Source organism: Natronomonas salsuginis (assembly GCF_005239135.1).
Lineage (GTDB): Archaea > Halobacteriota > Halobacteria > Halobacteriales > Haloarculaceae > Natronomonas > Natronomonas salsuginis.
The window spans coordinates 111,446-169,116 of sequence record NZ_QKNX01000004.1; the positions used below are offsets into that span (position 1 = coordinate 111,446).

A 57,671-nucleotide genomic window follows, 5' to 3' on the forward strand; every position below is an offset into this window, starting at 1 on the left:
GCAGGGCGTCCTCGTCGGGCGCGTCCGATTCGATGGCTTCGGCGAGCTCGTCGAGCGCGGTCGCCGTGGCGTCGTCGAACTCGACCTCCGGGAGGGCTTCGGCGAGCCGGTAGTTGAACTCGTTGTCGGTGCGGACCGCCCACGTACGCGCGTTCTCGATGCGATCTAACGCGGCGTCGATCTCGGCGTCCGCCGCCCCCTCCGGGAGGTGGCCCGAACGCTGGGCCATCTGCACGCGAAGTTCTCGGTCGTCGGTCATACCGAGGACAGCAGCGAAGGTGTAGGGGATCCGGATGGGCCGCGTCTCCGAGTCGTCGACGACCATCGGATACGCCCGCTCGGCCAGTTCCGCTTTCCGCTCCTCGGCGTCCTCCTCGCCGAAGTAGATCCGCTCGAACCGGTCGAACTCGTCGACGAGCCGGTCGAGGCGTCGGATATCGAAATCGCGCTGTTTCTTCGGATTCTTCGTGAAGAAGTACCGCAGCACCTCGACCTCGAGGAGTTCGAGGACCTCCTCGACGGTGATGAGGTTTCCGGCGGACGACGAGAGGGCGTCGCCGTTGAGCGTGAACCACTCGTAGGTCATCGGGACTGGGGGTTCGAAGCCGAACACCTCGCGGGCGATCGCCTCCCCGGACGGCCACGATCCCTCGGCGTGGTCCTTGCCGAACGGCTCGAAATCGACGCCCAGCGTCAGCCACTGGGCCGGCCACTCGAAACGCCACGGGAGCTTCCCCTCCCGGAACGTCGCCGTCCCCTCGTGGCCACAGCCCTCGATGACGTCGTCGCCAGCCTCGACGTCCTCGCAGACGTAGTCGACGGTTCCCGCGTCGAGATCGATCGCGGTTATCGTCTCCGTGAGGTTGCCACACTCGTGACACTGGGCGAAGAAAGGGACGTACGCCTCGTCGACCTTGTCCTGGAACTCGGCGAGGACGTGTTGGGCCGTCTCGCGGTGTTCGAGGACGTGTCTGACCGCGTCGTCGAAGCGCCCGGACTCGTACAGCTCCGTGTTCGAGACGATCTCGATGGGGACGCCGACGGCCGCCGCCGACCGCCGCAGGAGTTCGGTGAAGTGCGCGCCGTAGGAGTCACAGCAGCCGAACGGGTCCGGAATGTCCGTGTACGGCTTACCGAGGTTCCGGCCCAGCGCGCCCGCGTCGACCTCGCCGAGGCCGACGACGTTCCACTCCAGATCGGCGAGTTTGCGCGGCAGCTTCCGCAGGCGATCCTTGTCGTCGGTGGTGAACACCTGTCGGACCTCGTGTCCCCGGTCCCGGAGCGCCTCGGCGACGAAGTACCCCCGCATGATCTCGTTGAAGTGCCCAAGGTGCGGGACGCCGGAGGGCGAGACGCCGCCTTTGATAACGATCGGCTCCTCCGGATCGCGCGCCTCGATCTCGTCGGCGACGGCGTCGGCCCAGAAGGCGCGATGCCCCTGGTCACCGGTGCCGTAGGGGTCACTCATCCGGGCGGACCTCCGTCCCGTGGACGTCGCCCGCGACGGCCGCCGCGACTCGGGACGGTTCGGAGCCGTCCAACACGACCGCGTGGAGCCCGGAGCGCTCGATGATCTTCGCGGCGAGCAGGTCGACGGGCGCGTTCGATCCCGCCGCCGTCTCGATGGAGGCGATGACGTCGACGAGTTCAGACGCAGTCAGGCGATCGTAGCGCTCGGCATCGGGGTCGGCGTTCGGGTCCGCCGAGAAGACACCGGGGACGCTCGTCGCGAAGACGAGCAGGTCCGCGTCGACCATCTCCGCCAGCAGCGCCGCGACGGCGTCGGTCGTGTGGCCCGGCGTCGTCCCGCCCATCACGGCGACCTCCCCGCGACGGAGCGAGGCGCGGGCCGCCTCGTGGGACTCGGCCGGTTCCGGCGTCGCCGCGTGGTCGAGAGCGGCGATCAGGAGGCGGGCGTTCAACCGCGTGACGTCGATGCCGAACGAGTCGAGGTCGTACTCGGTCGCTCCGAGCTCGCGCGCCGTTCCGATGTACCGCCGCGCCACGCCACCGCCGCCGACGACAGTCGCGACCTCGTGGCCCTCCTCGACCAAGCCGTCGATGACGCCAGCGTGAGCGTCGACGCGGTCGGCTTCGAGGTCGGGGGCGAGGACGCTCCCGCCGATAGAAACGATAACTCTCATTACCGAACGGTTGCCGTGTTTCGCTCTTAAGGGTTATCAAGCCCTCCGACACCTACAAGCGCCCGGAGGCGTACGATCGAGTATGTACACCGCAGCAGTACTCGGTTCGGACGCCGAGGCCGCAGCCTCGCGGCTCGCGGACGCGGCCGACGGACGCGTCGGAATCGTGCGCGTCGACGCCTCGACGGCGGACGGCGGTCGAACGCTCGCCCGCGCGTTGACTGAGTACGTCGTCGACGGCGACTGGTACGCGAGCGGTAACGGGCTGTCGGCCGCCGACGCCGTCGACCGACTCGCGCCGGATCACGACTACGCCTTCGTCCTCGGGACGTCGGACGTGCGGTTTCCCGCGATCCTCGTCGGTGACGGCGACGCCCCGAGTACTCTCGTCTCCGCGGCGAGCACGGCCGATCTCGATGTCGAGGCCACGATCGACGCGATTCACGACACGGAGCCGCACGAGACGCTCGAATCGCTGGTCGCCGCGGTGAAGCGATCGGACGCGGCGGTGTATTCGGGCGCGATCGCCACGTTCACCGGGCGTGTCCGCGCGAAGGAGGACGCCGAGGACGACCGGACCCACTACCTCGAGTTCGAAAAGTACGAGGGCGTCGCGGAGGAGAAGATGGCGACGATCGAGGCCGAACTCGAGGGCCGTGACGGCGTGTTGGACGTCCGACTCCACCACCGAACCGGCCGCATCCCCGGCGGCGAGGACATCGTGTTCGTCGTCGTCCTCGCCGGGCATCGCGAGGAGGCGTTCGACACGGTTCGAGACGGGATCAACCGCCTGAAGGACGAAGTCCCGTTATTTAAAAAGGAGGTCACGGATACCGAGGAGTTCTGGGTCCACGAACGGGAGTAACTCCGCATCCCTGCCCGCGATTTCGACTGGAGATCCTCCGTTAAACGCGGCCGTTTTTGCCGACGAACGCGTTTTTACAGACGATACGCTGCTGGATATTTCGAGTATATTTACCGTCTATATAAACAAAAGAAAGCCTGTGAAAAGATTTTAAACTGTTTAAGCGATTCTGAGCAATTTGTAAAACGTCGAAACATCGTCGATTTTTGGCAAATCGATCCGAAGGCATCCGAAGTTTCTGTCCTTTATATACCGCTTCAGGGATAAGAAGGGGATGAGGTGTCAGAAATGAGCGCCACAACGACCCCCGCGACCGAGAGCAAAGAGACGCGACTTCGCCGGTATCTCAGCCAGCGCGTCGAGGACGGCGAGGTGTATATAAAGGGAAAGTTCATCGCCGACGACGTGGGGCTCTCCCCGAAGGAGATCGGAGCCCTGATGGTGAAACTCCGCGATTCCGCACCCGATCTCGAGATCGAGAAGTGGTCCTACACGTCCGCGACCACCTGGCGCGTCACGCGAGGATAAGCCGCAGTCCGTGTAGGTACAACGTTCGACCGCGCGAGTTGTAGGACGCTCGCGATCACCGTTGCCAACTGACACCGGCCGTCCGCCGGTTCCCGCTGTTTTCCCCCTTCTGTCGACGCCCCATAGCCTCGCCGTCGTCAGGGGATTTATCTCCGTCAGACACGTGCCTTCGGTCGATGGACGTCCCCCACCGGTCGCCGGACCACGCCGGACCGCCGCCGGAGTCGCTTCTGCCGGCGTTTCGGACCACCGACATCGCCGTCGAAGAGGACGGTCGGCTCGTCTACTACGGCCATCCCCAGACGGGAATACAACGGCTCGAACGCGAGGTCTGGCCGCTGTTTCGCGAGCACGGCTACGAGGTCCGCCTAGACACGGTTCGCGACAGCGAACCCGACCCGATAACCGGCGTCGAGGTCGGCGAGACGCGCCGCGCGCTCGTCGCGGAGCCCCGCCGACTCGGCGTCGACGGGATCCCGTGGACCAATCTCGTGATGCTTTTCGCGACCGTGCTGACGACGCTGTACGCCGGCTCGATCTGGTACTACGAACCGATCGACGGGCCGCTCGATCTCCTCGCCGGGTGGCCGTTCGCCCTCTCCGTGCTCGGCGTCCTCGCCGTCCACGAACTGGGCCACTACGCGCTCTCTCGGTACCACGGCGTCGACGCGAGCCTCCCGTACTTCATCCCGGTCCCGAGCTTCATCGGCACGTTCGGCGCGCTGATATCGATGCGGGGACGGATCCCCGATCGGAAGGCGCTGTTCGACATCGGCGTGTCGGGGCCGCTCGCGGGGCTCGCCGCGGCGATCTGTGTCGCGGTGATCGGCCTGCACCTCGATCCGATACAGGTGCCGACGTACGTCCAAGAGAGCGAGACGGCGGTCGAGCTCCAGCTCGGCTACCCGCCGCTGCTCGAGTTCCTCGCGTGGGCGACGGGCGGCCAGCTCACCTACGAGGACCCGAATCTTGTCGCCAGCCCCGTCATCTTCGGCGCGTGGGTCGGCCTCTTCGTGACGTTTCTGAACCTGCTTCCGGTCGGCCAACTCGACGGCGGGCACATCGTCCGCTCTATGATCGGCGAGCGCGCCGAGACGATCGCCTCGCTCGTCCCCGGCGCGCTGTTCGGGCTGGCGGCGTACCTAGCCTTTTTCACCGACGCGAGCTACAACGCCTCGTTCCTGTGGGGCTTTTGGGGTCTCATCACGTTGCTCTTGGCCTACGTCGGTCTCGCGACGCCGATCTTCGACGAGCCGCTCGACCCGACGCGGATGGCGATCGGCGCGTTGACGTTCGTCCTCGGAATCCTCTGTTTCACGCCCGTTCCGATCGAGATCATCGGTCCGTAGCAGACCACGTCATCGGCCCGCAGCCGACGATCGGTGGGTAAATCCGCGGTCAGACAGCGCTTCACCGTCCATCCGAACGCCATCATCGGTGACGGTCCCGATCGGCGTCAGCGCGACCGGGCTCGTCTCGACGGCCGCCGCGAGCGATTCCTCGGGAACGGTGCAGACGAGTTCGAAGTCCTCGCCGAAGTGGATCGCCAACTCCCGAATATCGGCGGGATTGGTCGCGACCGCTTCGACGGCGTCGTCGACCGGCACGTCGGCGTACGCGACCGACATCCCGCAGTCGCTCGCCTCCGAAAGCTGGTGCAGCGACCGCGCCAGCCCGTCGCTCGAATCCATCATCGAACTCGCGTGCGGTGCGAGCGCCCGCCCCGCGGCGATCCGAGGCTCGAACCGGAACAGTTCGTTTGCCCGCTCCGCCTCGCCGGCCTCGAAGCGTCGTATCGCCGCCCCGCTCCGCCCGAGCGTTCCGGTCACGCAGATCGCGTCGCCCGGCGTCGCTCCCGACCGGTAGACCGGCGCGTCCGTCCGGCCGATGGCGGTCGTCGAGACGGTGAACTCGTCGTGACCGTCGAGGTCGCCGCCGACGTACTCGCAGTCGACGGCGGCACACACGTCCAGACAGCCGTCGAGGAACGCCTCGATCTCCGCGGCTTCGAACGACGGCGAGGCGTAGATCGCCAGCGCCGCCGTCGCTTCGGCACCCATCGCGGCCACGTCCGAGAGCGACGCGCCCACGGCACGCCAGCCGGCGGTGTACCTGGTCGTCCCGTCGGGGAAATCGGTCGTCTCGTGGAGCATGTCCGTGGTCGCGACGAGGCCGTCGATCACGGCGCAGTCGTCGCCGGCTGCCGAAACCGCGTCGCCCACGACCGAGAGGGCCGCCCGCTCGTCCATACGGGACGATCGATCGGCCGGACAATAGGGCCATCGGTGCGACCGGGGCGGCGTGGTACGAACAACCGGAGCCACCGGAGACCAACAGCGTTAAACGCGACCGACGGGAACCGAGACGCAATGACGACGCTCTACGACGTGCCCGCCGACGACCTCATCGAGGCGGTCGCAGAGAAGCTCGAAGACGACCTCGAAGCGCCCGAGTGGATCGAATTCGCCAAGACCGGCACCAGCCGCGAACTCCCGCCCGAGCAGGAGAACTTCTGGAGCCGCCGCGCAGCCAGCCTGCTTCGCAAGGTCGCCATCGACGGTCCCGTCGGCGTCGAGCGACTCCGCTCGGCCTACGGCGACGCCGCCAACGGCTCGACACGCTACCGCGTCCGTCCGAACAAGAAGCGCGAGGGCTCCGGCAACGTCATCCGAACCGCCCTCCAGCAGCTCGAAGACGCCGGCTACGTCGAAAACTCCGAAGCGCGCGGCCGGACGGTCAGCGGCGAGGGCCGCGCCCTCCTCGACGAGACTGCCGGTGAGCTCATCGAGGAACTCGACCGCCCCGAACTCGAACGCTACGCGTAAGCGCCGGCTCGGTCCGCATTTTGCCGCTCGATCCGCGTCCGATACCGGAAGGATTCTAACCGTCCCCCGACTGTCCCCGATCGATGACGCTCAGCGATCAGCTCCGGGATCGAACCGTCGGCGCGGTCGTCGCCTTGACCGCCCTCTCGCTGGCGCTCCGGCTGGTCGACCTCGGCGGCCGAATCGCCCACTGGGACGAGGGCCGCGTCGCCTACTGGATCGTCGAGTACGGCGAAACGGGCGTCCTGTTCTATCGGCCGATCGTCCACGGCCCGCTGTTGAAGCTGGTGAACGCGCCGCTTTTCGATCTGTTCGGCGCGACCGACGCCGTGATGCGGCTCTTTCCTGCGCTCGTCGGCGGCCTGCTTCCCCTCGTCGCGCTCGCGTTCCGCCACCGCCTCCGCGACGCCGCCGTCGTCGCGCTCGCGGGACTCCTGGCGCTCGACCCCGCCCTCCTCTACTACTCGCGGTTCGTGCGCAACGACATCCTCGTCGCCGTCTTCTGTTTCGTCGCATTCGCCGCGCTCGTCCGCGCGATCGACTTCGACGACGGGCGATATCTCGTGATCGCGGCGGTCGCGCTAGCGGTCGGCTTCGGGGCCAAGGAGAACGCGTTGGCGTATCTGTTCGCCTTCGTCGGCGCGGCCGGCCTGCTCGCGATCCACCGGCTCGCCTTCGCATACTTCGACGACCGATCGCCGATCTCGGAACTGAAAGGGCTGTTGCGGCGGGGGTTCGACGGCGTCCGACGACGCGCCCGCGCGATCGTCGGCAGCGTCGTCGCGTTCGTCGCCGTCGTCGTGTACGTCTACGCTCCCCGCGGACAACTTCCATCCAAGGGGACCTACTACCGATCCTGTAGCGGCTACGATCCGATCGTCGGCATCGGGGGCGCGCCGACGCTCGGTGAGGCGCTCGCGAACCCGCTCGCGCTCCCGCGGCTCGCATGGTTCACCCTCGGCTCGACCGCCGAACTGTACGCCTGCCAGTGGGTGACACCGCGGACCGACGACCCGAACCCCTACGTCGAGTACTTCGCCGAACTGGCGACGATCACCGGCGAGGCCTCCGCCGCGCTCGTCGGCCTCGCGGTGGTCGGCTTCGCGATAGCGCTGTACCGACCGGGGCTTCCCGACGATCTCGTCTCCTTCTGTTTCTACTGGGGGGCCGCCTCGATGGTCGGCTACCCGCTGATCACCGACATTGGCGGCGCGGCCTGGCTCGTCGTTCATATCGTGCTCCCGCTCGCGGTGCCCGCCGCGTTCGCCGCCGCCGTCCTCTACGACGCGGGGCAGGACGCCCGAGCGCACGAAGATACGGTGAGCGTCGCGGTGTCGGTGCTGCTCACCGCGTTGCTCGTCGGCAGCGTCGTCTCGACCGGCTACGCGACGAGTTTCGATCGGCCGACCGCTGACGAGAATCCGCTCGTCCAGTACGCCCAACCCTCGGCAGAGACGCAGGCGACGCTGCTCGATATGCGGACGCTCGCTGATCGTGCCGACGGCACCGACGTCGTCCTCGCTGGCGCGAACCTCTCGGAGCTTACCGGCGGCGGGGAGTTGGATCGCCGCCCGCACTGTGCCGATTGGTTCGAGCTGCTTCCGCTGCCGTGGTACTTCGAGGCCGGCGACATGGAGACCGAGTGCGCGCCCGACGAGGCCGACCTCGAAGCCGCGCTTGGCGACGAGCCACCGGTCGTCATCGCCAAACAGGCAGACAGCGCGCTCGTCGACGGCCGGATCGACGACCGATACGACCGGCGGGTCCACCGGATGCGGACCACCGGCAACGAGTACGTATACTACGTCGATACGTCGCGGCTTGAATGACCGCGAACGGGAGCTCCGTCCCGACGAGTTCCCGAATAGCAACCTTCTCAACGAGTCGGGCACGAGAGGCCAGCATGAACCACCGCACTCCAGCCGCGACCGTGGGCGTCGTCGGCGGGGGCCAACTCGGCCGCATGATGGGCGAGGCCGCGGGTCCGCTCGGGATCGAACTCCTCGTTTCGGACCCAACGCCGGACTGTCCCGCCGCTCCCATCGTCCGCGAGCAGATCGTCGGCGAGTTCGACGACTACGACGCGATCCGAGAACTCGCCGAACGCGCCGACGTGCTCACCTTCGAAATCGAACTCGCCGACCCCGACGAGATGGCGCGCGTCGGCGAGGAGACGGACACGCCGGTCCACCCCGACCCCGACACGCTGCGGACGATCCAGGACAAGCTCGTCCAGAACCGCGCGCTCGCCGAGACCGGCGTTCCGCTCCCCGCTTTCCGACGGGTCGACGATGCCGACGACCTCCGCGACGCTGGCGAGGAGTTGGGCTGGCCGCTGATGCTCAAGGCCCGCGAAGGCGGCTACGACGGGCGCGGCAACCGCCCCGTCGACGCCCCCGAGGAGATCGACGAGGCACTCGACGAGATCGGCGGCCCCGCCCTCGCCGAGGAGCTCGTTGATTTCGAGCGCGAGCTCGCGATCATGGGTGCGGTCGGCGACGGCGAGACGGACGCGTACCCGGTGACGGAGACGATCCAGCGCGAGGAGATCCTCAGGGAGTCGGTCGCGCCGGCTCGAATCGACGACGCGGTCCGGGACCGCGCCCGCAAGGTCGCCTTCGACGTGTTGGACCTCCTCGACGGCCGCGGCGTCTACGGGATTGAACTGTTCGAGACGGACGACGGGGATATCCTCGTCAACGAGATCGCGCCGCGTCCACACAACTCCGGCCACTGGACGATCGAGGGGACGCGCTGCTCGCAGTTCGAACAGCACCTCCGAGCCGTTCTAGGGTGGCCGCTCGGCGATACGGCGCTTCGTTCCCCCGCGGTGACGGCGAACCTGCTCGGCGACGTCGAGAGTCCCCGACCGGCCGAACTCGTCGGGACCGATTCGATACTCGAGACGCCCGAGGCGTCGCTGCACTGGTACGGCAAACGCGAGGTGAGGCCGTTGCGAAAAATGGGTCACGTCACCCTCGCCGACGACGAGCACGGACGTGACGCGTTGCTCTCGCGGGCGCGGGAGCTGGTCGACGACGTGACGTTCGAGTAGCCGACGAAGTGCGGTTGTGCGCCACCTGCGACCGCAACCGCTCGCGTTTTGATCCCACGCTCCAATCGATCGGTAATGAAACGATCCCGTAGAGTCCGATCGGGCCGACGCCCGCTGCTCGCCGCGATCGCCTCGGGGGCGAGCGCCGCTGCCGCTGGCTGCTTGGGTGGCACCGCCGAACCGACCAGCGACGAGGCCGCCGGCGACGCCGAGGAGCCGACCTTTCCCGAGCACCCGGTCGACGAGCCTCGCGATCCGCCCGCGGGACGACGCTGTGACGGCCCCTGTGGGATGGAACCCGCTGACTATCCCGACTCGAACGCGCAGATCGCCCACGCCGGCGGCGAGGGCGTCTTCTTCGACAGCGTCGGCTGTCTCGTCGCCTATCACCACGACCCGACGTTTTACGACGGCCCCGAATCGGACGTCGAGAACGCGTGGGTTCGCGATTTCGGCACGAAAGAACTGCTCGACGCGACGGCGGCGTTTTACGTCCTCGATTACGACAAGGAGCGCCACGAAGAGGTGATGGCGCACAATCCTAAACCGTTCGCCACCCGCGAAGATGCGGTCGCGTACGTCGATTCATACGACGATCTCGACGAGGGCGATATCGTCAGATTCGACGCGTTCGGGGCCGAAGAGGCGCACCGGTATCGGGATTATCCACTTTCGGATGACAGGTACCCCTCGACATCTCGGGCTTTACCAGTCAAAACGTTAAACAGGACTTTCTTCGATTCAACTCAACTGAAGCGGTAGCGCGGAGTCCCTTTTCTCAAGGAGCGACCAGAAGGGGCGAGTAGGGAGGAGAGGAGCGCGTTCTGACAGGGAACAAACAGCAGTCTATCCCGAGGTGACCATCGGTATCGAGCCGCCAGCGTCGGACATTCACGTGACGCTTCCGTCGTCCTAACGGTCGTCTCGCTCCTCGCGAAACCGAGCCGTCCCCAGCTCGTGCAACCGCTTCGAGACGCTCCCAACGTCGTCCTGCAACTCGTCGTGATAGTCGTCGAGTCGGCCCTCCAGTTCGGGGTGTGCTCGCGAGAGGATCTGGACGGCCGACAGCGCCGCGTTGAACGACTTGCCGGCGTCGACGGTGACGATGGGTGCACCGGTCGGCATCCCGATCACCGAACTGACGGATTCCTCTTGGACCGGGACGCCGATCACGGGGAGCGGGTAGGCGATGGAGGCCGTCATGTTCGGCAGATCCGCCGACTTACCGCCCGCTCCGGCGATGATGACGTCGAGGCCGCGCTCGCGGGCCGTCTCGCCGTAGACGTACAGCAACTCGGGCGTTCTGTGTGCGGAGACGACGAACGTCTCGAAGGCGAACCGACTCGACGGCGGATCGTCGTAGTCAGTCACCTCCCCGAAGCCGAGCTCAGTCAGCGCCTCGTGGGCACCGTACATCGTGTCGAGATCCGAGTCAGAGCCCATGATGATCCCGATTTCAGGGGTCTCGTCGTCCGGACGGTCACGGTCGGCTTCAGCTTCGAACAGGTCGATGAGGTCCTGTACTTCGGCGGAACGGGTCATACGAACAATCCCGTTCGCGGCCGCTTGGACGTTGTGGTTGTCTCGGACCTGCGCGAGATGTCACACCGAGGGTTGCGCGCGACTCAACAACCCTTAATACGCTGACTTCCGAATTAACGCACGATATAGACCGCATGAGTGATCCATGGATCGCCGTCGGCGCGCTGGCGCTCGTGGGGCTCGCCATACCCCTCTCGATGATCGTCGTCTCGAGTCTCCTCCGCCCCAGCGTGCCCGAACAAGGAAAGCGCGCCACCTACGAGTCCGGTGAGATTCCGACCGGGGACACGCGCATCCGTTTCAACATCCAGTACTATATGGTCGCGTTGCTGTTCGTCGTCTTCGACATCGAGACGGTGCTCATCTTCCCGTGGGCGCTGATCTACGGCGACGCGGTCGCCCAGTTCGGCCCGGGACCGGTGTTGGGACCGATGCTCGTCTTCCTCGCGATCCTCGCGATCGGTCTCGGGTGGGCGTGGCGTAACGGTGCCGTTCGCTGGATCAAGAGCGAACGTGCGGAGATCAAATCCCAACTATGAGCAGCGAAAGCGAGAAACTCCACGACACGGTCTCGACGCAAGAGGCCCGGATGGGCGACGGCGTCGACACGCGATTCAACTCGAAACTCCGGGAGGCGTTCGGCTCGACTCCCTTCATCCTCACCAAGTTCGACCAGTTCATGAACTGGGTGCGGGGGAACTCGATGTTCATGTTGCAGTTCGGGATCGCCTGCTGCAGCATCGAGATGATCCACAGCTACGCGATCAAACACGATCTGGACCGGTTCGGGGCGGGCGTCCCCCGCGCTTCACCGCGACAGGCCGACGTGATCATCGTCCCCGGTACGATCGTCTCGAAGTTCGCCCCCCGGATGAAGCGCGTCTACGACCAGATGCCGGAGCCGAAGTTCGTCGTCGGCATGGGTTCGTGCACCATCTCCGGCGGCCCGTTCCAGGAGGGCTACAACGTGATCAAGGGCGCGGAGGAAGTCATCCCGGTCGACATCCACGTGCCGGGCTGTCCGCCGCGGCCGGAGGCGTTGATCTACGGGATCGCCAAGCTCCAAGAGCGGATCAAGCACGGGGAGACGTCACCGGTGACCGTCAAACCCTACGAACTCGAGCAGTTCGGTGATCTCGAACGCGACGAGCTGGTCCAACATCTGGCCGATGAGATCGACGAGGAGGATCTCGTCATGCGGTACAACTGGGCCGATTCGCCATGAGTTTGGAAGAACCGAGCCCCCTCGATGTCGGCGAAACCGCGGACGGAACCGTCGATTACGACGCGCTCGAAGCGCTGCTCGGCGACGCGGTCGTCGACCGCGAAGAGCACACGAACGCCCCGGCGTTCGTCGTCCGGGCCGACGCGGTCCAGACGGCGCTGTCGGCGCTCAAGAGCGAGGCCGGCTTCGATTACCTCTCCTCGGTCACCGCCCAGCAGTACGAGGATCGGTTCGAGTCGATCTACCACCTGAAGAAGTACGACGACCCAACGCAGGAGGTCGGCGTCGTCGTTCCAACCCCGACCGACGAACCGGTCAGCCAGACGGCCGAACCGGTCTACCGGACGGCCGACTGGCACGAGCGCGAGGCGTACGATCTGGTGGGCATCGAGTACGAGGGCCACCCGGACATGCGCCGAATCCTCCTGCCCGAAACGTGGCAGGGCCATCCGCTCGGCACGGACTACAACCCGGAGAAACCGCAGGTCGTTCCCTTCCAGAAACACGCCAACCCGCTCCAGCCGGACAGCCGACTCGACGGTGCCGAGTCCGACACGATGTTGCTCAACATCGGGCCGCACCACCCGGCGACCCACGGCGTTCTCCACGTCAAAGCGGTGCTCGACGGCGAGCAAATCGCCGACGTGGAGCCGGACATCGGCTACCTCCACCGCTGTGAGGAGCAGATGTGCCAGCAGTCGACGTACCGCCACCAGATCATGCCCTACCCCGACCGGTGGGACTACGTCTCCGCCGGCATCCTCAACGAGTGGGCCTACGCCCGCGCAGCCGAGGACATGGCCGACATCGAGGTGCCGGAGTACGCGCAAGTCATCCGGACGATGTCCGCCGAGCTGTGCCGGATCGCGAGTCACATGCTCGCCCTGGGGACGTTCGCGCTGGACGTATTCGGCGATTTCACCGCCGTCTTCCAGTACGCCTTCCGAGACCGCGAGGTCGTCCAGAACATCCTCGAGGATCTGACCGGCCAGCGGCTCATGTTCAACTATCTCCGACTCGGCGGTGTCGCGTGGGACCTCCCCGAGCCCCGCGAGGAGTTCTTCGAGAAGACCCGCGACTTTCTCGACGGGCTGCCGGAGAAACTCACCGAGTACCACAACCTCATTACCGCCAACGAGATCTTCCAGGTCCGCTGCGTCGGCACCGGCGAACTCCCGCCCGAAGTGGCGAAGCAGTACGGCGCGACCGGCCCAGTCGCCCGTGGCTCCGGGGTCGACATCGACCTCCGACGCGACGACCCCTACGGCTACTACGAGCATCTCGATTGGGATGTCGTCACCGAGGACGGCTGCGACAACTACAGCCGCGTACTCGTCCGGATGCGCGAGGTCGAGGAGTCCGCCAAGATCATCGAACAGTGCGTCGACTTACTCGAGGAGTGGCCAGAGGACGACCGCGAGATCCAATCGAACGTCCCGCGGACGCTGAAGCCGGACGCTGACACCGAGGTCTACCGCGGCGTCGAGGCCGCGAAGGGCGAACTCGGGATCTACATGCGATCGGACGGGACCGACAAACCGGCGCGCTTCAAGATCCGCAGCCCATGTTTCTGTAACCTGCACACGCTGCGCGAGATGGCCGAGGGCGAGTATATCCCCGACCTGATCGCCTCACTCGGCAGCCTCGATATCGTCCTCGGGGAGGTCGATCGATGACGCTGCAGGGCGCGCCACTACCGGATCGACTCGTCGAGATCCTCCCGTTCGGGTCGGGGCCGCTCGGGACGGCTATCGCGGCGATACTCGGCGCGGCGCTGATCGGCACGCTGATGATGACGATGACGGCCGTCGCCGGTCCGTGGGCCAAACGGAAGGTCACCGCGGCGTTCACCGATCGGTACGCCGTCAACCGACTCGGCCCGTTCGGGATCGGCATCATCGTCGCCGACGCGGTCCGGCTCCTCTCGAAGGAGCTCATCGTCCCGGACGGCGTCGACCGCCCGGCGTGGGACCTCGCGCCGATCGTGTTAGCCGCCTCGGCGCTGTTGGGCTTCGCCGTCATCCCGATGGGGAGCGGGATCCATCTGGCGGACCCGGAGGTCGGCCTCGTCTACGTCTTTGCAATTTCCTCGATCGCCTCGCTCGGCTTGGTGATGGCCGGCTACGCGTCGAACAACAAATACTCCATGCTCGGCGGGCTCCGGGCGGTCGCACAGAACCTCGCCTACGAGATTCCGCTGGTGTTGATCGCCGCGTCGGTCGTCCTCTTTTCGGGATCGCTGCAGATGAGCGAGATCGTCGCCACGCAGGCCCAACCGCTCGTCGAACTCGGCGCGGTGTCGATCCCGACGTGGTACGCCTTCGTCAACCCCTTCGCGTTCGTGCTCTTTCTCATCGCGAACCTGATGGAGGTCGGTCGCAACCCCTTCGACATCCCCGAAGCGCCGACGGAGATCGTTGCGGGGTATCAGACCGAGTACTCGAGCGTCTACTTCGTGCTCATCTACCTCGGCGAGTTTCTGCACATCTTTCTCGGCGGCGCGGTCATCGCCACGCTGTTTCTCGGTGGTCCCGCCGGCCCCGGCCCCGCGTCGATCGGGATCGTGTGGTTCATCGTGAAGATCTGGGCCGTCTACCTGTTCACCCAGTGGGCGCGCTCGGCGCTGCCGCGGCTTCGAATCGACCAGCTGATCGAGATCGGTTGGAAGGGGATGCTCGTCCTCTCGCTCGCGAACCTCGTGCTCACCGCCGTTATCGTGGGAGTGATCGCCTAATGATCGGAATGCTCAAATCGATGGCAACGACGATGAAACACGCCCTGGACGGCGAGAAGTTCACCGTCCAGTACCCCGAGGAGACGCCCGACGTTTCCCCGCGGTTCCGCGGCGTTCACAAGTTCTCACAGGAGCGCTGTATCTGGTGTCGCCAGTGCGAGAAGGTGTGTCCGAACGACACGATCCAGATCGTCACCGACGACATGCGGAACGGCGAGCAGTACAACCTCCACATCGGCCAGTGCATCTACTGTCGGCTCTGTGAGGAAGTCTGTCCCGTCGACGCCATCCTCCTAACCCAGAACTTCGAGTTCACGGGCGACACGAAGGACGAACTCGCCTACAACAAAGAGCAGCTGAAGAACGTGCCGTGGTACAAGGATATCGATCCGCTGGCGTCTCGCGAGCCGGATCGAGAGGCGTGGGTCGGCGAGGGTGACGGCGACGTCGATTACCAGTAGGACGGCGAGCGAGCGCGAGCCGTTTCACCGACGCCGGATCGATATGTTGGCGCTGTCGAACTCGTTTATCAGTGATACATTCAGCCCCGTCATGGTCGGTCCAGAAGAAAGTGCATCCCGATCGGCCGCGGCGAGCCGATCGGCATTCAGCCCCGTCATGGTCGGTCCAGAAGGTCCCTCACTTCGTGGGGCATGCCCAAACGCACGTGCCGTTCGAGAAAATAATTTGCCTTCAAATTTGCTAGACACGCGCCCGTCTATGAAATTTAAATCAGGTACGAGTGAAATTCAGCTGACAGCTTTCTCGGACAGTACTGTATCTGAGAAATATCATTTCAGCAGCGCCGAGGTTTTCTAACAGCGCCGATCGCAGATCCGGTCGATGATGCGCCCTGTCGAGAGCAGTTCGCCCTCGCTTTCGGGATCCGGATCCCGGGCGGAGGCGCGGACGACCGAACAGTCGATCCCCTCCGCCGCCAACATCCCCGAGAGCGTCTCCTCGTCGTGGTGTTGATCGTGGCCGAGGACGATCACGTCCGGATCGATCTCGCGGATCGGGACGAAGAAGTCCTCCAGGTGGCCGAGTCGGGCGTCGTCGACCGGATCGAGCGCGTTCACCATCTCGAGCCGCTGGCGGTCCGGCACGATCGGTTTCGGCTTGTGGGTGACGTTTTCGGCGCGGGCGACGATCACGTCGAGGCGGTCGCCGTACGATTTCGCGTCCGTCAAGTAGTGGAGGTGGCCGGGATGGAGAAGGTCGAACGTCCCCTGTGCGACGACTTGCTTCATCTAAGCTCCCGGTCGATGTCCGCCTGCGTGAAGTCGAAGAACTGCTCATCGGGTACGTCGACGGCCAACACGTCGAGGTCGATCGGACTCCCGTTGCGATCGAACGCCCGCCAGTCAGTTCGGCGATACGGCGCGCCGACGATGATGTGGACCTTTCCCTTGGTGAACGTCGCCAGATCGGCGTCGCTGGGCCGCAGCACGCCGTTCGGGTGGGAGTGGACCGAGCCGACGCTGTTGAGATCGTTCGGCAGGTACGTCGGCTTGAACTCCGCGCTCGTCGGGGTCGTCTTCGTCCCCGGCGCGAGCAACACGTCGGTGATGACCGTTCCCTCACGGTCGAGGCCAAGCTTACGGGCGTCCTGCCCGCGGAGCTGTCCCATGTACTCGTTCGGGTGTGCGTCCTCCGATGCCTCGAAAGCCAACTGGAGGGCGTCATCGGCGATGCCGATGATCTCGCTCCTGCGGAAGAGCTTCGGTTTCCAAATCGACCCGAACAGACCCATAGCCGACAATCGGGTCGCACGACAACTAAGCGTTCCGGGTTCATCGGCCACGTGTGCCCGGTCGATCACCGCGGTCGGAGCCGTCCGACGGATCACGAACGATCTCGAAATCCGGTCGGACCGGATACAACACGCTTAAAACTCGGCAGAACCCACCGTTCGACAATGACTACATCTGCTGCCGGCGACGCAGATCCCGATTCCTTCGAGCGGGTCGTCAACGATCTGGCGCCCGGTTGTACCGTTGACGATACCGAGGAGGGGGGACTCTACGTGGCGACGGTGAACGGCGTCGTCAAGTACGGCGTCTTCGTCGATCTCTCCGAACAGCTTTCCGGTCTCGTCCACGAATCGAAGCTCGACGGCACCTACGAGATCGGCGACGAAATGCTCGTCCGACTCGTCGAGATTCGGGAGAACGGCGACCTCGGCTTCGAGGACGTGACGACAGAGTTCGACGATCTCGACCGGGTAGACGTCGCCCACGGTGACGGGGTCACGATAGACGAACTGGCCGACCGAACCGGTGACGCGGTCCACGTCGAGGGCGACATCGTCCAGATCAAACAGACGGCTGGCCCGACGATCTTCTCCGTCCGCGACGGCACTGGCGTCGTCCCCTGTGCGGCGTTCGAGGAAGCCGGCGTTCGCGCGTACCCCGCGATCGAACTCGGCGATACCGTCCGCGCGACCGGTGGCATCGAGACGCACGACGACGCCCCACAACTCGAGGTCGACAAACTGGTTCGTCTCCGCGGCGAGGCGAAAACCGAGGTTAGAGAGCGTATCGACGCGGCCATCGCGGCGAACGCCGAACCCGCCGACCCCGACCCGCTCATCGAGTGGCCGGCGTTCGACTCGCTCCGCGAGGGCCTCACCGCCGTTGCCCGCCGGCTCCGAACTGCCGTTCTCGAGGGCCGTCCGATCCGGGTTCGTCACCACGCCGACGGCGATGGGATGTGCGCGGCGATCCCCGTCCAGCTCGCGTTGGAGAACTACATCGCCGAGGTACACGCCGATCCCGACGCCCCGAGACATCTGTTCAAGCGTCTGCCGTCGAAGGCCCCGTTCTACGAGATGGAGGACGTCACCCGCGACCTCAACTTCGCTCTCGAGGACGCCGAGCGCCACGGACAGCGGCTCCCCCTGCTGTTCATGGTCGACAACGGCTCGACGGAGGAGGACACGCCGGCGTACCGGGCACTCGCGCAGTACGACATCCCGATCATCGCTGTCGACCACCACCACCCCGACCCAGACGCGGTCGGTCCGCTGCTCGACGAGCACGTGAACCCGTATCTCCACGGCGAGGATTACCGCATCACGACCGGGATGATGTGCGTCGAGTTGGCGCGGATGATCGATCCCTCGATCACCGACGACCTCCGACACGTTCCGGCCGTTGCGGGGCTTGCCGATCGATCGAAGGCCCACGCGATGGACGACTATCTCGCGCTCGCAGCCGATGCGGGCTACGACGAAACCGAACTCGAAGATATTGTCGAGGCACTCGATTACGCCGCCCACTGGCTCCGCTATCAGTCCGGTCCGAACCTGATCAGCGACGCGCTCGACCTCGATTGCGACGACGCCGAGAGGCACGCCGAACTCGTCGAGTTCCTCTCCTCGCGCGCCCGCCGCGACGTCGAACGCCAACTCGATGACGCGGAACCGCACGTCGAACACGAGCGACTCGACAACGACGCCCACCTCTACCGGCTCGACGTGGAGAACCACGCGCGACGGTTCACGTACCCTGCGCCCGGAAAGACGACCGGCGAACTCCACGACCGGAAGGTGACCGAAACCGGCGATCCGGTCATCACCATCGGTGTCGGTCCAGACTTCGCGGTGCTTCGCTCCGACGGCGTCAGACTCGACATTCCGAACATGGTGACCGAACTCCAAGATGAACTCGAAGGGGCCGGCGTCTCCGGCGGCGGCCACCTCGTCGTCGGCTCGATCAAGTTCGTCCCCGGTGCCCGCGAGCGAGTGCTCGACGCGCTCGTCGAGAAGATGGAAGCGGCCGAGCTCGACGCTGAACTCCGGAGCACGCTGCTTCGAGACGACAACTGATCGAGCACTTCACCACTGCCAGTCGGTTATCACCTCAGCTTCACCGACGAACCGCATCCGACGAACCACCAGTAGCGCGCCGCTTATCGCGACCGCGCTTGCGGCGAACAGTCCGGCCGGAACGGGCCGTTTGGTACGGCCGCGCCAGTCGCTCGTGAACACCGTCGCGTAGTACGCCGCGGCTTCATCGCCCTCGAGGGCGACGATGACCTCTCTGTTGTCGGACTGGGCCGACCGAACCCAGTTGAGGCTCCCGACGACGGCGGTGTCGTCGGCGATCACCCCCTTCGTGTGGATCTTCTCGTAGCCGTCGGCGTCATCGACGCGCGCTTCGAGGTCCCACCCCTCTGCCTCGGCCCGGCGGTTCAGCCACCCGGCGAGTTCGGCGTTGTCCCCCTCGACGTACCAACTGTCGCCGAGGTGGATTCGGACTCTTGCGCCTCGGTCGGCGGCGCGAAGCGTCGCTCGCAGGAGATCGTTCTCGCGGCTGTCGATGCGAACCTGCTGGACCAACACCCGCTCGTCGGCCGCATCGACGATCGAGACGAGTTCTGCGGCCGCGTTGTCCGGGGCGACGAGGACGGTCGTCGACTCGACGTCGATTCGCTCGGGTTCGTGTCGGGGCTCGAATCCCACGAGTGCGGGGTCGGCGTCCACGAAATCCCGGCCGCTCCGGTACTCGTGCCACGGCGTCGCGGCGCGCCACGTCCAGTCGGACTCGTGGATCGTCGCGAGCGCATCGGCGGCCGCTCGGTCGTCGAGTACCACGCTCCACCCGCGGCTGGACATCCCGCCCGTGCCGGCCGGTTTGAAGTTCTCCGTCGAGACGAGCGCTCGATCGTCGACGACGACGTACTTTGGATGGTGGTGTTGATACCGACGGTTCGGACCGGCGAGTAGCCGGACGTCGACACCCCCGTCGACCAATCGGTCGAGTTGGCGCGCTTGCCGCTCGCTGACTCCCCCGACCGGTGCGCCATCGAGCAGCACGCGGACGTCGACGCCGTCGTTCGCTCGGTCCACTAAGACGTCCGCGAGCCGCGCGGACGTGAACGTGTAGCCGGCGAGGTGGATCCGGTCGGTCGCGTTTCGAACCGTCCCGACGGTTCGGTCGGGCGCGTCCGGCAGCACGAACGCGGTCGCGGAACCGCCGTCGGTCCGAGTGGGCTCGTGGTCCGTCGCGCCGATCGGTCGCCACTCGTTCGCGTCGAAATCCCGAATCTCCGATTCCGGCGCGTTTCGGTAGCGCGCGGTTGAGACGGTTTCGCCCCCCGCTCGGAGGGTCAGTCGATCGCCATCGTCGGCCAACAGCAACCGCCCGGAGAGCGGTTCGACCGGGTAGTCGGTATCGGTCCGCGCGTATTCGGGCTCCATCGAGAACGCGACGGTTCCCTCGAACGTCCGGTTGGGTAGCCGTGTTGCGGTCTTCCCGTCGGTGAGCGTCCACCCGGACGTGTTCGTCGCCGCGGCGAACTGGACGGCGACGAACTCGCCCGGGTCGCCGCGTGCGACGGGGTTGGGGTACGCCGCTACGAGCGTGGCGTTTGTCGGCTCGATCGAGTCAGCCGCTGTTGCGGTGGTTGCAGCGCTGGGGACGAACGCTCCCGTCAGCAGCGCGAGCGCGAGACAGCCGGCGGCGATTCGAGCGAGCACGGGAGGTCTGGTCCCGCGCTGGTATATAAATCTGCGCCCACTGGGTGGGTACGACTCAGACCGTCGCCTTCCGCGCCTTCTCCGCTTCGACCTGCACCGTGTACGCGCGGTCGTCGTCGTACTCGGCCGCCGCCGAGAGCGCGCGTTCGGTGCCGATCTGAACCAACGCCCACGCCGCGGAGGCTCGCACGTCATCGGCCTCCTCGTCGTCGGCGAGCCGGTCGGAGAGCGGTTCGATCGCGCGCGTGTCGCCGATGAGCCCGAGCCCGCGGGCGGCGACCGACCGAACGACTGGCTCGTCGTCAACGAGGACGTTGGCGATCTCCTGTGTCGCCTCTTGGCTGCCGATCTCGCCGAGCGCGCGGATGGTCGCCTTCTGCAGCGGCGGATTGCCGCTGTCGACGAAGTCGACCAGCATCTCGACTGCCCGCTCGTCGCCGATCTTGCCGAGTACCTCGATCGCGGGGACGTCGCGGCGCTTCGCGAGCGCCTGCACCGGTTCGAGCGCCTCCTCGGGGCCGAGCCTTCGGAGCGCGTCGAGACAGTTCTCCTGCATGAACTCCGAGTCGAGGTATTCGAGCGCCAGGAGGATGCGTTCGGGGTCATTCTCGGCCTCGGCGATCCGAACGACGCCCAACTCCGGCGGGAAATCCTTTCTGTTCTCCGCGTTCAACCGATCGTAGAACCCCTCGCGGGTGAGCTGCTCGGCAACCTCGAGGTCGCTCCACTCCTCGGCGTCCTCCAGAGCCGCTTCGAGATCGTCGAGGGCCCCGAGGAGCGCGGCGATGGTCTCGGCGTCCTCGTCGGCGTCGAGGCGGCCGTCGCCGGCCGTTTCGCCGACCGAATCGACCGCCGCTGCTTGCGACTCGATCGACTCGTCTTCGGCATCGAACTCGGCGTCGAGTTCCGCGCCCGCCGCGTCGAGAAACGCCGAGACGGCGTCGGCGACGGCCGGTTTCCCATCTCGTGTCCAGCGCGTGTCCCGGATCGTTCCCGCAGCCCCGCCGGCCGCGCTCCGGACGTCCTCGCCGTAGGGGCCGCGCTGCTCTTCGATCCCGTCGCGGAGGTCGCCGATTCTGTCCTCGAGCGGTTCCTTCGGATCCTCGGGCTCCTCGTCTTCGTCGTCTTCGCCCTCAGACTCCGGTTCGGGGACCGGAAATTCGGCCGCCTCGAGATCAGTTTCGATCGCGTCGACGTCGGCTTCGACCGCGTCCAAATCCGCCTCGGTTTCGGCATCGTCGAGCGCGGTTTCGAGTTCGTCGAGGCGCGAATCGAACGTTTCGACGTCGTCCAGTTCCTCCGTCGCCTCCGCGTCGTCCACTCCCTCGGCGTCGGCGTTGGGTTCGCCGTCGGCGGTGGCGTCCGCGCTCTCGTCGTCCCCGTTACTCATACCCCAACGTGCGGCAGAACGACCCAAGAGCGTTTCCCTTCGCCGTGTCTCGTCGACCGCTCGATCAACTGCCGGTGTCACGCCAGTACACGAACGGCGCGAGGACGAGATACGCGAGAGCAAAGAGCAGTAGTGACCGCGGAAACACCCGATCTACCGCGGTTGGGATCGCGATCGCGAGCGCCTGTAACCCGCCGAGAACGACCGCATCGCGCGCGTACAGATCGGGATAGGTAACCGGCGCAACCATCAGATACGTGAACAGCGCCGCCATCGCGACCAACACGGTCGGTTTGCCGATCCCGGCGAGATACGTCACCGCGAGCACCGTCGCGGCCAGCGTCGTCTGGACGCCCTCCGTCTCGGGGTTCTCGCAGTCGTGGAGCATGTAAAAGCCGAGCCGAACGACCGCCATCGAGACGTACAGCGCGGGGACGACGAGCGCGGCGATCGCGAACGGATCGCCGCTCACCGTCGTTCCCCCGTTACTGGCGACGGCGTACACCAGCGCGGCGGGTGCGACTCCGAAGGAGGCCACATCGGCGAGCGAATCGAGTACCGGACCGACGGCCGTGCCGCCGCGAACCCTGGCCACGACGCCGTCGAGGCCGTCCGCGATCGCCGCGAGAAGGATCAGTCTGGCCGCGAGCGCCGGATCGACGGTGGCCGTGGCGACGGCGACGAACCCGATCGCCGCGTTCGCGGCCGTCACCAGATCGGCGAGCCCCAACTGCCCGAGTAACCGCGGCTGCATGACTTTACCTCGCCGGTCGGCGACGGCCGCCTTAGGTGGTTCGCTTCCGCCCCGACCGCGTCTCTCTGACCGGAACCGAGGTACATATGACCGTTCGTCCGTAATCGCGCGTATGGACCGACGGGCCTTCCTTACCACGGTCGGAACCGGGGCGGTACTCCCTCTCTCAGGCTGCCTCGACGGCGGTCTCAGCGACGACGACTACGACATCGGGATGTCGCAGAACGCGTTTCTCCCCGAGGAGTACGAGGCGTCCGTCGGCGAGACCGTCGTCTGGGGGAACAACGGCTCGCGCGGACACACCGTTACCGCGTACGGGTCCCTCCCCAAAGGCGCGGCGTACTTCGCCTCGGGCGGATACGATGGTCCTCAGACAGCCCGCGAGGAGTGGTATGCGAGTGGTGGTGGCGATATCTCCCCCGGCGAGACGTACGAGCACACCTTCGAGATTGCCGGTCGGTACGAGTACTTCTGTATCCCGCACGAGTCGAAGGATATGATCGGCGCGATCGTCGTCACCGACTGAACCCGTCCGATACGGTCGCGGTGACCCTTTCGACGGACGAACGACAACCCTTATTCGCGGGGCATTCACATCGAGAGACATGGATGTGTCGGTGCCGAAAATCGACTATACGGACTACACCAACCGGCAACTGGTGGCGGTCCCGCTTGCGGTGTTAGCGTTCGCGTTGGCCGTGCTCGTCGTTGCGACGGTGCTCTCGGGAACGCCCGTCGCGCTCGGTATCGAGTTTACCGGCGGAACCGAGATGCAAGTCGTCACGGACGACTCGGAGGCGGCGATCAGGGACAGCTTCGACGAGGAGATCGCCTCGATCACGCCGATCGCCGGCCAATCGGGCAGCTATCAGTTGACGTTTCAGGAGGACGACGCCGATCCGTTGCTCGAACAGGCCGAAACCGCTGGTTACGAGGTGGAATCGGTCGGCGAACGCTCGGCGAGTTTCGCGGGTGACTCACAGCGACAGGCGCTCATCGGCCTCGCGATCGCCTTCGCCGGGATGGCCGCCGTCGTCGGACTGCTGTTTCGGACGTTCATCCCGTCGATCGCCGTGATCGCGTCGGCCTTTTCGGACGTGGTCATCCCGCTGGGACTGATGCGACTGTTCGACATCGAGTTGACGCTCGGGACGGTCGCCGCGCTGTTGATGATCATCGGCTACTCCGTCGACTCCGACCTGCTGTTGAACAACCACGTCCTCAGGCGACACGGGGACTTCTACACGTCGACGGCCCGCGCGATGCGGACCGGTGTGACGATGACCGTCACCTCGATCGCGGCCATGATTGTGATGACGATCGTCTCGTACCTGTTCGGTATCCCGCTTTTGCCCGATGTCGGCCTCATACTCGTCTTCGGCCTGCTCTCTGACCTGATGAACACGTATCTGCTCAACGTGAGCCTGCTTCGATACTACATGTACGAGGCGATCGCGAAATGAAACTCCAACTCAAAGAGAACTGGCGCGTCTGGCTGCTCGTCGTCTTCATGCTCCTGAGTACCGTCTCGCTCTTCGTCCCGTTCGGTGGGACCGGCGGGATCACGGGATCGGATGCGGACCAAGCGTCCGGCTCGCAGTACACGAACCTCCAGTTCGGCTTGGAGCTCTCCGGCGGCACCCAGGTCCGCGCGCCGTTCGCCGGCATGACCGTTTCCGGGCTCGAATTCGGCCCTGAGGCCCAACCTGAAATCGAATCAGCGCTTCGAGCGGAACTCGACATGAGCGCGAGCGACGTCCGCGCTAGCGCCGAGTCCGGAACCGTGGAGGTGTTCGAGGACCGCCACGTCGGCAACGTGACGCAAGCGGAGTTCGCCGCCGCGCTCACCGAGGCTGGCTACCAAACCGGTGAGGGCGATGTCGAGATGGGCGTGACGGCTGATACCCGCCAGAACGCCGAAGACGTGCTAAACGAGCGCCTCCGCGAGCGCGGCCTCGGCGGCGGCTCGGCCACGCAGGTTTCGGCCCCCGGCCAGCAGTTCATGGTCGTCGAGGTGCCCGGTGCGAACCGATCCGAGGTTATCGAGCTCATCGGCGACCGCGGGCAGGTCGAGATCTGGGCGATGTACCCCACTGACAACGGGAGCTACGAGACGCAGTCGCTTCTCAGCCAGGAGGACCTCGCCGAGATCGGCGGCGCTCGCCAAGAGCAAGGCGAGACGTTCGTTCCGATCCGGCTGAACGAGGAGGCGGGGGCGCGCTTCGGCGACGCGATGCGCGCGAACGGATTCGGCCAACAGGGCGGTACGCGATGTTCATACGATCTGAACGCCTCCATCGACGAGAACGCGGCCGACGATCCTGGCCGGTGTCTGCTGACGGTGCTCGACGGTGAGGTCGTCTTCGCGGCCGGCGTCGCGCCCAGCCTCGCTTCGTCGTTCGAGAGCGGCACGTTCGACGAGAACCCCTCCTACCGAACGACGACAACCTCCTTCGAGGACGCGCGGGAACTCGAGATCAACATGCGCACCGGCGCGCTCCGGACGGAACTCGACATCGATAACCGCGGGACGACGTTCTTCCTGCTACCGAGCCTCGCCGAGCGGTTCAAACCGCTCTCGCTCGTGACCGGCGCAGCGGCCGTGTTCGCGGTCGCGCTCACGGTCTTCGCGCGATATCGGAAACCAGAAGTCGCCGCGCCGATGCTGCTCACCGCCGCCGCCGAGGTGTACATCCTCCTCGGGTTCGCCGCCGCGGTGAGCTTACCGCTGGACCTCTCTCACATCGCCGGCTTCATCGCCGTCATCGGGACCGGAGTCGACGACCTCGTGATCATCGCCGACGAGGTGATGCAACAGGGCGACGTGCGAACGTCGAGGGTGTTCGAATCGCGGTTCAAGAAGGCCTTTTGGGTCATCGGGGCCGCGGCCGCGACGACGATCGTCGCGATGTCGCCGCTCGCGGTCCTCTCGCTCGGCGATCTGCAGGGCTTCGCGATCATCACCATCATCGGTGTTCTCATCGGCGTCTTGATCACGCGACCGGCCTACGGTGACATCCTGCGTATCCTCGTGTTGGGCGACGACTGACCGGCCGCCCGGTCCCGCTCGCTTCGAAGCCCTTTCGGCGTTGCTCGTCCAAACCGGGGTATGACATTCCGCGACGGGACGCTCGTCGATTGGTACGAGTGGGGCCCCGAACCCTTCGAGATCGCCGAGCGTGCCGGAAAGCCCGTGTTGTGCGCTCTGACCGCGCCGTGGTGTGCGTGGTGTGACCGGATGGACGAGGAGTCGTACTCCGATCCGAAACTCGCGGCCAACATCGGCGACAGCTTCGTCCCCGTGCGGGTCGATGTCGATCGACACCCTCGCGTCCGAGAGCGATACAACATGGGTGGGTTCCCGACGACGGTATTTTTGACACCTGACGGGGAGGTGCTCTCCGGCGCGACGTATCTCGGTCCCGACGGCCTCCGGCAGGTGCTCGACAGCATCCGGGCCTCGTGGGACGCCAAGGGGACCAGCGCCGGACGCGTCCCCCGGACCGTGTCGAGCGCCGACCTCCCGAGCGGCGAGATCACCGCCGACATCGAGGCACACATGGTCGAACAGGTCGCCGCGGCGTTCGACGACGAGTACGGCGGCTGGGGGACCGACGCCAAGTTCCCCCTGCCACGAACGGTCGAGCTCGCCCTCAAGCGCGATCGCGATCGGGGGACGCGGACGCTCGACGCGGTCCAGACGCACCTGTTCGACACCTACGACGGCGGCTTCTACCGGTTCGCCGAAACTCGTCGGTGGGGCGAACCCCACCGCGAGAAACTGGTGGACGAGAACGCGGCTCTGCTCCGCGCGTTCACCACCGGCTATCTGTACACCGGGGACGAGTCCTACCGGCGGACCGCCGAACGGACCGTCGATTACCTGACGACGACCGCCTGGACCGGCGACGCGTTCGCGGGGAGCCAGGCGGCCAGCGACTACTACACGCTCGAACCGACCGAACGCGAGGAGGCCAAGCCGCCACACGTCGATCCGACGGTCTTCGCGGATCGCAACGGGCTGGCCGCCGAAGCGCTCTGTCGGTTCGCGGCCGTCACCGATCACGAGGGCGCTCGATACGCCGAACGCGCGCTCGAGCACGTCCTCGAGACGCTCGTCGACGACGGCCACGTGACGCACTTCGACGGCGAGCGGAGCGAAACCGGACTGCTCGCGGACCACGCCCGATTGCTGTCGGGGCTGACCGCCGCCGCGCAGGTCCTCGGCCCGGACGGCTGGATCGACCCGGCGAGGACGATCGCGGACGACGCGATCGATCGCCTCGCGACCGCCGACGGCTCCTTCCGCGACGGCCAGCCGTCGGGAGCGGGCCTGCTCGACCGACCGCTGTACCCGCTCGGGACGAACGCCGAGATGGCGGACGCGCTCCTCGACCTCGCGGCCCTCACCGGCGAGGACCGATACGTCGCCGCCGCCGAGGACGCACTGAGCGCGTTCGCCGGGGCCTACGATCGGATGGGCGTCGAGGCGGCGGGTTACGCCGCCGGCTGTGCGCGCGCGCACTACGAGCCACTCGTCGTCCGCACGCCGCCGGTCGGAACCGACCTTCACCGCGCCGCCCTCCGCCTCGCCGACCACGAGAAGGTCGTCGTCCCGGAGGACCGCGACGATGCCGTCGCGATCCGGGCCGACCACACGACCGCACCCGCGGCGACGCCCGACGAACTGCTCGAACGGGCGAGCGACGGGCCCCTCCCTTAGGCGCCGTTCGGATGCCGACTCCCGACTGAAAAAAACAACTCCTCCGACTCCTAAACGTGCGGTGTGTTTATACTTCTCCGGGGAGGATCCCCGATCGATGGCGAGTCTCAGAGATCTCGGACTGTCGGAGTACGAGGCCCGTGCGTACCGATCACTGCTCGAGACCGGGCCGACAACCGCAAAGGAGTTGTCCCGCGTCAGCGACGTGCCGATGGGCCGGATCTACGACGTGTTGAACACCATCGAACAGCACAATCTGGTCCGCTCACAGTCCGCGTCCCGACCGAAAAAGTACGTCGCAGTCGAACCCGCGACCGCTCTCGATCGACTCTTGGACGACAAAAAGCGCGAACTGAGTGAGCGGGCGGACCAGTACGAGACGATCGTCGAGCAGCTCGCGGGGGAACTCGAGACGGCCGACCCCGTCGAGGAGACCTTCTGGACCGCCGCCGTCGGCCCCGAGGAGGCCACGGATCTCCTCGTCGAACGGATCTCAGCGGCCGACGACCGGCTCGTGATGGTGCTGTCGACGCACGCCGGGCAGTTCTTCGATTTCGACGAGATCGGAACGATCGTGCTCGACGAACTCACCGTCGCGATGGAGCGCGGCGTCGAGATTCAGCTGTTGATGCGACCCGATCTGGTCCCCGCGCTGCCCAAATCGATCGGGGAGCGCTATCGCAACTCGCTCATCGAACACGAACTGTTCTCGGTCAGAACCAGCGAGAACGTCTCGGGGAGCTTCACGCTCGTCGACGAGTCGGAGGTCGTCATCGAAGTACCGCATCCGTTACAGACGGACGAGATCTTCGCGATGATCGACTTCAAGGACCGCGAGTTCGCCGAAAGCGTTCGGACCGAGTTCGATCCGCGCTGGCGAAACGCGACCGAACTCACGTTTTGAGCCCGCCTCAGGGCGCGAGGCGGACGAATCGAGAGCGATATCGGTGGATCGAACGGCCAAAAGAACGATACCGGCGTTCTTCGTAGTGGCCGTCGATTGAACTCGATGGAACCGCCAGAGGACTTGCGAACGATTCTCGACCTCACACAGGACAAGGTCGTCGTCGTGGATTCGGACGGCCACTACCAGTACGCGAACGCGGCGACCGAGCGGATCCTCGGATACGATATCGAGGCGTTCGTCGGGACGAACACGTTCGAGTACATCCATCCCGAGGACCGTGAGGAGGTTCAATCGACCTTCGAACGACTCGTCGACATCAACGAGGAGCTGATCGAAACGGCGACGTTTCGCCACCGGGCCGCGGACGGGTCGTGGATCTGGTTCGAGAGCCGCATGTGGAATCGCGCGGATCCGGACCTCGACGGATACGTGGTGTCCTCACGCGACGTCACCGCCCGGCTGGCAGCCGAACGTCGGCAGCACGAAGCCGAAACGCAACTTCGGCGGCTAGCCAAACACACCGACGACGTGTTGTGGATGTTCTCGGCCGACTGGGGGAACGTCCACTTCGTCAACGAGGCGTTCGAAGACATCTGGGGAATGTCGAGAGAGACGCTGATCGACGAGCCGTGGCGATTCCTCGAGCGGGTCCACACGGACGACCGACCGGACGTCAAGCGCGCGATGGAGCAACTCTCGGACGGAGCCGCGATCGACATCGAGTATCGGGTCGAACGCGACCGATCGTTTCAGAGCTGGGTCTGGGTGAAAGGTCATCCGATCGTCGAGAGCGGTGAGGTGACACGCGTCGTCGGGTTCGCCCGGGACATCACGAACCGTCGGCGTCGGGAACGACAGCTTCGGGTGCTCGATAACCTTCTCAGGCACAACCTCAGAAACGTGTTGAACGTCGTTTTGGGCCACGCCGACCTCGCGAGACAACGCGCTGGTCCGGAGGTCGAGGCCGGGATGGACGCGATCACGTCGGTCGCGACGGAGTTGCTGACCACCGTCGAGAAGGAGCGACGGATCGTCGAACTGCTCGTCGAATCCCCCGGGCCGAGCCCGATCGATATCTCGACGCTGTTGTCCGATCTGGTCGCCGATGCCCGCCGATCCTATCCCGAGGCGAGCGTCACCCTCGACTGTTCGACGGCGCAGTCCGTGTTTGCTATTCCCGAGATCCGTCACGCGATAGCCGAGCTGCTGGAGAACGCGATCGTTCACGCATGCGGGCGGGCAGCGATCGAGATTCGAGCCCGATCCCGCTCGGATCACGTCTCGATACGGATCGAGGACACCGCACCACCGATCCCCCGTAACGAGTTCGAACCCCTCTTTTCGAGCCGAAATCCAAGCGAGCTCTATCACGGGACCGGTCTGGGCCTCTGGCTCGTCTACTGGGCCGTCGACCTCTCCAACGGTGAACTCGGCTTCGGCCGCACCCCCAAAGACGACGGCAACGTCGTCACCGTCCGACTGCAGACTGTCCGGTGACCTCGCCTCCAGATGCGGCTCTTTCGTCTCCGCAAAGGGACGCTTCGCTCGCGCTACGATCCGATCGTTCCCTGCTTTCCGCCTCTCGAGCGGGGTCGCTCACAGAGACGAAAGGAGGAAGCACACGGCTTCAGTCGTGGGTCACTGACTCGCTCGGTTCGCCATCGATCTCGTCGACGAGTTGGCCGAACTCGGTGACGCGCTCGGCGTGAGCGTTGTGTTGGTGGATCGACTCGTCGTTGGACTGCTCCATCCGCACGACCGCTGTTTCGGGGAGATTCGGATACGTCTCGACGACCCCCTCGGCCATCGCCCGGACACAGTCCTCGACGAACTTCGCGTCGCTGTGACTGGCGAACGTCATGTGGTCCTCGTCGGGTCGCTTCGCGAGGTTGTAGATCCGCGCGCTCATCGAGTCGCGAGCGACCTCGATGAGGTCGTTGAGATCAACCGGCGGTTGTCCGGTCGTCTCGACGGTCAGCGTGGCGTGTCCCCGCTGGGAGTGTCCCGGTTGGGGAACCTCATCGAGGAAGTCGTCGATGGTCTCGCCGTCCACGTCGAGCCCCTCAAGTACGTCCCTCGCTCTGGATTCGCTCATCCCCTGCGAACAGGGACACACCGTCATGCCGACGACGTGGCAGCCGATCTCCTCGCGCGTCGTGCCGTCGTTGCTGGCGGTTGCGGAGGCGATGATGTCCGCCGTCGCCTGCGTGGGTCGATCCGTCGCAGGCGTCTGCTCGCGGATCATGTACTCCGCTTCCATGCGAACCTCGGCTTCGGTCGTGTACTCGTGTTTGTCGATGAGACGCTCGGCGACGTCGCCGCAAACGTCCTCGACGCGGAGGGCGGGCTCGGAGACGGCCTCTTCGAGCATCTCGTCGACCACCTCCATGTTCCGGCTCATGTCCGCCCCTTTCCGCCACCCCGGGAGGTCGACGAACACGTCGAAGGTGGCCATCAGGACAATCGGTCTGTCGTCGAGGCGGTGGAGCTTGACGAGCTTTTCGACGCCAGTTACGCCAACTCGGTTGAGTCCGACGCTGACGTCCGGGCTCGATGCCTGCACGTCGGGGAGCTGCTGACTCATTGGACTTATAAACGGTCGGACAACCGTTAGGGCTTTCGGAAGGGGCAGTCCGATGCGGCAGCTCGCGGCGTCGCTCGGCCGGCTTCCGTGTCTGCCTCGGTGAGAACCCCCCGTCGATTGAAGTGTCGACCCACCCTATCTCGGCCATGCCGGCTGTTCGGGTGATGGAGCTCACGAAGCGATACGGCGACACCGCTGCCAACGACCGAATCACCTTCGACGTCGAGCGCGGGGAGATCTTCGGCTTTCTCGGTCCCAACGGCGCCGGCAAGACGACGACCATCCGATTGCTGCTCGGGCTGATAAAGCCGACGTCGGGGACGGCGACCGTACTCGGTGCGGACATCCGTGACCGCCGGGCGCTCACCGATGTCAAAGCGCGCGTGGGGTATCTGCCGGACACGCTGGGGTTCGACGAGGGGCTGACCGGGCGGCAGGCGCTCGATCACTTCGCCCGGATGCACGGCGACGAACGCCGCGAGGAGCTGTTGGAGCTGTTTCACCCGCCGCTGGAGAAACCGATCGAGACGTACTCCGAGGGGAACCGGCGGATGCTCGGGATCGTCCAGGCGTTCATGCACGATCCGGAGTTCGTGATCATGGACGAACCGACCTCCGGGTTGGACCCGCTCAAACAGGACCGATTACACCAGTTCATCGAGAACGAACGCGACGCCGGTAAGACGCTGTTCTTCTCCTCGCACGTCCTCAGCGAGGTACAGCGGGTCTGCGATCGCGTCGGGATCATTCGGGCGGGGGAACTGGTCACGCTCGAAGACATCGAGACCCTGCTGAGACAGAGCGGGAAGGAAGTGTGGGTCCACTTGAGAGAGCCGGTCGACGAATCTCGGTTCGTCACCGAGCAGATGATCGACGTCGAAATCGTCGACCGCTCGGTGCGATTTACGTACACTGGGGAGACGCAGCCGCTCCTCGAACACCTCGTTCAGTTCGACGTCGACGACGTCGACATCGGCAATCCGCAGTTGGACACGATCTTCAAACACTACTACCGCGAGGGGCCGGCAGGACCAACGCCATGACGGCCATCTTGCGAAACGAATCGAGGCGGCTGCGACGCGGTTCGCTCCTCTTGAGCGGGCTGTTCGCGATGCTGACCGCGTTCTTTCTCGCCGTCTTCCCGGCGATACGAGACGAGGCGGAGGTGATCATGGACGCCTACCCGGAGTTCGTCATCGAGTTGATGGGGCTCGAGGAGTTGAACACCATCGAGGGGTTCGCCGGCGGCTACATCTACCCGTTCATCTGGGTGCTGTTCGGCGGCGTCTATCTCGCGTACGTAAGCGCTGGGCTGATTGCGGGAGATATCCAATCCCGAACGTTAGACCTCACGCTGTCGAATCCGGTCTCCCGAGAGTCGGTGTTGGCACAGAAGGTCGCCGCCCTGTGGGTACCGATCCTCGCGTTGAACGGCGCTGTCGTGGTCACGCTGGCCCTCGGAGCGGTCGCTTTGGGTGAGCGCCTCGATATCGTCGCGCTGGCGATGGTACACCTACTCGGCGTTCCGTACCTGCTGGTCTGTGCCGGGATCGGCGTCGTGTTCTCCGTGCTCTTCGATCGGGTCGGGCGGGCGCAGGTCACGTCGCTTGGGTTGGTCTTCGTGCTCTGGTTGGTCGACGGGCTGTCGTACACGGACCCCGACTACGAGTGGATCGGGCAGTTCACACCGAGTCGGTACTACGATCCGACCGGGATACTCGTCCACGGCGAGTACGGCTTTCTCGACGCGAGTCTGCTCCTCGCGGCGTTCGTTGCCTCCCTCGTCGTCGCCGCGGCCATCTTCGTCCGGAGGGACATCTGAGCCGATGACGGCCATCCTCGAAAACGAGTCTCGACGGCGGCTCCGCGGATCGATCGCCCTGATCGGCGTGTTCGCCGTGTTGGCCGTGATGTACTTCTCGATCTTCCCGGAGTTCTCCGAGAGCGCGGTGGATATCGAGGCGGTGATTTCGGACTCCGCCTTCGAGGCCTTCGGAACCGAGTCGTACAACACGATCGAGGGATTCATCGCCGCCGAGATGTACTCGTTCTTTTGGGTGCTCCTGATCGCAATATACTTCGCTTACGTGAGCGCTGGGACCATCGCTGGTGACATCGAAAGCCGAAAGATGGATCTCACGCTGTCGAACCCGGTGTCGAGGGAGTCGGTGGTGGCACAGAAAGTCGCCGCCCTGTGGGTGCCGCTCGTCGCGTTGAACGTCGCGGTCCCGGCCATCGTCTACGTCGGCTCCGTCGGTATCGACGAGCCGATCAACCCGGTCGCGCTGGCGATGGTGCATCTGCTCAGCGTTCCGTACCTGCTGGTCTGTGCGGGGATCGGACTGGTGGCGTCCGTCCTCTTCGACCGGGCCAGAACCGCACAGGGGGTCGCCCTCGTGGCGGTGTTCGTACTGTGGCTCGTCGATACAATCTCGACGCTGGATCCCGATGCCGAGTGGCTCGGGCAGTTCACACCGAGCCGGTACTACGACGAGACGGATATCCTCGTCAACGAGGTGTACGCGTTCTTCGATGCCGCGATCCTGCTCGTCGCGTTCGTCCTGCTGGTCCTCGTCGCCACAGGGCTCTTCGTCGAGCGCGACATCTGACGGTTCTCAACCCGTGGTGTTCGGCCTAGTAGTTCTTGTACGAACGGGCGGTATCGCCACACCATCCTCGATGAACCGCCACAGAACACACGACGATACCGGTTCGGTATCCCGGCGTCGGTGGGAGCAACGCACGCATGCGACGTAGCGCTCTCGTCGTCTTCGTCGTCGGACTGTTCCTCGTCTCCCCGCTGGCCGGCGTCGCGCTCGCCCAAGACGGTGTCCAGTTCGTTCGCGGCGAACCAGACCTCGACGTGTACGCTCCCGACCCGACGCTCACCCCGGGAACGACGACGCAACTCACCCTCCAGATCGAAAACGACGGCAAGATACTGTCGGGGGCCACGTCACAGCGCGCGGTCGTGACGACCGCGCGTGCCGTCTCCGTCGAGGTCGACGAGCGTCGGGCCCCGATCGTCGTCGAGACCCGACAAACGTCGATCGGCTCCGTCCCCGACGGCGGCGTTCGCGAGGTCCCGATCACGGTCACGGTCCCTCGGGATGCTTCCCCCGGCACGTACGACGTTGACGTCGAGCTCCGGTACTCGCACACGTATCAGTACGTTCCCCAAAGCGGGATCGTCCAGGAGCGATCGCGACGCGTCACCCGTTCCGTCGACGTGCGGGTCGACGACGGTCCGCGATTCGAGATCGAGGCCCAGACGAGCGACGTACAGATTGGCGATTCGGGAACGCTGCGTGCAGTAGTCACGAACGTCGGTGACGACCCCGCGCGCCAACTCACCGTCGGCCTCGAATCCGGCAGTTCGGACGTCACGCTCGGCGGGAACTCGCAGAATTCTGCCCGGATCGAACGGCTCGCCCCCGGTGAGAACGCCACGATCACCTACGACGTGGCCGTCAACGACGACGTGTCCCTCCGGACCTTTCCGCTCGTCGGCCGCGTGCACTTCACCGACGCTAACGGCATCCGGAACGTGCAAGAAGACCTCGCTGTCGGCGTCCGACCGGCGTCCGCCCAGACGTTTTCGTTCGCCGTCGACGAGTCGACGCTCCGGGTCGGCGAGACTGGCGCCGTTCGCGGCACGATCCGAAACGAGGGGCCAGCCGATCTGACAGACGTCGTGCTCGCGGTCGGGAACGCGCCGTTCGACCCGCGGACGCCGACCTACGCCATCGGCGACCTCGATCAGGGGGACTCGGCAGCGTTCCAGTTTCGAGGGACCGTTCCCGCCGAGGCTGACGCGGTTCCGCAGCGGATCGACGTCGTGACCCGGTACCGAACGTCCGGCAGCAACGAGCGAACGGCGGACGATTCACTGCGCGTCTCCGTCGCCGATCGTCGGGATTCGGTCGCGGTCACGGCAGTCGACCCGCGGTTCGAGGCCGGTTCGGACGGCGTCCTCGAACTCGAGGTAACGAACCGACGAGACGTCGAAATACGCGATGTTCGGCTCAACGTGGCGGTCGAAGCGCCGCTCGACAGCGAGTTCCGGTCGGCGATACTCCCGTCGCTCCAACCCGACGAGACCGGTCGGGTCGCTATCGATCTCGAGGTCGATGGCGACGCGCCCGCAAGCCGCTATCCGGCGACGGTTTCGGTGGCGTACACCGACCAGGACGACGAACTCGTCACGGCCCGGCCCGCGATCGTCGCGGTCACGGTGACCGACGCGGAGGGGGTCGAACTGCTCTCGATCGAACTGGTGCTCTTCGGCGTCCTCCTGCTGCTCGTCGCCGTCGTCTTCGTCTGGCTCTATCGCCGGTGACGCTCATTCGAGTTTCCCGAGGGCCGCGAAGAACTCCAGCGGCGGGCCGGCGATCCGAACCGGCGTCTCCGCGGGCCGGAGTCGGACCGTCGTCGGCGGGTCGATCCGCTCTCGCGTGCGCCCGTCCGCGATCACGAACGCGTGGTCCGCCTCCTCGACGAGGACCGTGATCTCCGCGGCGGTCGGGACCGCGAGTGACGGCATCGACTCGGCGGCGCACATCTCGGTGATGACGAACGCCGACAGGTCCGGATGGACCAGCGGGCCGCCCTCGCTGAGGTTGTACGCGGTCGATCCCGCAGCCGTCGAGACCAGCACGCCGTCGGCACGGCCGCCAGAATACAGCTCTCCGTCGACGCGGAGCTCCATCCCGAGCCCGTTGTTTCTCCCGCGCTGGGGACCGAGCGTCGCGATCTCGTTGACGGCCGCCGGGAGCGACCACCCCTCGCCCTCAGCTCGGATCTGTGGAAGCTCCTGAAACGTGGCGTCACCGCTTCGGATCCGATCGACCGCCGTCTCGACGGCCTCGACGCAATCGCCCGGCGACACGGCGTTCAGAAAGCCGACCTCCCCGAGGTTGACCCCCATAATCGGCGTCGGCGAGACCTCGCGGGCAGTGAACAGAAACGTCCCGTCGCCGCCGATCGAGACGACGAGATCACACGCAGACAGCGCCTCGACGGCCCGTCCGTCGGCGTCCAGCGCCTCGGCGGTCGCCTCGTCGAGCGTGACCGTCGCGTCGACGCGCCGTCTGATTCGGTCGGCGAGCTCGGCGGCACGCGGGGTATCACGCTTTGCGACGATGCCGAGGTGCATCGAATCAGCCTTCGACAGCCGACGACAAAAGCTCCCCGAAGTGGCCGTCATCGTCCGCGAATATAAGTCGTCGGGGGTCGAACGCCGGCTATGCGCGAGCCGATCGGGGGCGACGAATGAGCGACGACGACTGGTTCGAGCGCGATCGCCCTTCCGGTGACGGCGAGCCGACCACGGACGACTTCGCGGCCGCCTTCGACGTCGATTTCGATCCTGCCCTCGATCCAGAACCGGCGATTGACGCCGTCGACGCACCGGGTTCGACTTCCGGTGGCGAGTTCGACGAGGCGTTCGAGTCGGATATCCCGCGACTCGAACTCGGGATCGGCGGCCTCGACGCGATGATTCAGGGGGGTGTCCCCGAGCGTTCGCTCATGGCCGTGATGGGCTCGGCCGGAACCGGGAAAACCACCTTCGGGTTGCAGTTCCTCCAGCACGGCATCGAGCGCGACGAGCGGGCGGTTTACATCGCGCTCGAAGAGAGCGCCACCGCGGTCCAGCAGGCGGCCACCGAGAAGGGATGGCCGTTCGACGACTATCTCGACGACGAGCGACTGGCGATCGTCGATCTCGACCCGATCGAGATGGCCAACAGCCTCACGTCGATCCGGAACGACCTCCCGCGTCTCATCGAGGAGTTCGACGCCGATCGGCTCGTTCTCGACTCCGTCTCGCTGCTGGAAATGATGTACGACGACCAGGCCAAACGCCGGATGGAGGTGTTCGATTTCACCAAGTCGCTCAAGCGCGCCGGCGTGACGACCATGCTGACGAGCGAGGCGAGCGACCGAGATCCCTACACCTCCAAACACGGCATCATCGAGTATCTCACCGACGCGGTCTTCGTCCTCCAGTACGTCCGCTCGGAGTTCGACCAGACCCGCTTGGCTATCGAGATTCAGAAGATCAGGAACGCCAACCACTCCCGCGAGACGAAACCGTACGAGATCACCAACGATGGGATTTCGGTGTATCGGCAGGCGGACATCTTCTGAGACGACCGCTCGGCGCTCTCAGCCGCCGCCGTCGCTCGCGTGTGCGGCGAGAACCGGCTTGACCGAACTGGCGAGGTCTTCGAACCGCTCCATCGACATCGAGTCGGTCGTGACCCACACGCCGTACCGGTCCTCGATGACGCGCGTCAGGTAGCCGTGTTCGAACATCCGGACCGTCGCTTGGTACTCGCCCAACTGCGTGTTCCGATACAGATCATCCGACCGTACCCCCGATCGCTCCAGCTCCGCGAACCCGGTGAGATCCGCCGTCCGGTCGAGATCCGAGCGTAAATAGAGCTGTTCGACCGTCTCCTCGGTGAAGTACGCGATGCTCCGCAGTTCGTCCCCGATGCTGGCCCGGCACGCGCTGATCAGCTCCTCGGCGAGGTCGTCCATCTCCATGGTTCGAGTTGCGGTACAGGGATAATAGTGGTGTGGGTTGTCGGGACATGACAATGTGCGATGCGCGAGCACGCGTACCCACCACTGGAGGTCGCTAGTCGCGCCCGTGTCTCGTCAGACAGTTCGAGAGGCCGATCAACTCGACCGGCTCGGAGTTGTCGGGCGAGTAGACCACCATCTGCCCCTTCTCCATGTACGGGACCTTCCCCTCCAGATTCGACGGGATGTTGACCGCCTTGATCGCGTTCTCGTCGCCGAGGTTCAACACGACCGTCGTGTTGATCTGTTTGAAGATGGGGTCGGCGATGTCCTGGGGATCCTGCGTGATGAGAAACAGGCCGAGGCGCTCCTTTCGACCCTGTTTGGCCGCCTCGGCGAACTTCCCGATGACGCGATCGGCTTGGACGCTGTCGGCGTCGGTCAGGAAGTTGTGCGCCTCGTCCATCCCCAACACGAGCGGCGTCTCCTTGATCCGATCGTGGGTCGGGTTATTCGAGAGCTTTTGGTCGACCAACAGCGACGAGAGCGCCAACACGACGGTCGTCGTCGCCCGCGAGTCGTTGATGTGGTAGGTCGGCACCGTCGTGATCCCGCCGGGCCGGACGAACGCGTCGACGAGTTCGGTGATGGGGCGAGCGTCCTGGTCGAAGATCGACCCGAAACCGAGGATCCGCCGTCGGATCGCGTCGAACGTCGCCTCGTGCACGCGGCCGGACTCGTCGAGTTCCTCCTTCAACGCCGGATCGTCGAGGAAGGTTCGAAAGTCGTCGTACGTTCCGCTGTCGCCGTACTGCCGCTCGAACTGCGGGAGCAGGACGCCCACGAGCGCGCCGTACTGGTTGTCGTTCAGTCCGCTGCCGGCGACGAGCCACGGGTTGTCGAACACCATCGAGAAGGGGATCGTGAACTCGATCTGTTCGGCCCCGTGGTGGGCGGCGGCGTAGGTCGCGTCGCCGACCTTCGGGACGAACGCCTTCGTGTCCGCGACGCCCCCGTGTGCGATCCCCTCGCGATCGAGTCGGCGCTCGTACTCGGCGTCCACTTCGGGGTTGTCGTCGTGCATCTGGGCGTACTCGTCTTGAGGATCGAACTGGACGAGCGCCGGGGCGACCGTCCGGCCGTCGTCGGTCGGGTATCGTCGGTCGTCAGCGAGATACTGTCGAAGGACGTTCTTCGCGCCGTGGGTCTTCCCGGAGCCGGTCCCGCCGGCGACGAGGGTGTGCCGGAAGACGAGCGGATCGCCGGCCTCGTAGTCGTCTTTCAGCCGGTAGTCGATCGTCGGCGGACTCGCGGCCGTTTTGACTTTCTCGCCGCCGACGGCGAGGTGGCCGAGGAAGACGCCCTCCTCGGGGATCTTCAGCCCGGTCTTGATCTCGGTGCTGTCCTCCGCCCGCCGGATGACCGTCTCGGGCTTCGGCACCCGGTCGGTCATCCGCCGCTTGAGCTCGCCGCCCTCCTCGTACAGCACGGCGACCGGTTCGAGCGTCGCCATGAACTTGTAGTCTTGCTCGTCGATCCCCTCGCGACGCATCGCCCGTCGCGCGTGGATCTCGGTCGCGTCGTCCGAGCGAAACTCCTGGGCGTACTCTAGGGCGACGATCCGACAGAACAGCCGCTCGCCGTCCGGGTAAGCCGCGACGAGGTAGCTGCCGATGCGAACCGAGGAGCGATTGTCGACGGTGACGTACGCACGCAGACACGTGTCGTCGGCCTCCTCGCTCACGACGAGCCCTTCGGAGGCCGACAGCGTCCCGATGCCGCGATCGGTCCCGACCGGCGAGACGGACATTGGTTCGAAGTCGGCGTCGGCATCGGGCTCGGATTCCGTCGACGACTCGGCCGCTGCCGTCGAATCTCCCTCCCCGGAGTCATCGGGGTCGTAGTTCGCGAAGTCGCCAAGATCGGACATACGACGACCCTCTCTCCCACCGAACAAAAAGCCACGCACCCGTACCGGGTCGTCGATAGCGCTTACCGATCGAGTTGATGCACGCGATTCACCGCGACCCGCACCGCCTCCGAGAGTGAGTCGACGGTCATCGTCCGCTCGCGTGCCGCCCGCAGGCCATCGCGCTCGTAGAAGACGATATCACGCCCCGGCTGGCTGTCGTCGATCGGTTTCAACACGAGTTGTGGGTCCGCGAGCGTCCGGCGAAAGCGGATCGTCTCCGAGAGCGGCTCCGAGCCGAACTGGACGAGGTCGGGGCGGACGTCCCACTCGTCGGGGAGTTCGCGCCGAATCGACTGAACGTCGACGCGGTCGGCGATCGTCTCGACTCGACGGATCTCCTCCAGCGTCCCGCCGTCCGATGGGTCCGTGGCAGGTTCGGATTCACTTCGCTTCGATGCCGACGCCGCGCCGGTGTTTCTCCTGTGTCGTGTCATTGTCTCGTCTCCATCGAATTATCCTCCGATCACCGCGGCCGGCGCGAGCATGCCGTCGAGCATGTACGTCGTCTGATCGGCGATGAGCGTCGCGTTGTGCAGGGCGACCAGGCCGAACAGCACCGAGAGAATCAGATAGATCGACGCCTGCGCGAACAGCGCGGTCTTCGGCAGGCCGTAGCGTCGTCTCACCTCGACCCCGAACAGTTCGGCGGCACAGGCCGCGAACAGCACCGTCGCGAACCCCAACACCGTCAAGCCGGTCACGAGCCCCATCTCGGTGAACAGTCGGTTCGCAACGGGGTTCGCCTCGACGATCGAAGGGATGTATCGCATCCCGACGACTGTCGTGACGATATCGGCGAGTTTCGTCCCGACGAGGAAGGTGAGGCCGTAAAAACGGATCGAGCGGTTGTATCGGTACCAGGGATCTGGTCCAGCAGCGCAATAGGTACCTCCCGTATTTCGACCTCTCCAGAGAGCGTTCGTGTCTCCGACGGTATCGTCCGTTCGCCCGCGATCCGTGCTCATTATATATAAACCTCTGGATGGTATCGGTGGCCGTTACGAGCCTTGCGCACGGCTACCACTTATATATTGGCCGATTAAAACCGCCTTACCGGTGATTAACGTCAGATTAAACACCGTTCGGGTCAGATTGTCCCCGCGAGATCAACGAGTTCAATGGTCGTCTGCCGGCGTGTCGAACTCCTGATTGTTTCTATGACTCCGTCGTTTCGTACGCGCTAAGACTATGTTCACATACCCGAATTGTTGAATCACAGTGATGCTCGGTTGAGACACATATATATGATCCCATTTTGTCAGATAAATGGCTTGCACCTTTGCATAAACTGTTTATTATAGTGAATGGTATACCGGCAATTCAGGTTCTCTGTCTGCTGAAATATAGTTATAAGGTAAAAAACATCTTATATTTTATGTAACATTTGCGGATCGACTGCCGTAACGGACACATAGGTTTTATATTATGAACTGGGGTTTATACATCCACGGCCGGTTTTGGTCAATGAAATGGGGAGTAAGTCGTGCTTACTACCTACGGTAACGTATCGACCTCCGAACGATTCCTCTATCTCTGGGTGGGGTGAGACATGAGGCGACAGACAACCGATACGGATGTACGCGCTGGGAAGCTTCGTGCGGTCCTCATCGTCTCGGCCGTCGCGCTATCGATCTTGTTCGGTGGGGTGGCGTTCGTCGGTAGCGCTTCGGCGCAAACCAACAACGCTGACATCGTAGTCGATGAGGATTGGAGCGAACCGGATGCTGTACCGGACGGATACGACGATGCGACGAATTCGATCAATGAGGCTGTCGGACTAGCAGGATCTGGCGATACCATTCACGTCAAATCCGGGACGTATGACGAGTCGGTCATCGTCGATGTATCGAATCTGATGGTCAAGTCCGTGGGTAGTGCCGAAGAGACAGTTATCACTCGCTCTGTAAACGATGGGACGCCGACAGTCGCGATAGATGCGGACGGCGTCGTACTCGACGGATTCACGATTGAGCGAGGTGGAGCCAGCACGACTACCGCACAAGGTGTTCGCGTTGCGGCCTCGGACGTGGAGGTTCGCAACAACCACGTCGAACACACTAACGACGACGATCAAACTGATAACGGTGTCCTCGTTACGGATCGGGACTCCAACGGCGACCCGGTCAGTTCGAACGTTTCAGACGTTCTGATCCGCAACAACACGATCTCCGGATTCCCGGTCGGTGCGGCTGTCGCGACGCAGGAGGATAACGACAATACGGTCCGCGAACTCGACATCTCGAACAACGAGCTCTCGAGTAACGGCGTCGGTGTCGGGTTCTCACAGGCTGTTGGCGCGACGGATCTCGGCGACGGTCTCTCGACTGACGGCAACACCTTCGATGGAAACGGCTACGGTGTCTACATCTTTGGAGACGACGATAGCAAGAGCTATTTGACTCTCAATAACACCAGAACGGACGGTATCTCCATCGAAAACAACGACTTCTTGAATCCGAACAGCAAGCTCGCCGGTGACGGGAACGATCCGCTTCATATAGTCAACAACGGGAATGAAGAGGGCGAAGACGCGCCGGGTCCGGTCCCAGATACCATCGTCGAGGACAACGGCGAGTTCGACGGAGCCGTTCGGTACGACGATGATGTCGTCGCGCCCGAGATTCAGCCCGTGATCGATGAGTTCGTTGAGAACGAGGGAGAAGAAGAGGACGAACCCGAAGAGGAGACGATCGTCGTCGCACCTGGAACGTACGACGGTGCCACAATCGACGAATCACTAGTCACCCTCGAAGGACCGAACGCTGGTCTTGATGGGGCGAGCGAAGACAGAGGTCCGGAAGCGACAATTCAGGGGAAACTGCAAGTGAAGGCCGATGGCGTGACTGTTCGGGGCGTCACCGTTTCTCCGACTTCTACATTCACTGCTGATTCATCGTTACCTCTCGCAGGAATTTTTGTCAACGGCAATAACGTCTCGATCGAAAATAACAGCGTTTCCGGAATAAATGGTGATGCAGCTACCGGTGAAAGCTCCGTAACGATTAACGGGGTTCAGGTGTTCAAACAGGACTCCGAACGATTGAATAATATTACCATTTCGAATAATTTAATCGAGAATATCGACAATTCGGGCGGAGAAGCCTGGCCGAACTATGGTGGTGCTGTCGGTATAAAAATACAAAACCAACTCGACGATGTTCACGTTAACGGGAACACGATCAGACGAATCCATTCAGCAGGGTGGACATACGGAATTGTCTCCACTCCGTCGTCGAAAAACTCTGTTCAACCAACGAACGTCGTTGTCGAAGGAAATCGGATAGAATCGATCGGTAACGGAGACCAGTATGATGTATTTGCGGACGATACTGCGGCACCGTATGCTGGCGCTGCAGTCGGCTTGGATACTGCAAGTGGTGATTCAGAAGAAGACCCCGTCGCAGATGCTGCTGCGCTAACGGTTACCGAAAACAGTATTTTTGATACTCCGATCGGGGCCCACAACAAAGATTTAGGTGCAACGCTCACCGCCACAAACAACTACTGGGATTCCCCGACTGGACCCGACGGCGACGGTAGCCGAACGATCGGTGATGTCGAGACCGACCCGTGGTATCTCAATGAGGATCGAGAAACACTCAGTAACGAACTGGGAGACACGATCGTCGTCGACGCGGACGGCGACGGCGACGTGACCGACATCCAGACTGCTCTCGACCTGATTGAAGTTACGGATGCAGAAATCAACACGATCGAAATTCAGTCCGGAATCTACGAAGGGTCTCCCACAATCGATCTCCCCGGACTTACTGTCCAAGCTGCAGAGGGCGCTGATCCCGAAATACAGGGTATCGTCACGATCGCAGCGCCCGGCGTAACCGTTGACGGGCTGACGATTGATGGTGGCGACGAGAACGCTGCACCACTCGACGTTCAGGCCGGTAGTCCGACGATCACCAATAACACGATCAGAGGCGGCTCCGACGCCGGCGGTATCTCGACGTGGGGTGGCCCTGGTCCAGTTGACGGAACGGTACTGATCGAAGGGAACGCCATCGAAAATGGGCCTATCGGTCTCGTCGTGGATGGCGACTCGACCGTCGACATTCGAGGCAATGATATCGACGGTGCAACGTCCGAAGCGATCTGGCTGTCCGATTTCACCGATTCTGCTTCCATCTCCGAAGCCGACATTACGATCGATAACAATGACATCGGCTCGGTAGCGCTCGCAGACATCAAAATCGAAACTACTGCCCCGGCCTCGTTGAACGGTAACTCCGAATTGGGTGATCCGAGCGATGTTGCGGTACAGTTCCTTGAAGGTAGCAACGCTGAGACAGTCACACTCTGGAACGGTCAGACCTACGACGAGAACGGCAACGTCGTCGTTCAGGAGGGCGACTCGATCCAGGATGTGATCGACAACGCAGGTGAAGACGCGACCATCGTACTCGACGGCGAGTTCGAGGAGGACGTCACGGTCGATCAGCCTGGTCTGACGATCGAGGGCACCGACGACGCGACCGTCGTCGGCCAGTCCACCGGATACGGCGGTGCGCTCGAGATCGCAGCCGACGACGTGTCGGTGTCCGGCCTCACGATCGAGGGAACTGGTGAAGCGGCGGTGTACGTTCGCTCCGGAACCAAGGGGTTCCACTTGACGGATAGCACGATTCGAACGGCAACCAGTCCTGACGGCCGTCCAAACGGCCTGCTCTTCGAAACCGGCGGCACGGACGATCACCACATCGAAGGGAATATCTTCGAGAACGAGGCCGATTCGAGCGAGAATCCGATCCTCGCGTACGTGAACGGTGGGGTGAGCGGTCCGACCGAATCGACCAACGTCAGCTTCGTTGACAATACGTTCACTGGCGACTCTGTCGGCGGCGGTATCGCCCTCGGTCACGAAGCGACGGATAGCGAAATCACCGAAAACACGTTCGAAGTCGGAGCCGATTACGGACAACTCGAAGTGTGGGTTTCCGGGGTAGAAGTCACTGACAATGAGTTTGAGGCCGATGAACTAGGCCCAGGTGCCTTCCACATCCGTGACGATGTTGATAACGTCGATGCGAATGTATTGAACTCGAACGATTTCGAACGGGCAGTATTCGTCGATGAGACGACTGACGGTTCACAAAAAGTCTTCGCTGGGCTTGGAGCCGCTGTTGATGACGCGGTTCAGGATGCTACGGTAACTACCAGTACCGGATCTTTCGAGGGTGGCGTGACCGTCGATACTGACCTGACGATCAAAGGTCCCAACGCTGGCGTTGCTGGACCTGAGCGGGTTACGTCGGATCTTAGTGACGAAGCAGTTATTCAGAGTCCGGACAGTGACGCCATTCGAGTAAGCAATAATCCAGACATCACCATCGACGGCCTCGCGTTCGATGGCAACCAGCGCTTCCTCTCCGTTGATGATGGCTGGGGAGACATTACCATTCGAAACAGCGTCTTCACCAACGCTCAGAGCAAAACTGGCGGACACTTCTGGTTTACAGGTGATGCTGGAATGTTGACCTTTGAGCGAAATTACATCGGTAATAACGCTCCTTCGAACGGTCTCCGCGTCCGCGTCGACAGCGGTGGTCCAGCGAATGTCGACATCTCTGATAACCACTGGGAGAACAACAATGCATGGGCGATGAACCTCAACCAAGTCGAAGGGGTCATCGAAGACAATGTCTTCGAGAATACGCAGGACACTGAGAAACTGAGCTTCCCGAACGGTCAAGGCGGTGTTCTCCTTGCCGACGCCAACAACGATCTTGCTGTTACGGATAACGAATTTGAGTCCCTCACGGCATCTGGACTCAATCTTTACGGTAATTTTGATGGTGAATTAGAGGTCACAACTAACGACTTCGAAAGCACCAGTAATGTAGCAGCTATTCAGATCTCTGATCGACAACTACCGGAGGGTGGGTTCCCAGCTGATCCTGAGAACATAGTCATTGTAGACAACAACTTCGAAAACAACGAACAAGCAATATCTAACCAAGTTGATAAGACACTCGTTGCCACCGAAAACTACTGGGGCGCGGACACCGGCCCCGGCGGCGAGGGCCCCGGTGACGGCGACGCGGTCAGCGAGAACGTCCAATTCGAACCGTTCCTCGACGCCCCGTTCGATGAGGGCGGAGAGCCGATCCGACCAACGGCGTTCGAAGTCACGAACTTCGAAATCAGCGCCGAGGAAGTGCCCGTCGGTGAGCAGATCACCGCCGAGCTAACGGTCGAAAACACCGGTGACGTCGCTGGCGTCAAACCGATCTCGATCCGAGCCGGCGACGAAACGATCGAGACCTTCGGCGTCGAGGGCGGCGTCGCACTCGGTAGCGGCGCGACGTTCACCGATGAAGTCACCTTCGCGCCCGGCTCCCAAGGCCAGCTCACGATCGCCGCCGAAGCGACCGACGATACGACCTCAGAGATCATCACCGTCACCGAAGCGGAGACGACCTTCGACGTCGGCGAGACCGAGATCGACTCGGACGAGGCGCTCCCCGGCGACGAAGTCACCGTCACCGCGACGGTGACGAACAGCGGTACCGTCGAGGGTACCAGAACGGTCGATCTCGAACGTGACGATGAAACTGTCGACTCCGTCGACGTCACGCTCGATGCCGAGGAGTCGACGACCGTCGAGCTGTCGGATATCCCGTCCGTTTCGCTCGAAAACAACGAAGTGACATACACGGTCGCGACGCCCACCGACAATCGCGGAGCCGGGGCGATCGAAATCCTCGAATCTGCGACCGTCGATATAACTGGCGAGAACCTCGGTGCACTCAGTCCAGTCGTTGCGGGCGAGACGACGACCGTTGCAGCCACGGTCACGAACAACGGCGATGTCGCCACGACCGAGACGGTCGCGTTGACTGCCGACGGCTCGACGATCGCTGAGACCGACGCCGAGGTGACGGGCGGTGAGTCGACCGATATCGAGTTGCAGGCCGACACCCAAGCTCTCTCGGCGGGAACGTATGACCTCATGCTCGCGACGAGCGACGACACCGCGTCCGGCACGCTCAACGTGGATGCGCCTGCTGAGTTCGTCCCGACCGTCGAATCCGTTTCCGACCCCGCCGTCGGCGCGGACATCGAAGTCGAGACGACTATCCGGAACGTCGGCGACGCGAGCGCGAGCGGCGAGGTCGAACTCATCGTCCCCGGCGTCGGAAACGAGACCGTCGAAACCGGGGAAATCGCGGGCGACGAGTCCGAGACGGTCACGCTGACCGTCGCGACCGACGAGGACGCGATCGGCGAACAGTCGCTCTTCGTCACCACCGACGACGAGACGGTCGACAATGAGACGACGGTGCTGGCACCGCCCGAACTCGATGTCGCCATTGAGGGTGCGACCGACCCGCTCGTTGCGGAGCAGGACACCCTCGCGGTCGAGGTCGCCGTCGAGAACGACGGTGGCGTTGAGGCCGAAAACGTCGCGGTCGACCTCGCGCTTTCGGGCGAGGAGGAAGCGTCCGAGACGGTCTCGGTGGCGGGTGGCGAATCCGAGACGGTCACGTTCGACGAGATCGACGTCGGCGAGGCGCTCGAAGGCGACTTGGAACTCAACACCACTGCGACGTACGACGGGACGACCGTCGACGACACGGAGACGGTGTCGGTGCTCGAAGCGCCCGAGGACGCGCTTTTCCGCGTCTCCGACTTCACCGTGACGGACAACACGCCGCGCGACGACGTGCTCCGAACCGAGTCCGGGACGGTCAACGTCGAAGCGACCATCGAGAACGTCGGCGAGCTGGAGGGAACCCAAGAGGTTCCGTTGCTGGTCGACGGTGAATCAGTGACGTCCGAGAATTCGCTCACTCTCGGCGGCGGTGAGAGTACGACGAACGAGTTCACGATCGACGCGAACGAACTCCGCCCCGGCGACCGAAGGATCAGCGCCCAAACTGAGGACAGCGACCGATCGTCGACGGTGTCGGTGCGCGACCCCACTCAGGCGACGTTCGAGGTCGAGGTCGACGAATCGAACCTCCCGCTCGAACGCGGTGATACGGTCGAGGCGACCGTCCAGAACGTCGGCGATCTCCAGGGGACACAGAGCGTTTCCCTCGAGATCCGATCCGGCGGCGAAACGCTCGAAACGAGTACCGAGGACGTGACGCTCGGTCTCGACGAGACCGCGACCGTCGACGTCACAGTCCCCGACGTGCCGCGTGCGGGCACAACCGACGTGACGGTCGACGTCGAGGCCGCCGACGCGTCCGATTCTGTCGAGACGACGATCGACTTCGGTTCGATCGGAGACGGCCTCGCTGCTGCCGAGTCCGGTGACACCGTTCACGTCGCTCCCGGCGACTACGACGAGGCGGTCACGCTGGACGAATCCGACGTGACGCTCTCTGGTGAAGACGCGACGTTCACATCGGGCAGTACGGCCGTCTCGATCACCGCCAACGGCGTCACCGTCGAAGGGTTCAACTTCGAACGGGCGGACGTTGGGGTCGAAATCACCGGCGACGACGCCACCGTTCGATCCACGCGGTTCCTCGACTCCGTCACGAACGGAACCGAGATCCGAGCCGTGAACGCGACGATCGAGAACAGCCGCTTCGACAACCTCACCGATACGGCCGTGGTGCTGACCGGCGGCGCTGATGAGACCACGATCGTGGAAAACAACATCCTCGATAATCGTCTCGGCATCTACGCCGACGCCGGCTTCCACGTCGTCGAGGACAACAACATCGAGCGGAACAGTTACGCCGCGATCGACGCCGACCGACCGTTCGCCGATTCGATCACCGAGATCGACGCGACGGACAACTACTGGGGTCGGCCCGGTGGGCCGATCACCGAGGGTCCGAACGCGGAGATCCTCTCGCCGGTCACCACGGAACCGTTCCTCACCGAACCGAACGAGGACCCAGACTACCGCATCGCGGATTCGAACCTCAGCGGGATCGCTGAGGCCGCCGAGGGTGAACCAGTCGAGGTGACCTACACGGTCGAGAACGTCGGCGGCACCGCCGGCAGCGACAGTGCGGACACGCTCGTCCTCTCCCTCGACGGCGAGACAGTCGCCGAGACCGACGCCTTCGAGATCGGTGCCGGGCAGACGCTATCGAACGACGATTCCGAACTCGACGCGCTCACGTTCGAGGTAGACGCGGCGACGGCCGCGAGGCTCGATTCGGGGCAACTCGAACTGTCGACCGACGACGACACCGACTCGAAGGCCGTGGACGTGCTGAGTGCACCGGACTTCGAGGCGGCGATCACCGACGTCCCCGACGAATTGGAGACAGATGAGACGCTCACGGTCGAAGCGACGATCGAGAACGGCGGCCAAACCGCCGGCACCAAATCCGTCAGGTTGCAGTTCGACGGGACGACCGTCGATACCGAGGAGCTGACCGTCGCGGGCGGTTCGGCGTCGAAGGTGACGCTCTCGACCGAACTCGATGGGAGCGACGTCGGGACGAACCTCCTCGTCGACGTGCTGCCGACCGATGGTCGGCCCGAGACGGTGACGGTTCTAGAGGCGAGCGATCCCGCTCCAGTCGGAAACATCGGCGGCGGAGGGTCGTCCTCGGACGTCGACACGGAGACGCCACAGCCGGACGACGGGGATCCGGAGCCGGCGGAGACGCCGCAACCCGACGAGCCGGTCGAGACGCCCGACGCCCCTGATGAGACGCCGCAACCCGACGAGCCGGCCGAGCCGACCGAACCGCAGCCCGACCCGACTGAGACGCCGATTGACGAACCGGCGGAGTTGCCCGGATTCGGGGTCGTTGTCACGCTCGTCGCGCTGCTCGCCGCCGCGCTGCTGGCGCGCGTCCGGCGTTAATCGGCCGGTTCGACGAGAGACATCGATTTTTCCTTTGCAGGTCGATCGCCAAACAGGCGCAGTTCGTGTACGAGATACGCCATGGTGAAGCCGAGCGCGTAACCGATAAAGTGCATGTAGACGTTGCTCACGCTGTTCCCGCCGGCTTCGATCCGCGGAAACCCGACCGAGAGCAGTAGGATCCAGGCGACGACGGCGACCACGAGTGATCGATCGAATGCCTCGCACGTTGCCGCCCGTCGCATCGACCCAACGTTCGCCCGCGAAAAGTGGACGGCGAACGCCGATCCGAACACTGCGGCGGCGATCACGACCGCCGCGGAGGTGGGTGATACCGGAACGGTAACCGCTCCGACGTAGCCTACGGACACGAAGAACGACGCCAGGAGAAGCGTCGTTTCGATTGGCCGATCTAGTTTCGCTTCGAGATATCTGACGATCGCGATGGGCAACACGCCGGTCAGTGCCATGGTGATGCCCGAGAACCCGTAGGTGACGCTATTTCTCGGCACCGCGAGGTTTAAAAACGACAGCGCGACTGGAATGACGACGAACAGCGTCGTGAGGGTGCCGACGAGGAGCCACCGGTCACCGATCCGACTCAAAAGCACGACGATCACGACGCCGAGCATGACGAACGCGACGAGGTTGCTCCCGAGGTGCGTCGGCGTGAAATGGACGAAGTGTGCCGTGTAGGCAGTCACCACCGTCGGATCGGCGTACACGAACGTCAGCGAGCGTCTGGTCGACGTGGGGAGCAAATACACGCCGACGAGTGCAACCGCGACGAGCCCGACCGACAGGCCGCCGAGTTGCCGACTGATGGGGTCATCTCGAGCGGCTGGTTCCTCGCATTGGCCCTCGGAAGCGAACACGTCCAGAGGGACGAGCCGTACACGCTAAACGCCGTCGATGATTACGATGAGCGATTCGATCGTCGTAACGCGCGCTGTCCGCCGCACCAACCCTCACTACTCAAACGAACTCGACGCCGGTGATCTCGAAGCGTGCGCCGCCCGACTCGCTTTCGGCCGTCTCGATCTCCCAGTCGTGGGCCTCGACGATCTCCTTGACGATCGCGAGGCCGAAACCGGTCCCATCGGGCGACATCGACTGTCCGGGTTCGAAGATCTCCGCGCTCATGTTCGGCGGTAATCCCGCCCCATCATCGGCGATATATACGCCGGGAGCGCTCTCCAGTTTGCCGAGTCGTACCGTCACGTCCGACCCGCCGTGCTCGACCGCGTTGGCAAAGAGGTTCTCCATCACCCGCCGAAGCCGCTCCCGGTCGGCCGCGACGGTGAGTCCGTCGGCTTCGACGCGGAGCGTCGCGTCGTCGTGTCCGGTCGTCTCCCACCACCGTTCTGCCGCGGCGGCCAACGCGACCGGTTCCGTCTCGTCGACGACGCGCCCCTCCCGCGCCAGCGTCAGCGTCGCGTCGATGATCTCCTCCATCCGATCCAAGGCGTTCCCGATCGACGGGAGATGTTCGCTGTCACACTCTTCCATCGCCATCTCGAGTCGGGCATCGGCGACCGTGATCGGCGTCTGGAGGTCGTGGCTGACGATGCCCGCGAACTCCTCGAGCCGTTCGGTCTTCGCTTTGAGTTCGCCTTCGCGAGCTTTTCGGTCCGAGATCTCCCGACTGTTCATCAGAAAGCCGTTGCTGCCCGCTTCGACCCGATTGCTCGCGATCGATTCGACCCAGATCCACGATCCGTCGGCGCGTCGGAGTCGCATCTCGAAGCTCTCTCTCGCCTCGTCTTCGATCTCCCCGAGACGATCGAACTCCGCTTCGATCCGCTCTCGATCGTCGGGATGGACGTACTCGAACGCTTTTTTACCGACCGGTTCGTCCTGTTCGTAGCCGAGAATGTGCTCGATCGCCGGGCTGTTGTATTGAATCGTTCCGTCGGCTTCGAGGATGGTGATGATGTCGGGGGAGTGTCTGACGAACGAGTAAAATCGCTCGTTGAGGTGTTCGAGCTCCTGTTTTCTACGCCGTAGCGCCACGTGAGCGCGCCGTTTCTCGACGGCGTCGGCGAGCCGGCTGGCGAGTAACGAGTACTGATCTTTATCGCCCTGCTTTCGGACGTAATCCGTTACACCCTTCGAGATCGCCTCGCTCGCAACCGCTTCGTCACCCTCCCCGGTGAGAAGCACGAACGGGATCTCCCCGTGGATGTCGTGGACCGTTTCGAGGAACTCGAGCCCGTTCGTTCCGACCATCCCGTAGTCGGAGACGACACAGTCTATGCGGTGCGTGTCGAGGATTTCGAGGCCTTCTTCGGCGTTCGTGGCTTTTTTGCTGTCGAACCGTCCGTCCTCGCGTTCGAGTATCTCGGCAACGGTGTCGGCGAACTCGGGTTCGTCGTCCACGATGAGTATGTTGATGGTCGCGTCGCTCGCGTTCATACAGTACCCTCCCAACATCGTTTGTGCCAACCCCACATTCGCGTGTGTTGGGTATGGCCATCGGATATAAAAATGGTGATGACCTGCTACCGAGCGTGATTTTGCTCTTCGGGATTTAAGTACTTCCTTCCGGAGTCATGTGGCGTCTGAGCGGACGAATCCCCCGAGTTCCGGGGTGAGTTATGTGCCCTCCGACAGAATTGTCCCAGTGACTCGGCGAGTCCTCCATCGATCACTCGAGGTACACATCGTCGTGGTCAATGGTCACGACCGAATCGAACAGCGGCTTGAACACGTCTGCGTTGTGCGAGTCGTCGCGCGACGGTTCGATGTGGAAGTGTGAGATCGCGTTCGCGGACCGTAGCTTCGACAGCAAGACCTGCAGAAACCGAAAGACGCTGCGTTCGTCCGTGTAGCCAACCAGAATCTCGAGTGAGTCAACACAGACGACCGTCTGGAGCGTGTCCGTATCCCATTCTCCGATCACGCGCGTCATCACGATCCCCAACCGCGTTAGCTCGCTTGGATTATTGATTCGGGTCGTCTCTACGGACTCGTCGATGTCGTCCGGGAGCGACTGCCGATAGCCGATGCTTATCAGATGGACGCCCTCGGCGTCTCCGGCGATGCGGCGGAGCCGTTCCGGGCGTATCTGTCGGTATCGGATCAACAGCACGTTTCGCCCCTCGACGTTGTCGAGCCCCAACAGATCGGTACACGCCCGATCCTTTCGGTCGTCCTGTGAAACACACTCGATAAGCACCCCGTCGCCGGGTTCGATTTCGAGGCCCTCCAGAGGCCCATCGTCGTGAATCGGTCGTTCCGGATCGGGTTCGCTGGTAAGCGGTTCGTCGGTTTTTGAGGCTGATGTACCTGTTGGATCTTCCGTCCCCATCTCGGTCTTCGGGGTGTGATGATCGAGCCACCGGAGCGCGTTTCTCACTTTGTCCCTTATCACCCCGTCCTCGCCGTTTGTCGCCGGTCCGGCGGGCTCTTCGGCTTCGTCGGCCGTACGTTTGTTCGGTTTCGCTCCGACGTCCTCGACTCCCGTCGACGATACTGGCTCCGTAGCTTCCTCCTCCGCTATCGTGGCCGCCTCTCGTTTCGAGGGGTCGATATCGTCCTGTGATCCCGTGTTCACGGCATCGGCCTCCGTCCGTGTAAGAACGACCCCATCCCCGTTTTCGTCGGCTTGTGCGTCCGTGCCAGCCGCGAGTGCCCGTTTTGCTTCGACGAATTGAACCGCCCTCTCGATCCGGTGAGCGAGCAGCCGATACGAGATGGTCGTTAGCGACTTGGGGAAGTAATCCGCGGCCCCTAGATCGAGTGCCCGTTCGACCACGTCTTCGGATTCATAGCCGGTAAACAAAATAAACGGGAGCGTCGGATGTTCCTCTTGAACGTGCTTGAGCAGACTGAAGCCGTCCTCGTCCGGCATATCGAGGTCGCACAACACGCAGTCGATATCATCCTCGACGAGTCGCCGTCTCGCGCTCTCGACGCCCGTCTCGGTGACGACACCGAAACCGAACTCCTCCAGCACTGCGGCTCGTACCGCCAGAGCGTTGCTGTCGTCGTCCACGTAGAGGACGCGAGTTTGGTCTGTCATCTATCCCACGATAGACGATACAGCCGCATACCTCTGTTACCGACATATGTCGTACTCTTCGGTGACCTTCTCGGGCTCTGGCCGGTCCGTACCGGCGGGCGAGACGGTATCGTGGTTCTCCGATGGATCGTGCGGACGACAAGTGCCGGCAACGAACTCATTACGATTGGCCTACTACAAATGAATACACCAAGATGGCACTCCAAACCGACCCGTTGGGGTGGTCTGGCCGGGTTCGGACTGACAGCCGTATCCGGAGAGATCAATGACCGACCCAAGTAGACGACTGCGGGTGCGTGCGCTGTTGGATGCGTACTTTCCTATCCTCTTCGGAGCTGCCATTCTCCTGGCTTTCGTGTTCGGCTTCTGGTTGTTTCAGGTGTACGCCGTCGAAGAGGTGCGGACTGAGCAGCGGACGTTCGTCCAGTGGTCCGAGTCGACGGAACTGGAACACAGTGCGTTAATAGTTAACGAGTCTGTCCCGTTCGAGGCGGGCCAACGTGTGGAAGACCGGCCGATCTACTACACGACCATCTCGGACGCCCTCGATATCACTTATCGATACGAACACACGGCTGGCGCGGAGTTGGACGTTTCCACGGATATCTTTCTACGCGTCCGATCGGTCAGCGGTGACGACGTCTTCTGGGAAGTAACCGAACCACGCGCATCCACCGGGTCCGAATCCGTCTCGGCCGGTGAAAACCACACTGCAGAGGCGTCCGTCAACATCGCTGAGCTGCGAAGGACTATCGCGGAAATCCAATCGCAACTCGGGACGGAAGGATCCATCGAGATTGCTATCGTCGCCACTACGAGCATCGACGGTATCGTCGACGGACAGGCGGTGAACCGGACTCACGGAAGCCTGTTGAGACTCGCCGTCTCGCAGACGTCGTTCCGTGTGACTGACACCGAGACGATCGACGAGGAGTATACGTCGACCGATACCGTCGAGACCACTCAGGACGCGTCGCTGCTGGAGATGCTTGCCTCGTTGTTGGCCTTTTCAGGATCGCTGACAGTTCTCGGTACACTCGCGTTCGCCCGTCTCCGCGGGTACATCGAGCTCTCCGGGGAGGAAGCCGAACTCCTCGAGGTCTACCAACAAGAACAGGAGTTCTCTGAGTGGATAACCACCGGAACGTTCCCCTCCGAACGCGATTACGAGGCGACGATCGTCGTCGACGATCTCAAGGGGCTGGTCGACGTCGCGATCGACACCAACAAACGCGTCATCAAGGACGAACAGCTCCGCGTGAGCACGGTGTTAGACGACGATTACGTCTATCTGTACATTCGCCCCGACTCGTCGGCCAGCGAATGGCTGTTCAACCAAGCCGACATGACGATGGAGGAGCTGGACTAGCTCTAGTTTTGAACGGCCGACGGCAAATATATCGGTGTTGGGTGGGCTGATCGATTGGTAGTCGCTCCCCGCACACGGAATCGGCCTTCTCTAGGGTCCAAACGGCGTACGTCCGCCCGCTGGATTTCCACCGGGTGCGGCGTTCCGGATTCCAACCACGCTCAAGCGGGTCCACGAACACTCCAGTGAAACGCCTGTATGGGGCCATCATCGGGCGGTGAGCTCGCTCGAAAACGCGTCAAGCCGCCGTTGCTCACCGTCTCTCACCGGAACACGTGACACTGGTGGTGATGTGAACTCTCGGCGGCTCTATCATGACCGCGTTTATCACGTCCGCCCGTTCGGGTATACCACACGAGCGTATGCGCTCGTGGGCGCTACCGGAACGGTGCAAAATACGTAAACGCCGCCCGAGGGGACCGAATCCGCTAGTCTTCGGTACCGACGAAGACGCTGTCGAGCAGTTGAAAGTCGTCGGTTTCATTCCCATTGAACGGATTGCCAGTCGCGCTCGCCGCCTCGTTGGCTAGAATGCTCACTTGGTCACCGGTGAGCTCGGTTACGAGATCGACAGTGATGCTTTCGCCCGCTCCGAGTGTAACAAAGTCGCTCGGTTCTTCCTCCGTTCCATCAGTCCACCCGTTCGTCTCAGCATCGTCCGGAGATGGAGAGAGAAGAAGGTTACTGCCACCGCTTTCGTTGGCCAGATCACCCAGTCGATTACCCGGGATCTCGAATTTGAACATCTTAAGGACATCCAGTCGCGAGAGATTATCATTGCCGAGATCGTCTACATAATCGTCGTTGAACCAACCGGTGGTGCCGTCTTGAGCGTAGCCGCTCACTTCGCCGCCGTCATCTATCGCGTATGTCGTCCCGATGCTGACTTCGGTCGTACCGGTGTTATCGATCTCGAGGAAATTCGAAAAGCGGATCTCGCTTGCGGAATTCTGTCGGGCCAACGAAACATCGAGTCCGTCGTTTTGGTTTTCGTTGGCACCTGCTGCGGGTAGATCCCCCGGATTCAGTTCATCGAAGTTCAGGAACTCATCTTGTGCCCAGTCGTCGAGCTCGCTATCCTCGCCGTCTTCGAACGCGGGGCCACGCCGAACGATCGTCTGTGCAGCCGCGACGATCCGGAAGTCCGCTCCCGGATTAACGCTGTTTTGGAACGCCGCGCTCGAAAACGCCGCGCCGCTGCCAGTCGCTAACAGTCCCATGCCGATAATCGTTTTCCGCCGTGATAGGTCTACCATAACTGTTTCACCTGTTTCGAGCTACGGCCGGTAAGGACTTAATACCGCTGAGCTTGAAACTCCGAAAGCGCCGCTTGAAAGGATCTCTCTGCACGTAATCACTGAAAAGCCCAGCTTGAACCGGGGTTAACGAATTATTAAGCGGTCTATCGACCACCGTGCTATCGAAGCGGCCGGCCGTGGCCCTCGCTGACACGGTTGGATCTCATCACCACCTATATATCCCCCGTGTACGTGCCCTCTCGCGTGGCTGCTGCCTCATATCTCACATGTCTCTCTCCAGCCAAGAAAAGTACGAGGCGCCAAAAAAGGATAGCGTCTACGAGCTGTTGAGCAACCACCGGCGTCGGTACGTCCTCCACTACTGCAAACGAAATAACGGGTCGGCAACGCTCTCGGAACTCGCCGAACAGGTCGCCGCCTGGGAACATGAAAAGCCCGTCGAGGAAGTGACTTCCGCCGAACGAAAGCGAGTGTACACGTCCCTCCAACAAACACACCTCGATCGGATGTCCGACGCCGGAGTTATCGACTACGACGGCGACGAGGTCGCACTCACCGACAAAGCCCAAGAACTCGACGTGTATCTGGATATCGTCCCCGCCAGCTCGATCTCTTGGGGGCTGTACTACCTCGGGCTCTCGGGGCTAGCCGCCGCCGTGTTGTTCGGCGTCTGGGTCGGGTTCGTCCCGACCGACACCGTCCCGGCGATCGGCTGGGCCGCGATCGTCCTGACGGCGTTTTTCGTTTCATCGGTCGCTCAAGTGCTACAGAACCGCCGCTACCGGCTGGATCGCTTCGAACGGCCGCCGTGAATCTGGTGTCGTTCGAGTGTGAACCCAGCGCAATCTTAATGTAGCCTCTCATCGCATGCGGCATGTGTTTACACGTCGGGCCGTCCTCTTCGGGGCCGTTTCGGTCGCCGCGGCGAGTGGCGGCTGTGCCGAAGCGGGACTCGAAGAGCCCCGAGAGGCGATACTCGGAACTAACGACCGCGGGAAAATCGTCGGCACCTACGACCGGGGTGTCGAGCGGTACAACGACGGTACCAAAGCCCGCGATGCGGGCGCTCGTGCATTCAACGATGAACGATACGAGGACGCCGCGGACACGCTCGAAACAGCGACTGCCCACTACGCCGACGCGATAGACTCCTTTCGAGAGGCAGAAACGATGGGTGAGGATGCCGGCGTCCCGCCCGCGGCGGGGATCTGTGACGAGGCGGCGAGACACGCTGATCTGATGCGAGAGTCGACACTTGAAGCGCGCGAGGCGGCAAGCGCGGCCGAGGCGGGCAAATCGACGTCCGATATCAACGGCCACACAGAGACGTCACGGGAACTACAGGCCGAGGCCGAGGAATTGACCGTTTCGGACCCCGAGCGCTTGCTCGAAACCCTCGAAGCACAGTCGTAAGCCCCCCGGAATAGAGACTGCGGGTTTACTGGTCCGACCGCAGTTCGATTACAGCAGTTGAACCATCGTCTGCGCGCACGAGGAGATCGACATCCTCAACGAAGACACCACCACCACCCGGACCTCCACCCGGACCTCCACCGGCGTCTCTGAACCGTCGGAACTCGAAGTCAACCCCCATACCGGGCTCCAGTAGCACCTCATTGCCGGCGATAACATCGTACACACCGTCACCGACAGATATCGGCTGGGTGATCAGGTCCGCATTGTCCGAGCTGTTTGCGAGTGTCGGTTGGCCTCCGTTCGCACTGACTAGATCCGAATCCGGATTCGTCCATTCGACGCCGAACCCATTCAGCGTTATCTGTTCGTCGGCCGTGTTTGTCAGCGCGAACCTGTATTTGCCGTTCCCGAATCCACCTTTAATGCTTCCCTCGACCTTTTTGATCGCTGCAACGGCCGAGACGGCGAAAGAACGCACCAGTTCGATGCTTCCGACGACTTCGCTGCCCGCGCTGAGGATCGCGGTTATACTCACTGTGTCACTGC

Annotated in this window: 48 protein-coding genes (2 of these 48 running past the window's edge); 28 read left to right on the plus strand and 20 right to left on the minus strand. The window is 63.6% G+C overall.

The genetic code is table 11. From position 1 onward, the window contains the following. Both lysS and pyrH read right to left on the minus strand, forming a co-directional pair. Window positions 1-1,468: the 5' portion of a lysine--tRNA ligase gene (lysS, locus tag DM868_RS10975; RefSeq protein ID WP_137276920.1), read on the minus strand. Its footprint begins 167 nt before the window's first position; the window shows 1,468 of its 1,635 coding nt (coding positions 1-1,468); its start codon is at window positions 1,466-1,468; the stop codon falls past the left edge of the window. After that, a complete protein-coding gene (gene pyrH, locus DM868_RS10980; protein WP_137276921.1) occupies window positions 1,461-2,144 on the minus strand; it encodes a UMP kinase in 684 nt (227 codons plus the stop codon). Before pyrH ends, lysS begins: the two co-directional genes overlap by 8 nt. An 82-nt stretch (window positions 2,145-2,226) precedes the next feature. Between pyrH and DM868_RS10985 the strand changes: the two genes are divergently transcribed. From DM868_RS10985 to DM868_RS10995, 3 genes are all read left to right on the plus strand, one after another. Continuing rightward, the gene (locus DM868_RS10985; RefSeq protein WP_137276922.1) at window positions 2,227-3,009 is read left to right on the plus strand and encodes a molybdopterin synthase; all 783 of its coding nucleotides are present in this window, start codon (window positions 2,227-2,229) and stop codon (window positions 3,007-3,009) included. A gap of 288 nt (window positions 3,010-3,297) precedes the next feature. Further along, complete coding sequence (locus DM868_RS10990; protein WP_137276923.1) at window positions 3,298-3,537, plus strand: DUF7123 family protein; 240 nt, start codon at window positions 3,298-3,300, stop codon at window positions 3,535-3,537. 176 nt (window positions 3,538-3,713) lie between these two features. Then, a complete protein-coding gene (locus tag DM868_RS10995) occupies window positions 3,714-4,886 on the plus strand; it encodes a site-2 protease family protein (RefSeq protein ID WP_137276924.1) in 1,173 nt (390 codons plus the stop codon). 9 nt (window positions 4,887-4,895) lie between these two features. On the opposite strand, the gene thiL is transcribed toward DM868_RS10995, so the two are convergent. Further along, the gene (gene thiL, locus DM868_RS11000) at window positions 4,896-5,786 is read right to left on the minus strand and encodes a thiamine-phosphate kinase (RefSeq protein WP_137276925.1); all 891 of its coding nucleotides are present in this window, start codon (window positions 5,784-5,786) and stop codon (window positions 4,896-4,898) included. A 120-nt stretch (window positions 5,787-5,906) separates the two neighbouring features. Here thiL and DM868_RS11005 point away from each other — a divergent pair, with 120 nt between their 5' ends. The 4 genes from DM868_RS11005 (at window position 5,907) to DM868_RS11020 (ending at window position 10,179) form a co-directional block, all read left to right on the plus strand. Beyond that, window positions 5,907-6,362, plus strand: a complete 456-nt coding sequence (locus tag DM868_RS11005; protein WP_137276926.1) for a 30S ribosomal protein S19e — start codon at window positions 5,907-5,909, stop codon at window positions 6,360-6,362. An 83-nt stretch (window positions 6,363-6,445) separates the two neighbouring features. Continuing rightward, a complete protein-coding gene (locus tag DM868_RS11010) occupies window positions 6,446-8,191 on the plus strand; it encodes a flippase activity-associated protein Agl23 (RefSeq protein ID WP_137276927.1) in 1,746 nt (581 codons plus the stop codon). 74 nt (window positions 8,192-8,265) lie between these two features. Next, window positions 8,266-9,417 carry a 5-(carboxyamino)imidazole ribonucleotide synthase gene (gene purK, locus DM868_RS11015; RefSeq protein ID WP_137276928.1) on the plus strand — a complete coding sequence of 384 codons (1,152 nt, stop codon included), beginning with the start codon at window positions 8,266-8,268 and terminating at the stop codon, window positions 9,415-9,417. A 75-nt stretch (window positions 9,418-9,492) separates the two neighbouring features. Continuing rightward, on the plus strand, window positions 9,493-10,179 hold the full coding sequence (locus DM868_RS11020; protein WP_137276929.1) for a nitrous oxide reductase accessory protein NosL: 687 nt from the start codon (window positions 9,493-9,495) through the stop codon (window positions 10,177-10,179). Between the two features lie 150 nt (window positions 10,180-10,329). Here DM868_RS11020 and purE read toward each other — a convergent pair whose 3' ends face one another. Further along, window positions 10,330-10,959, minus strand: coding sequence for a 5-(carboxyamino)imidazole ribonucleotide mutase (gene purE, locus DM868_RS11025; RefSeq protein WP_137276930.1), 630 nt, complete (start codon window positions 10,957-10,959; stop codon window positions 10,330-10,332). A 134-nt stretch (window positions 10,960-11,093) separates the two neighbouring features. Between purE and DM868_RS11030 the strand changes: the two genes are divergently transcribed. From DM868_RS11030 to DM868_RS11050, 5 genes are read left to right on the plus strand one after another with little or no spacing between them, the layout of a single operon-like run. After that, window positions 11,094-11,498 (plus strand): NADH-quinone oxidoreductase subunit A, encoded by a 405-nt coding sequence (locus tag DM868_RS11030; protein WP_137276931.1) that lies wholly within the window; start codon window positions 11,094-11,096, stop codon window positions 11,496-11,498. Continuing rightward, window positions 11,495-12,184 (plus strand): NADH-quinone oxidoreductase subunit B, encoded by a 690-nt coding sequence (locus DM868_RS11035; RefSeq protein WP_137276932.1) that lies wholly within the window; start codon window positions 11,495-11,497, stop codon window positions 12,182-12,184. Before DM868_RS11030 ends, DM868_RS11035 begins: the two co-directional genes overlap by 4 nt. Further along, on the plus strand, window positions 12,181-13,860 hold the full coding sequence (locus DM868_RS11040; protein WP_170964488.1) for an NADH-quinone oxidoreductase subunit D: 1,680 nt from the start codon (window positions 12,181-12,183) through the stop codon (window positions 13,858-13,860). The genes DM868_RS11035 and DM868_RS11040 overlap by 4 nt, the downstream gene beginning before the upstream one ends. Window positions 13,861-13,862: 2 nt before the next feature. Beyond that, a complete protein-coding gene (locus DM868_RS11045; RefSeq protein ID WP_137277050.1) occupies window positions 13,863-14,918 on the plus strand; it encodes a complex I subunit 1/NuoH family protein in 1,056 nt (351 codons plus the stop codon). After that, window positions 14,918-15,379 (plus strand): NuoI/complex I 23 kDa subunit family protein, encoded by a 462-nt coding sequence (locus tag DM868_RS11050; protein WP_137276933.1) that lies wholly within the window; start codon window positions 14,918-14,920, stop codon window positions 15,377-15,379. The genes DM868_RS11045 and DM868_RS11050 overlap by 1 nt, the downstream gene beginning before the upstream one ends. A gap of 354 nt (window positions 15,380-15,733) precedes the next feature. On the opposite strand, the gene DM868_RS11055 is transcribed toward DM868_RS11050, so the two are convergent. Together DM868_RS11055 and DM868_RS11060 are read right to left on the minus strand one after the other, a co-directional pair. Beyond that, window positions 15,734-16,168 carry an adenylyltransferase/cytidyltransferase family protein gene (locus tag DM868_RS11055; protein ID WP_137276934.1) on the minus strand — a complete coding sequence of 145 codons (435 nt, stop codon included), beginning with the start codon at window positions 16,166-16,168 and terminating at the stop codon, window positions 15,734-15,736. Beyond that, a complete protein-coding gene (locus tag DM868_RS11060) occupies window positions 16,165-16,671 on the minus strand; it encodes a Mov34/MPN/PAD-1 family protein (protein ID WP_137276935.1) in 507 nt (168 codons plus the stop codon). The genes DM868_RS11055 and DM868_RS11060 overlap by 4 nt, the downstream gene beginning before the upstream one ends. A gap of 165 nt (window positions 16,672-16,836) precedes the next feature. Here DM868_RS11060 and DM868_RS11065 point away from each other — a divergent pair, with 165 nt between their 5' ends. Then, window positions 16,837-18,747 carry a DHH family phosphoesterase gene (locus DM868_RS11065; protein WP_137276936.1) on the plus strand — a complete coding sequence of 637 codons (1,911 nt, stop codon included), beginning with the start codon at window positions 16,837-16,839 and terminating at the stop codon, window positions 18,745-18,747. A 9-nt stretch (window positions 18,748-18,756) separates the two neighbouring features. On the opposite strand, the gene DM868_RS11070 is transcribed toward DM868_RS11065, so the two are convergent. The 3 genes from DM868_RS11070 to DM868_RS11080 form a co-directional block, all read right to left on the minus strand. After that, window positions 18,757-20,400: a phospholipase D-like domain-containing protein gene (locus tag DM868_RS11070; RefSeq protein ID WP_137276937.1), complete on the minus strand. Its 1,644-nt coding sequence runs from the start codon at window positions 20,398-20,400 to the stop codon at window positions 18,757-18,759. A gap of 55 nt (window positions 20,401-20,455) precedes the next feature. Continuing rightward, window positions 20,456-21,790, minus strand: coding sequence for a HEAT repeat domain-containing protein (locus DM868_RS11075; RefSeq protein WP_137276938.1), 1,335 nt, complete (start codon window positions 21,788-21,790; stop codon window positions 20,456-20,458). A gap of 64 nt (window positions 21,791-21,854) precedes the next feature. Further along, on the minus strand, window positions 21,855-22,544 hold the full coding sequence (locus tag DM868_RS11080) for a protein sorting system archaetidylserine synthase (protein WP_137276939.1): 690 nt from the start codon (window positions 22,542-22,544) through the stop codon (window positions 21,855-21,857). A 112-nt stretch (window positions 22,545-22,656) separates the two neighbouring features. Between DM868_RS11080 and DM868_RS11085 the strand changes: the two genes are divergently transcribed. The 6 genes from DM868_RS11085 to DM868_RS11110 all read left to right on the plus strand — a co-directional run bounded on the left by DM868_RS11085 (window position 22,657) and on the right by DM868_RS11110 (window position 29,671). Continuing rightward, complete coding sequence (locus tag DM868_RS11085) at window positions 22,657-23,070, plus strand: plastocyanin/azurin family copper-binding protein (protein WP_137276940.1); 414 nt, start codon at window positions 22,657-22,659, stop codon at window positions 23,068-23,070. 79 nt (window positions 23,071-23,149) lie between these two features. Continuing rightward, window positions 23,150-24,007, plus strand: coding sequence for a protein translocase subunit SecF (gene secF / locus DM868_RS11090; protein WP_137276941.1), 858 nt, complete (start codon window positions 23,150-23,152; stop codon window positions 24,005-24,007). Continuing rightward, window positions 24,004-25,593: a preprotein translocase subunit SecD gene (locus DM868_RS11095; protein WP_137276942.1), complete on the plus strand. Its 1,590-nt coding sequence runs from the start codon at window positions 24,004-24,006 to the stop codon at window positions 25,591-25,593. Before secF ends, DM868_RS11095 begins: the two co-directional genes overlap by 4 nt. 60 nt (window positions 25,594-25,653) lie before the next feature. Next, complete coding sequence (locus DM868_RS11100) at window positions 25,654-27,267, plus strand: DUF255 domain-containing protein (protein ID WP_137276943.1); 1,614 nt, start codon at window positions 25,654-25,656, stop codon at window positions 27,265-27,267. 97 nt (window positions 27,268-27,364) lie between these two features. After that, entirely contained in the window at window positions 27,365-28,171 is an 807-nt protein-coding gene (locus DM868_RS11105) for a TrmB family transcriptional regulator (protein ID WP_137276944.1), read from the plus strand. A 105-nt stretch (window positions 28,172-28,276) separates the two neighbouring features. After that, window positions 28,277-29,671 carry a PAS domain-containing sensor histidine kinase gene (locus tag DM868_RS11110; RefSeq protein ID WP_137276945.1) on the plus strand — a complete coding sequence of 465 codons (1,395 nt, stop codon included), beginning with the start codon at window positions 28,277-28,279 and terminating at the stop codon, window positions 29,669-29,671. Between the two features lie 130 nt (window positions 29,672-29,801). Here the strand turns inward: DM868_RS11110 and mptA are convergent, their stop codons facing one another. After that, entirely contained in the window at window positions 29,802-30,758 is a 957-nt protein-coding gene (gene mptA / locus DM868_RS11115; protein WP_137276946.1) for a GTP cyclohydrolase MptA, read from the minus strand. A 146-nt stretch (window positions 30,759-30,904) separates the two neighbouring features. On the opposite strand from mptA, the gene DM868_RS11120 reads away from it, so the two are divergent. The 4 genes from DM868_RS11120 to DM868_RS11135 all read left to right on the plus strand — a co-directional run bounded on the left by DM868_RS11120 (window position 30,905) and on the right by DM868_RS11135 (window position 35,097). Further along, the gene (locus DM868_RS11120; protein WP_137276947.1) at window positions 30,905-31,801 is read left to right on the plus strand and encodes an ABC transporter ATP-binding protein; all 897 of its coding nucleotides are present in this window, start codon (window positions 30,905-30,907) and stop codon (window positions 31,799-31,801) included. Continuing rightward, a complete protein-coding gene (locus DM868_RS11125; protein ID WP_137276948.1) occupies window positions 31,798-32,580 on the plus strand; it encodes an ABC transporter permease in 783 nt (260 codons plus the stop codon). The genes DM868_RS11120 and DM868_RS11125 overlap by 4 nt, the downstream gene beginning before the upstream one ends. A gap of 4 nt (window positions 32,581-32,584) precedes the next feature. Continuing rightward, on the plus strand, window positions 32,585-33,367 hold the full coding sequence (locus DM868_RS11130) for an ABC transporter permease (RefSeq protein WP_137276949.1): 783 nt from the start codon (window positions 32,585-32,587) through the stop codon (window positions 33,365-33,367). Window positions 33,368-33,504: 137 nt separating this feature from the next. Next, on the plus strand, window positions 33,505-35,097 hold the full coding sequence (locus DM868_RS11135; RefSeq protein ID WP_137276950.1) for a COG1361 S-layer family protein: 1,593 nt from the start codon (window positions 33,505-33,507) through the stop codon (window positions 35,095-35,097). Between the two features lie 3 nt (window positions 35,098-35,100). Here DM868_RS11135 and DM868_RS11140 read toward each other — a convergent pair whose 3' ends face one another. Continuing rightward, window positions 35,101-35,913 carry an NAD(+)/NADH kinase gene (locus DM868_RS11140; protein ID WP_137276951.1) on the minus strand — a complete coding sequence of 271 codons (813 nt, stop codon included), beginning with the start codon at window positions 35,911-35,913 and terminating at the stop codon, window positions 35,101-35,103. Between DM868_RS11140 and DM868_RS11145 the strand changes: the two genes are divergently transcribed. Further along, the gene (locus DM868_RS11145) at window positions 35,892-36,908 is read left to right on the plus strand and encodes a KaiC domain-containing protein (protein WP_449289568.1); all 1,017 of its coding nucleotides are present in this window, start codon (window positions 35,892-35,894) and stop codon (window positions 36,906-36,908) included. The genes DM868_RS11140 and DM868_RS11145 overlap by 22 nt on opposite strands. 18 nt (window positions 36,909-36,926) lie before the next feature. Here the strand turns inward: DM868_RS11145 and DM868_RS11150 are convergent, their stop codons facing one another. The 4 genes from DM868_RS11150 to DM868_RS11165 all read right to left on the minus strand — a co-directional run bounded on the left by DM868_RS11150 (window position 36,927) and on the right by DM868_RS11165 (window position 40,226). Then, window positions 36,927-37,310, minus strand: a complete 384-nt coding sequence (locus DM868_RS11150) for a DUF7522 family protein (RefSeq protein WP_137276953.1) — start codon at window positions 37,308-37,310, stop codon at window positions 36,927-36,929. 94 nt (window positions 37,311-37,404) lie between these two features. Continuing rightward, entirely contained in the window at window positions 37,405-39,219 is a 1,815-nt protein-coding gene (locus tag DM868_RS11155; RefSeq protein ID WP_137276954.1) for an ATP-binding protein, read from the minus strand. Window positions 39,220-39,281: 62 nt separating this feature from the next. Further along, the gene (locus tag DM868_RS11160) at window positions 39,282-39,695 is read right to left on the minus strand and encodes a hypothetical protein (RefSeq protein WP_137276955.1); all 414 of its coding nucleotides are present in this window, start codon (window positions 39,693-39,695) and stop codon (window positions 39,282-39,284) included. A gap of 18 nt (window positions 39,696-39,713) precedes the next feature. Continuing rightward, complete coding sequence (locus tag DM868_RS11165; RefSeq protein ID WP_137276956.1) at window positions 39,714-40,226, minus strand: DUF5658 family protein; 513 nt, start codon at window positions 40,224-40,226, stop codon at window positions 39,714-39,716. Between the two features lie 584 nt (window positions 40,227-40,810). Here DM868_RS11165 and DM868_RS11170 point away from each other — a divergent pair. Next, the gene (locus tag DM868_RS11170) at window positions 40,811-49,057 is read left to right on the plus strand and encodes a CARDB domain-containing protein (RefSeq protein WP_137276957.1); all 8,247 of its coding nucleotides are present in this window, start codon (window positions 40,811-40,813) and stop codon (window positions 49,055-49,057) included. Here DM868_RS11170 and DM868_RS11175 read toward each other — a convergent pair. The 3 genes from DM868_RS11175 to DM868_RS11185 form a co-directional block, all read right to left on the minus strand. Further along, window positions 49,054-49,932 (minus strand): hypothetical protein, encoded by an 879-nt coding sequence (locus tag DM868_RS11175; RefSeq protein WP_137276958.1) that lies wholly within the window; start codon window positions 49,930-49,932, stop codon window positions 49,054-49,056. The two genes, DM868_RS11170 and DM868_RS11175, sit on opposite strands and share 4 nt — an antisense overlap. Window positions 49,933-50,032: 100 nt before the next feature. Then, complete coding sequence (locus tag DM868_RS11180; protein WP_170964490.1) at window positions 50,033-51,472, minus strand: ATP-binding response regulator; 1,440 nt, start codon at window positions 51,470-51,472, stop codon at window positions 50,033-50,035. 232 nt (window positions 51,473-51,704) lie between these two features. Then, a complete protein-coding gene (locus DM868_RS11185) occupies window positions 51,705-53,081 on the minus strand; it encodes a DUF7504 family protein (RefSeq protein ID WP_137276960.1) in 1,377 nt (458 codons plus the stop codon). A gap of 265 nt (window positions 53,082-53,346) precedes the next feature. On the opposite strand from DM868_RS11185, the gene DM868_RS11190 reads away from it, so the two are divergent. Further along, window positions 53,347-54,450, plus strand: a complete 1,104-nt coding sequence (locus DM868_RS11190) for a DUF5305 domain-containing protein (protein ID WP_137276961.1) — start codon at window positions 53,347-53,349, stop codon at window positions 54,448-54,450. A 428-nt stretch (window positions 54,451-54,878) separates the two neighbouring features. Here DM868_RS11190 and DM868_RS11195 read toward each other — a convergent pair whose 3' ends face one another. Further along, on the minus strand, window positions 54,879-55,670 hold the full coding sequence (locus tag DM868_RS11195) for a hypothetical protein (protein WP_137276962.1): 792 nt from the start codon (window positions 55,668-55,670) through the stop codon (window positions 54,879-54,881). Between the two features lie 305 nt (window positions 55,671-55,975). Between DM868_RS11195 and DM868_RS11200 the strand changes: the two genes are divergently transcribed. Both DM868_RS11200 and DM868_RS11205 read left to right on the plus strand, forming a co-directional pair. Continuing rightward, entirely contained in the window at window positions 55,976-56,521 is a 546-nt protein-coding gene (locus DM868_RS11200; RefSeq protein WP_137276963.1) for a DMT family transporter, read from the plus strand. Between the two features lie 64 nt (window positions 56,522-56,585). Beyond that, on the plus strand, window positions 56,586-57,122 hold the full coding sequence (locus DM868_RS11205; protein ID WP_137276964.1) for a hypothetical protein: 537 nt from the start codon (window positions 56,586-56,588) through the stop codon (window positions 57,120-57,122). Between the two features lie 25 nt (window positions 57,123-57,147). Here DM868_RS11205 and DM868_RS11210 read toward each other — a convergent pair whose 3' ends face one another. After that, window positions 57,148-57,671, minus strand: partial view of a hypothetical protein gene (locus DM868_RS11210; RefSeq protein ID WP_137276965.1) — the 3' portion only. It continues 304 nt past the right edge of the window; only the last 524 of its 828 coding nucleotides appear in the window; its start codon lies beyond the right edge, outside the window — the gene reads right to left on this strand; the stop codon is at window positions 57,148-57,150.

What these genes read in the sequence shown, in the direction of transcription:
- pyrH (WP_137276921.1), bottom strand. Translation starts at nt 2,144, where the DNA reads ATGAGAGTTATCGTTTCTATCGGCGGGAGCGTCCTCGCCCCCGACCTC.
- DM868_RS10985 (WP_137276922.1), top strand. Translation starts at nt 2,227, where the DNA reads ATGTACACCGCAGCAGTACTCGGTTCGGACGCCGAGGCCGCAGCCTCG.
- DM868_RS10990 (WP_137276923.1), top strand. Translation starts at nt 3,298, where the DNA reads ATGAGCGCCACAACGACCCCCGCGACCGAGAGCAAAGAGACGCGACTT.
- DM868_RS10995 (WP_137276924.1), top strand. Translation starts at nt 3,714, where the DNA reads ATGGACGTCCCCCACCGGTCGCCGGACCACGCCGGACCGCCGCCGGAG.
- thiL (WP_137276925.1), bottom strand. Translation starts at nt 5,786, where the DNA reads ATGGACGAGCGGGCGGCCCTCTCGGTCGTGGGCGACGCGGTTTCGGCA.
- DM868_RS11005 (WP_137276926.1), top strand. Translation starts at nt 5,907, where the DNA reads ATGACGACGCTCTACGACGTGCCCGCCGACGACCTCATCGAGGCGGTC.
- DM868_RS11010 (WP_137276927.1), top strand. Translation starts at nt 6,446, where the DNA reads ATGACGCTCAGCGATCAGCTCCGGGATCGAACCGTCGGCGCGGTCGTC.
- purK (WP_137276928.1), top strand. Translation starts at nt 8,266, where the DNA reads ATGAACCACCGCACTCCAGCCGCGACCGTGGGCGTCGTCGGCGGGGGC.
- DM868_RS11020 (WP_137276929.1), top strand. Translation starts at nt 9,493, where the DNA reads ATGAAACGATCCCGTAGAGTCCGATCGGGCCGACGCCCGCTGCTCGCC.
- purE (WP_137276930.1), bottom strand. Translation starts at nt 10,959, where the DNA reads ATGACCCGTTCCGCCGAAGTACAGGACCTCATCGACCTGTTCGAAGCT.
- DM868_RS11030 (WP_137276931.1), top strand. Translation starts at nt 11,094, where the DNA reads ATGAGTGATCCATGGATCGCCGTCGGCGCGCTGGCGCTCGTGGGGCTC.
- DM868_RS11035 (WP_137276932.1), top strand. Translation starts at nt 11,495, where the DNA reads ATGAGCAGCGAAAGCGAGAAACTCCACGACACGGTCTCGACGCAAGAG.
- DM868_RS11040 (WP_170964488.1), top strand. Translation starts at nt 12,181, where the DNA reads ATGAGTTTGGAAGAACCGAGCCCCCTCGATGTCGGCGAAACCGCGGAC.
- DM868_RS11050 (WP_137276933.1), top strand. Translation starts at nt 14,918, where the DNA reads ATGATCGGAATGCTCAAATCGATGGCAACGACGATGAAACACGCCCTG.
- DM868_RS11055 (WP_137276934.1), bottom strand. Translation starts at nt 16,168, where the DNA reads ATGAAGCAAGTCGTCGCACAGGGGACGTTCGACCTTCTCCATCCCGGC.
- DM868_RS11060 (WP_137276935.1), bottom strand. Translation starts at nt 16,671, where the DNA reads ATGGGTCTGTTCGGGTCGATTTGGAAACCGAAGCTCTTCCGCAGGAGC.
- DM868_RS11065 (WP_137276936.1), top strand. Translation starts at nt 16,837, where the DNA reads ATGACTACATCTGCTGCCGGCGACGCAGATCCCGATTCCTTCGAGCGG.
- DM868_RS11075 (WP_137276938.1), bottom strand. Translation starts at nt 21,790, where the DNA reads ATGAGTAACGGGGACGACGAGAGCGCGGACGCCACCGCCGACGGCGAA.
- DM868_RS11080 (WP_137276939.1), bottom strand. Translation starts at nt 22,544, where the DNA reads ATGCAGCCGCGGTTACTCGGGCAGTTGGGGCTCGCCGATCTGGTGACG.
- DM868_RS11085 (WP_137276940.1), top strand. Translation starts at nt 22,657, where the DNA reads ATGGACCGACGGGCCTTCCTTACCACGGTCGGAACCGGGGCGGTACTC.
- secF (WP_137276941.1), top strand. Translation starts at nt 23,150, where the DNA reads ATGGATGTGTCGGTGCCGAAAATCGACTATACGGACTACACCAACCGG.
- DM868_RS11095 (WP_137276942.1), top strand. Translation starts at nt 24,004, where the DNA reads ATGAAACTCCAACTCAAAGAGAACTGGCGCGTCTGGCTGCTCGTCGTC.
- DM868_RS11100 (WP_137276943.1), top strand. Translation starts at nt 25,654, where the DNA reads ATGACATTCCGCGACGGGACGCTCGTCGATTGGTACGAGTGGGGCCCC.
- DM868_RS11105 (WP_137276944.1), top strand. Translation starts at nt 27,365, where the DNA reads ATGGCGAGTCTCAGAGATCTCGGACTGTCGGAGTACGAGGCCCGTGCG.
- DM868_RS11110 (WP_137276945.1), top strand. Translation starts at nt 28,277, where the DNA reads ATGGAACCGCCAGAGGACTTGCGAACGATTCTCGACCTCACACAGGAC.
- mptA (WP_137276946.1), bottom strand. Translation starts at nt 30,758, where the DNA reads ATGAGTCAGCAGCTCCCCGACGTGCAGGCATCGAGCCCGGACGTCAGC.
- DM868_RS11120 (WP_137276947.1), top strand. Translation starts at nt 30,905, where the DNA reads ATGCCGGCTGTTCGGGTGATGGAGCTCACGAAGCGATACGGCGACACC.
- DM868_RS11125 (WP_137276948.1), top strand. Translation starts at nt 31,798, where the DNA reads ATGACGGCCATCTTGCGAAACGAATCGAGGCGGCTGCGACGCGGTTCG.
- DM868_RS11130 (WP_137276949.1), top strand. Translation starts at nt 32,585, where the DNA reads ATGACGGCCATCCTCGAAAACGAGTCTCGACGGCGGCTCCGCGGATCG.
- DM868_RS11135 (WP_137276950.1), top strand. Translation starts at nt 33,505, where the DNA reads ATGCGACGTAGCGCTCTCGTCGTCTTCGTCGTCGGACTGTTCCTCGTC.
- DM868_RS11140 (WP_137276951.1), bottom strand. Translation starts at nt 35,913, where the DNA reads ATGCACCTCGGCATCGTCGCAAAGCGTGATACCCCGCGTGCCGCCGAG.
- DM868_RS11150 (WP_137276953.1), bottom strand. Translation starts at nt 37,310, where the DNA reads ATGGAGATGGACGACCTCGCCGAGGAGCTGATCAGCGCGTGCCGGGCC.
- DM868_RS11155 (WP_137276954.1), bottom strand. Translation starts at nt 39,219, where the DNA reads ATGTCCGATCTTGGCGACTTCGCGAACTACGACCCCGATGACTCCGGG.
- DM868_RS11160 (WP_137276955.1), bottom strand. Translation starts at nt 39,695, where the DNA reads ATGACACGACACAGGAGAAACACCGGCGCGGCGTCGGCATCGAAGCGA.
- DM868_RS11165 (WP_137276956.1), bottom strand. Translation starts at nt 40,226, where the DNA reads ATGAGCACGGATCGCGGGCGAACGGACGATACCGTCGGAGACACGAAC.
- DM868_RS11170 (WP_137276957.1), top strand. Translation starts at nt 40,811, where the DNA reads ATGAGGCGACAGACAACCGATACGGATGTACGCGCTGGGAAGCTTCGT.
- DM868_RS11180 (WP_170964490.1), bottom strand. Translation starts at nt 51,472, where the DNA reads ATGAACGCGAGCGACGCGACCATCAACATACTCATCGTGGACGACGAA.
- DM868_RS11185 (WP_137276960.1), bottom strand. Translation starts at nt 53,081, where the DNA reads ATGACAGACCAAACTCGCGTCCTCTACGTGGACGACGACAGCAACGCT.
- DM868_RS11190 (WP_137276961.1), top strand. Translation starts at nt 53,347, where the DNA reads ATGACCGACCCAAGTAGACGACTGCGGGTGCGTGCGCTGTTGGATGCG.
- DM868_RS11195 (WP_137276962.1), bottom strand. Translation starts at nt 55,670, where the DNA reads ATGGGACTGTTAGCGACTGGCAGCGGCGCGGCGTTTTCGAGCGCGGCG.
- DM868_RS11200 (WP_137276963.1), top strand. Translation starts at nt 55,976, where the DNA reads ATGTCTCTCTCCAGCCAAGAAAAGTACGAGGCGCCAAAAAAGGATAGC.